The organism is Affinundibacterium seohonense, assembly GCF_014284305.1.
GTDB classification, from domain to species: domain Bacteria; phylum Pseudomonadota; class Gammaproteobacteria; order Burkholderiales; family Burkholderiaceae_D; genus Undibacterium; species Undibacterium seohonense.
Window position 1 is genome coordinate 57,672 of record NZ_JACOFW010000017.1, and the last position, 49,422, is coordinate 107,093.

Here is a 49,422-nt window from a genome sequence, read left to right on the forward strand (position 1 = left end):
GTGTATCGAGCTTTCTCATTTGGGGCAGTTATGGATCGATTCCTCTATTGGTAGCGCCAATGGGAGCCACTTCTATACTAATATTTGCTCTACCATCTAGCCCTCTAGCGCAACCATGGTCGGTATGCTTTGGCAATTTTATATCCGCAAGTATCGGTGTTGGGTGTGCGACCTTGCTCGGTCATCATCCGTTTGTCGCTTCGCTGGCTGTTGGGCTTTCGATCTTGGTAATGTTTGCTACTAGTAGCCTACATCCACCAGGCGGAGCGGTTTCACTTTTGGCAGTGCTTGGTGGGACACAAATAGAGCACCTTGAATGGTATTTTGTGTTGGGAGTCGTTGTGCTGCAGTCGACATGTTTGGTCATCATTGCGGCAGGATTTCACCATTTGCGAAAGGTGAATTACCCGCAATCTGCAAGGTTAAGCGAGAATTTGCATCGAACAGGCGATCCGCAAATAAGCGCTAGATTAGGTGTTACCAGCGCTGATCTCGATGTTATCTTGGCTAAGCACGGAAAATTACTCGATATTAGTCGAACTGATTTACAAACATTGATTACGAATACCGAGATACAAGTGCAACGTCGGCGACACGGAGTGATTCGGTGTAGTGAAATCATGTCACGCCATGTCGTCACAGTTAAGTTTGAAACGAGGCTCGAAGAGTGTTGGCAATTATTACGAACCCATAAAGTCAAAACACTGCCAGTCATTGACGATCAAAGAAAAGTGATTGGAACAATAAGCCTCATTGATTTCTTAAAAAATGCGGGTCTTGATGTTTACCATGATTTTGACCTGCGTTTGCGGCAATTGCTGGAGAATGCACATCGTTTGACTGGTAGTAGATATGAAGTTGCAGGTCATATCATGAACACTTCAGTCCAGGCTAAAGTAGACGATTCCGATATCCTTGAACTGGTGGCGCTTTTTACCGATCTTGGTCTGCATTCTGTTCCGATTTTGAATTCGAGTGGCGAGTTGCAAGGTGTGATTACACAAACGGATTTGATCGCTACTTTGTATCGTATGCAGATTGATAAACCGCTCGATACTTAGACCATTGTTTATGATTGCGATGGTTTTCAATGCTTGGTGTTGACGATCTTCAGATCGGTGGGAGTAATGAATTTCATCTAGGTAGTCGTTGACGACACACTTGTGGTTGGCTAAGTTTGATGTTCAAGATTTTTGAATTATGTTTTTGCGGCATTACTAGATATCTAGTAACAGAACTTCATAGTGCATGAAGTAGGTTGCACCTGCCAACCTTTGTTACTGTTTGGTGCATCCATGATTTCATTGACCTAAGACAAAGACACGCCTACAGCGTATCGCTACCATCTTGCGCATGAAAACAATCGATCTCGTAGCGCCTGCCGGCAGCTTAGTTGCACTCAAAGCAGCCATCGACAAAGGCGCTGATGCCGTTTATCTAGGCTTACGCAATGCCACCAATGCACGTAATTTTGGTGGTCTCAATTTTACCGATGCCGACATTCGGCTTGGCGTGGAATATGCCCACCACCGCGGCAAACAAGTTCTGTTCGCGATCAATACTTACCCGCAAGCGCAAATGGCGCACGAATGGCGCGCTGCCATCGATACCGCAGTACTGCTAGGTGCTGACGCGATTATTTTGGCGGATCCTGGTTTAATGGCTTACGCACGTCATCGTTATCCTGATGTGCGTTTGCATTTGTCTGTGCAAAGTTCATCCACCACGGTCGATGCAATCGAATTGATGCGCGAACAATTTGGCATACGTCGCGCTGTTTTGCCACGCGTATTAACACTGACTGAAATTGAAAAAATCATTCGTCAGACCGAAGTTGAAATTGAAGTGTTTGGTTTCGGTAGCTTATGTGTGATGGCTGAAGGACGTTGCTTGTTATCGAGTTATGTCACGGGTGATTCACCGAATAACAAAGGCGTATGCTCGCCTGGTCATGCTGTTAGCTGGGAAGAAAAAGACAAGGTCTTATCCGCGCGTTTGAGCGGCACCTTAATCGACCGCTATGCACCGAATGAAGCGGCTGGTTATCCGACGCTGTGCAAAGGTCGTTTTGAAGTCGAAGGGCAAGTCGATTACGCCTTAGAAGAACCGACCAGTTTGAATGCCATCGGCTTGCTGCCGCAGTTACTCAAAATGGGCGTGAAAGCGATCAAGATTGAAGGTCGTCAACGTAGTCCAAATTATGTGTCACAAGTGGTTGGGACTTTGCGCGCAGCGCTGGATTCAGCTGAACGTGATCCTGAGCGATATACAGCGAGGCCGGATTGGAATGCGACCTTGGCGAAACATGCTGAGGGAGCGCAGGTGACGCAAGGAGCATTCGAACGTCCCTGGAAATGAGCGTAGTTTGCAAATTCAATCACAGGGCGGATTACGGCGTTGACTATGCTCGCAATACTGACGCATCGCAGTGCTTGGCGCCTAGCCCTGCATCCATAGAGTCGAATTCCTGAGCACGATTATGGCGTATTGGATTCACTAGTCGTCGTTCTACTGTTTGTTTGAAAATATAAACTTAAAGACCTTATGAAACTATCCCTCGCACCACTGTCTTATTACTGGTCTAAAGAAAGCACGATGCAATTTTATGTAGAGGCGATGAACTGGCCTGTAGATATTATTTATCTGGGCGAAGTTGTTTGTTCGCGTCGGCATGTGATGCGTTTGCCGGATTGGATTGGTTTGGCGAAAGCTTGTCGCGATACGGGTAAACAAGTGGTGCTTTCAAGCTTAACTTTGATTGATAACGAAGCTGATCGACGAGCCATGCATAAATTGATTGATGCGGCGGTTGCGGAAGATTTTCTGATCGAAGCGAATGATTTTAGCGCCGTACGTGCAATGCAAGGACGGCCCTTTGTCGCGGGACCACATTTAAATGTATATCACACTGGCACCTTGAATTGGTTGCGTGAATTGGGCGCGATGCGCTTTACCCCGCCAATAGAATTAAGTGGTGCGGATTTGGCGGTATTGCAGGCGCAACGGCCAGTTGGTTTAGAAACCGAAGTGCAAGTATGGGGACGCATGGCGCTCGCCTTCTCTTCTCGATGCTTCACTGCACGCCATCATCGCCTGCGCAAAGACAATTGCGAGTTTCGCTGTGAACATTATCCCGATGGATTGGCATTACAAACCCGCGAGCACAGCGATTTTCTGACCATTAACGGCATACAAACCCAAAGCGCGAATTGCTTGGATTTGAGTGCACAAATTCCTGCCCTCAAAAACTTGCAAGTCGATATCTTGCGTCTGCAAGTGCAGTCCAACTATATGGAACAAATCGTCCACGCCTTTGATACCGCACGCCGCCGCGAACAAGCAGCGGTGATTGAACCTGCATTTTTGCCGCCGCAATCTGAGCGCTGCAATGGTTATTGGAACGGTAGTTCAGGCATGCAATGGCAAACGATTCCAATTCATGCAAACTAAATTTATTCTATGATGAACCTCACTGATTTTCGTTTTCCCCGTGTCTTTGGCCAAATCGGCCGACACTTGCCTTCACCTGTTGCCAGCGCACCTTTAATGTTGATTTTGGCGCTGGCGCGACAACGCAGCTGGCTCGTCGCACCAGAAAATTTATACGACAAAACTTTTCGAATCTACGTCGAAGATCTCGGCCTATGCCTTTGCTTTCGTTGTGATCATGGTCGTTTTAAAGCCATCCAACATCAAACTACCGACGTCAGTCTGAGCGCCTGTGCTATGGATTTTTTGAGGCTGGCAACTGCCTTGGAAGACGCCGACACTTTATTCTTTCGCCGTCGCTTAAAAATCGAAGGCGATACAGAGCTCGGCATTGCGGTGAAATATTGGATCGATGCGAGTGAACGTCCAGCTTGGTTGAATCTGCTCGCAGAAAAACTGAATTCGGGTTTGAATACGGGATCAGTATAGTTGTTTGCAGCTTTGTATAGCATTTGTCGGTGAGGATCATCATATGTTAGAACAACTACCACTGGTATATTCATGCTCAGGATGCTCCAGTGTCGCCCAACTGGCTAACGACTGTGCATTGGAATTGGACAGAGCCGGGCGGGCGCAAATGTCTTGTATTAGCGGGGTGGGCGGTGGTGTGCCATCGTTGCAAAAACTTGCACAATCTGGCCGTCCCATTTTAGCTTTAGATGGCTGCGCACTAGCCTGCGTGAAAGCTTGCCTGGCGCAGGCTGGCATAACGGCCACGGTACATTTGATTTTAAATCAAGAGGGCGCACGTAAACGATTTCATGTCGATGCGCAGCCTGAGGAGCGAGCGCTCATAGCACGAGTGGTCAATCAAGGCCTGCTTGAAGTGTATCGTTTAAGTGAACTAGAAAATGAACAAACTTGACAACGTGAATGGTCTGTATAGAGGAAGGGGTAGGGCTTCATTGCTTGCACTTCCAATACTATTTTTTGCGATTAAATAGTGATTTTTGTTAACTGGAGGCTCATGAAAATGAGTCTTTTTTATTATCGAGGCGGGAATGAAGAACTCAACATCTTGTCGATATTTCTTCACCTACTTTCTACAAGCTTGAGTCAATTCAATCTTCAAACGATCGAGAAAATCGACCTAGTTCTAAAGAACTATCTCAGTCTAGTGCCAACGCCTGCTTTTAGGCACCGCTCCGAAGAATGGGCGTAATACATATATATAACTAAAATTTGATCATGTCAAAGTGGCGTGAACATCAGGTTCACCGCTCGCATATTAAGGAGCTTGAGATGAGTCATTTTCTGGATAGATTGAAGTTCATGTCTAAGGTGAAGTCCACCTATTCTGATGGGCATGGTGCGGTGGTGGATGAGGATAGACAGTGGGAGAATGCGTATCGCAGCCGCTGGCAGCATGACAAGATCGTGCGTTCTACCCATGGTGTGAACTGTACCGGTTCTTGTTCTTGGAAGGTGTATGTCAAGAATGGATTGATTACTTGGGAAACCCAGCAAACTGATTACCCACGTACCCGTCCTGATTTGCCGAATCATGAGCCACGCGGTTGTCCACGTGGTGCTTCGTATAGCTGGTATGTGTACTCTGCCCAGCGCGTCAAATATCCTATGATACGTGGTCGCTTGATGGAAATGTGGCAAGAGGCACGTAAGACTATGGACCCGATCCAAGCATGGGAAGCCATTAGTCAAAATCCAGAAAAAGCGACACGCTATAAATCTGTGCGTGGTTTGGGTGGTTTTGTGCGTGCCGATTGGGATACGGCGCAAGAAATTATTGCGGCATCGAACGCCTTCACCATCAAGAAATTTGGCCCTGACCGCGTGGTGGGTTTTTCGCCGATTCCTGCGATGTCGATGGTGTCCTACGCGGCAGGTTCGCGTTACTTGTCTTTGATTGGTGGCGTGCCACTTTCTTTCTACGATTGGTATTGTGATTTGCCGCCGTCTAGCCCGCAGGTCTGGGGAGAACAAACAGACGTACCTGAATCAGCGGACTGGTATAACTCTACCTATTTAATGGTCTGGGGTTCCAACGTGCCGCAAACACGGACACCAGATGCCCATTTCTACACGGAAGTGCGTTATAAGGGAACCAAAACGGTGGCTGTCTCTAGCGATTTCGGCGAGATGGTCAAATTTGGTGATATCTGGATGGCGCCTAAGCAGGGTACGGATGCCGCACTCGCGATGGCGATGGGTCACGTGATCCTGAAGGAATTCCATTTAGAGAATAAATCAGCTTATTTCCGTCGCTATGTTAAGCAATATACCGATATGCCAATGTTGGTGCGCTTGGTTGAGCGTAATGGTTGTTATGTGCCGGATCAAATGCTGCGCGCGTCACAGATGCCAGGCGGCTTGGATGAAGCGAATAATGGCGACTGGAAGACGTTGGCGATTGATGAGACAACAGGCACTATCGTTTCACCCAATGGTTCTATTGGTTACCGTTGGGGTGAAGGCAAGTTTGATGACGGTGCGAAAGTTGGTCGTTGGAATCTGGAAGCCAAGGATGGCGGTTCCGGTCGCGAAATTGACCCGCAATTAAGCTTGATCGGCAAACACGATGAGATCGTCAGTGTCGGTTTTAGCTACTTTGGTGGTGCTGATGCCAATGATATGTTGCAGCGTAATTTGCCCGCAAAACGTGTCACGCTGGCTGACGGTAGCGTCGCCTTAGTCGCCACGGTCTACGACTTGTCAATGGCGAACTACGGTGTTGATCAAGGATTAGGTGGCGCCGTTGCTACGTCTTATGATGATGACGTGCCATACACACCAGCATGGCAAGAGAAGCATACGGCGGTCAAACGTGATCTGGTGATCCAGGTGGCGCGTGAGTTCGCACAGAATGCGCATGACACCGAAGGTAAGAGCATGGTGATCGTTGGTGCTGCTCTAAATCACTGGTACCACAACGATATGATTTATCGCGGCATTATCAACATGCTGATGATGTGCGGTTGCATCGGCAAATCTGGCGGTGGTTGGGCACATTATGTGGGTCAAGAAAAACTGCGTCCACAATTTGGCTGGGCACCATTGGCATTTGCTAGTGATTGGGTACGTCCTGCACGCCAGATGAACGGTACCAGCTTCTTCTATGCACACACTAGCCAATGGCGTCATGAGAAATTGGCGATGGATGAAATTCTGGCACCGACCGCAGATAAGTCCAAGATTAGCCACATGAGCATGATCGATATGAACGCCAAGTCTGAACGTCTGGGCTGGTTGCCATCAGCACCGCAGCTGGAGACTAATCCTCTGGATATTTGCGATGCGGCGGCCAAGGCTGGTGTCGAGCCAGTTGAGTATCTGACCAAAGGTCTCAAAGCAGGTACGCTGAACATGAGTTGCGATGATCCCGATAATCCAAAAAATTTCCCGCGCAATATGTTTGTGTGGCGTTCGAATATCTTAGGTAGTTCAGGCAAAGGTCACGAGTACTTCTTGAAGTATTTATTGGGTACGCAAAATGCCTTGTTTGATGATCCTTATGATGCGGTCAAACCATCGGAAGTGAAGTTCCGTCCGGTGGCAGCTGAAGGCAAACTCGATTTGCTGGTGGTATTGGATTTCCGTATGAGCACGACTTGCTTGTACGGCGATATTGTTCTGCCGACCGCGACTTGGTACGAGAAAGATGATTTGAATACCTCCGACATGCATCCTTTCATTCACCCATTGAGTGAAGCGGTGCAGCCATTGTGGGAAAGCAAAACTGACTGGGAAATCTACAAAGGTATCGCTAAGAAATTTACTGAAATCGGTGGTGAGTATCTGGGCACACGCAAAGACATCGTCTTGCAACCATTGATGCACGATACGCCGGGCGAACTAGGCCAAGCATTTGAGCCTAAAGATTGGAAAAAAGGCGAATGCGATTTGATTCCTGGTAAGACAGCGCCAAATATGATCGTGGTGGAACGTAACTACAAAGACATCTTTAAGAAGTTCACGTCGATCGGACCTTTGCTCGACAAATTGGGCAACGGTGGTAAAGGAATTAACTGGAATACCGAGCACGAAGTCAAGGAAATTGGTGGCATCACCAAGTTAGTAACGGAAGAGGGTGTCAGCAAAGGACGCCCACGTCTGGAAAGCGCGATTGATGGCTGTGAGATGATATTGACGTTTGCACCTGAAACAAATGGTCATGTGTCGGTCAAAGCGTGGGAAGCGTTAGGTAAAATCACGGGTCGCGATCACACGCACCTAGCTGTTGGTCGTGAGCATGACAAAATCCGTTTCCGTGATGTGCAGGCACAACCGCGTAAGATTATTTCTGCACCAACCTGGTCTGGTTTGGAATCGGAAGAAGTCAGCTACAACGCCGGTTATACCAACGTGCATGAATATATTCCTTGGCGCACATTGACCGGTCGCCAACAGTTTTACCAAGATCACCGCTGGATGCTTGATTTTGGCGAAGGTTTGTGTGTGTACAAGCCAGCGATTGATACCAAGACCGTTGCGCCGATGTTGAACAAATCATCTAACGGTGAAAAAGAGATCGTGTTGAATTGGATTACACCGCATCAAAAGTGGGGTATTCATTCGACTTACTCTGATAACTTGCGTATGTTGACCTTGTCACGTGGTGGCCCTCACGTATGGGTCTCTGAGATTGAAGCCAAAGAAGCAGGATTAGTCGATAACGATTGGGTAGAAGTGTTTAACAGTAACGGTACTTTGACAGCGCGGGTCGTGGTCAGTCAGCGCGTACCAAAAGGCATGTGTTTGATGTATCACGCTCAAGAAAAAATCGTGAACACGCCAGGCGCAGAACTCTCTGGTATGCGCGGCGGTATCCATAACTCGGTCACACGTGCGGTATTGAAACCTACGCACATGATTGGTGGTTACGCTCAACTCGCATACGGCTTTAACTACTATGGCACGGTCGGTAGTAACCGCGATGAGTTTGTGGTCTTGCGTAAGATGAAAAAAGTAGACTGGTTAGAAGGCAAGTTAGAAGAAGGAGCAGCGTCATGAAAATTCGCGCACAAGTAGGCATGGTGTTGAACCTAGATAAATGTATCGGTTGCCACACCTGTTCCGTGACCTGTAAGAACGTCTGGACTAGTCGTGATGGCGTTGAATACGCTTGGTTTAATAACGTCGAAACTAAGCCTGGTATTGGCTACCCTAAAGAATGGGAAAATCAAGCCAAGTGGAAGGGCGGTTGGCATCGTAATGACGCAGGTAAATTAGAGCCAAAACAAGGTGGTAAGCTGCGCATCTTGGCGAATATTTTTGCCAATCCTAATTTGCCATCGATCGACGATTACTACGAGCCATTCACCTTTGACTATGAGCGCCTTCAAAACGCCCCATTGTCACAGACGCCACCGACGGCACGTCCTATCTCTGTCATCACTGGCAAAAAAATGGACAAGATTGTTTGGGGCCCGAACTGGGAAGATGACTTAGGCGGCGAATTTAGCTCACGTAGTCGTGACGCATTATTCGAAGGCATACAAAAAGAAATGTATAGCACTTTCGAATCGACTTTCATGATGTACTTGCCACGTCTGTGCGAACACTGTTTGAATCCAGCCTGCGTAGCATCTTGCCCATCCGGCTCGATCTACAAACGGGAAGATGACGGCATCGTTTTGGTCGATCAAGATAAGTGCCGTGGCTGGCGCATGTGTATCTCTGGTTGCCCTTACAAAAAGATTTACTACAACTGGAGTTCAGGCAAAGCAGAGAAATGCACATTCTGCTATCCACGTATTGAAGCAGGTCAGCCAACTGTCTGTTCCGAAACTTGCGTAGGTCGTATTCGTTACCTCGGTGTTCTACTGTATGACGCAGATAAAATCGAAGCCGCGGCATCGACGCCGAACGAGCAAGATTTGTATCAGGCGCAATTAGATTGCTTCTTGGATCCGCACGATCCAGCAGTGATTGCTGAAGCGCGCAAGCATGGCATTCCTGAGAGCTGGATAGACTCTGCTCAAAAATCGCCAGTCTACAAAATGGCGATGGAGTGGAAGATTGCTTTCCCATTGCATCCAGAATATCGCACCTTGCCTATGGTTTGGTATGTACCACCTCTGTCTCCAATTCAAAAGGCAGCAGAAGCTGGTCACATGGGCATGAACGGCATTATTCCTGATGTGAAGTCTTTGCGTATTCCTGTGCGTTACTTAGCGAATCTTTTGACTGCTGGTAAAGAAGAGCCAGTTTTGAAAGCACTTGAAAGAATGCTAGCAATGCGTGCTTACAAGCGTTCTGAAGTAGTGCATGGCGAACTTGATCATGAAGTGTTGAAACAAGTCGGTTTGACAGCAGCACAAGTCGAAGACATGTATCAAACCATGGCGATAGCAAACTACGAAGATCGTTTCGTGATTCCTTCTTCGCATAAAGAGATGGTGGAAGACAGCTTCAACGAAAAAGGTAGTTGCGGATTTACGTTTGGTAATGGTTGCTCTGGCGGTACTTCTGACGGTGCGCTGTTTGGCAAGAAGCCGCAGGGTAGTGTGATTTTTGTGGATATGCCGAAGTCGCGGAAGAAAATGTCGACGACGGAATAAGTTTAGGGGGCTCGCTCCTTCCCCTTCAAGGGGAAGGCTGGGATGGGGATGGGTTTTTAGTCGGGAAATTTGTACGTTAATTATTCCACCAAAACCCATCCCCACCCCAACCCTCCCCCCATGTAATTGATAGGGGGAGGAGACTTCAAACCACAAAACCAGCCACAAAGAATAAAGGAAATCGTATGCAAATTTATCGCATTTTATCCGCACTACTCAGTTACCCGCAGGCAGATTTGATCGCGGCTTTGCCTGAGATTCGTGCTGAGCTTGCTGGCGATCAAGACACTTCGGATGCCTTGCAGCCTTTGCTCAATTATCTGCAAGAGAGTGATCTAATCAGCGTGCAAGAAAACTATGTAGGCACTTTCGATCGTACGCCTTCGGTAGCCTTGCACTTGTTCGAACATATCCATGGTGAAAGCCGTGATCGTGGTCAGGCGATGGTGGATTTGATTTCGGAATATCGTCGTTATGGTTTTGAGCCAGAAGCGAGCGAATTGCCGGATTATGTACCGCTATTCTTAGAATTTTTAAGCTTGGTCGATGCAGAAACCGCAGAGAAATTATTGGGTGAAGCAATCCACGTGTTAGCCGCGATTGGCATTCGTTTGCAACGCAAAGACAGTCCGTATGCGAATGCGTTTTTATTGCTGACTTCATTTACCGATGTGGTTCCGCAAGAGCAGGGCGAGCCGCCAGTACAGGATATGGATGATGCGATGGAAACCTTTGGCCCGGGTGCGGATGGTGTTGAGCCTTTGTTGAAGCCAGGTTTATCTTGCTCATCGAGTGGGGCATCTGGTGGTGCGCAGGCGATTAATTTTTATCCACGTCAGGCTAAGGCGACGGAAACAGAGCTACGAATCTGACATGGTCGTCATTCCCGCGAAGGCGGGAATCCAGTGACTTTAGACACGATCGGTTGATGGACGAAAGACACTGGGTTCCTGTCTACGCAGGAACGACAACATCAGACAAAGGAATCTTCGTCGCATGCAAGATGGTATTCAAGGCTACATTATTTTAGGAGTTTATGATGGACTACTTACATCAATTTATTTATGGGATCTATCCCTACATCGCCTTAGCGATTTTCTTATTCGGTAGCTTGGCACGCTTCGAGCGCGAACAATATACGTGGAAGAGTGATTCTTCCCAGATGCTGCATGCCGGTAATTTGCGTGTGGGTAATATCTTGTTCCACATCGGGGTACTTGGCCTATTCTTCGGTCACATGGTCGGTTTGCTGACGCCGGTGATTGTATGGGATACCTTGGGAATTTCACACGGCTTTAAGCAAATGATCGCGATCGTCATGGGTGGCGTGTTTGGCACTTTGTGCATGGTCGGTTTGCTGATTTTAATGCATCGTCGTTTTACCGACGCACGTATCTCAGCCGTGACGAAAACTGGCGATAAGGTCTTGTTGTTGTGGATCTTCATTACCTTAGGCTTAGGTTTGTCTACGATCTTTGAATCTTTGCATCATCGAGATGGACACATGATGGTGTTGTTGATGACCTGGGCACAGCACATCGTGACTTTCAAAGGTGATGCTGCCAGTTACATCGTGACTGCACCATTCATGTTCAAGGCGCACTTATTTATGGGCTTAAGCTTGTTCGTGATCTTCCCGTTCACCCGCTTGGTGCATGTGTGGAGTGGCTTCGCATCAGTCGGCTACTTGAGTCGTGCATGGCAATTAGTACGTCCTAGATAAAACTTTGAAGTACAGAGGTATAGAAATTCACTCAATTTCTATACCTCTGCGGCGAATGAATCTCAACAGGAGGCAATCATGCCCGTCATAGTTAATGGTTACGAACTCAGCGATGCTGAGATGGAAAAAGAACTGCCAGAGCATCAAGGTGCTGCTGATCCGATGAAGAGCGCAATGACCGCTTTGGTCTTGCGCCGGGTCTTGCTCGATAAGGCGAATGAATTAGGCTTAACTGGCAATGATGAGGATAAAATCGAAGCCTTGTTGGTACGTGAAGTTGTCGTTCCGCAGCCGAGTTCCGAAGAATGTTTGCGTCATTATCAGACCCATCCGCAGCGCTTTACGGTCGGTGAATTGGTCGAAGTAAATCACATTTTATTTCAAGTCACCGCCGCCTTAGATTTAGATAATCTGCGCAAACACGCAGAAATCGTGTTGCAAGACTTGCTCGATAGTCCAGCCAATTTCACCGCAATGGCAAAAGCGAATTCAAATTGCCCATCGAGTGAAGTAGGTGGCAATCTAGGTCAACTGACACGCGGCGACACAGTTCCCGAATTTGAAAAAGTGATTTTCAATGCGGAAGAACACAAGATCGTGCCACGCTTAGTTGAAACACGTTTTGGCCTGCATATCGTGCAGTTAGGCCGCAAACTGGCGGGACAGTTACTGCCGTTCGAACAGGTAGAAAGCAAGATCGCTGATGCCATGCAAAGAGCTAGTCACGATCACGCCATGCGTCAGTATTTGCAACTGATGGTGGGGCAAGCCAAGATTAGCGGCATTGAACTTGAAGGGGCGGATACGCCTTTGGTGCAATAAATTAGAAAGTGTGATGGAAATGTCTCAAGCAATGATGAATTTGGTAAAGCAGCATGTGGAATGCGACGATCAATTGAACCGCGTAGAAGCAGCTTTGCATAAAGCTGATATGGCGTCTGCAGGTAGGAATTTTCGCCTGTTTGATGAGCAGTTAGAACATCACTTCCATCTTGAAGAGGAGCGCCTATTTCCGGCCTTCGAAAAAGCCACAGGCATGACAAATGGACCGACGATGGTGATGCGCGGTGAACACGCAGAGATACGCCAACTGCGCGATCAGGCCATGGCGCAAATTGATAGCAAAGAGATCGCTGCGGCCTTAGCGACAATCGATACTCTCAATGTATTGATACAACAGCACAATGTGAAAGAGGAAAATATTCTCTACCCTATGTGCGGTGGAAGCATTCCAAATTTAGCGTCTCTGTTGGGGATGGGCGGCTGCGGTGGTGCATGCTCATGTGCAGGAACAGGTGAGAGTACAAACGCAAAAGCAGTGACATAGCCTCTATGTATTGTTGTGGCTAATAAAATTCTCAGCTACGAGCTGGCGCCGTCGCCAGCGACTATTTTTGGTTGCCTACTTCCCGCGCCATGGATAGGAGCCGTCGCAGGGCTTCTTCTTGCATTTGGCCCTGCTGAAGGTGTGCCGAACCGCTTCGCTCCCTTGCTGTTAGCGGTGACCCACGTGCTGGCATTGGGGATGTTGGCGCCGATCATGATCGGCGCGTTGTTTCAACTATTCCCCGTGGTCGCTGGGCAAGCTGTGCCTGGCGCAAAAAAAATCAGCCCGTTTGTGGCGCTTGCCTCTTTTGGTGTATCGCTATCACTTACATTTGGTTTTTTATATGGGAATCGCATAGCGTTTATCCTCGCGATGTTGATGGCGATTCTCATATACGGTGCTGTCGTTTGCGCGCTCGCCTTAGCAGCATGGCGCATGGTTCTCCCGACTCATCACGATGCAAGTTTGTTGACCTTGCGTTGGATTGCCTTGCCTCTTCTTATGGTGCTCGGATTGGGTGTGGCATTGGCCGGTGGATTTGCTGGCGCTTGGGAAATCAATCTGACTGCTGTACTAACACGACATGTGGCATGGGCAGGTCTAGGCTGGGTGGCTGCGTTGGTTTCTGGTATTGCCTCGACCGTCGTTCCTATGTTTTGGCAGAGTCCCAAACCATCTGCCAGATGGCATCAATCAGTTCCTGTCGTGTTGTGGCTACTGTTGATGTTAATGACGCTTTTTGATTCGCAAGATGGGATACCGTATTGGACAATCTTGCTCGCTTTGGTGGTGATGTGTTTAGCAGCCTTTGCCTTTAAAAATGTGATGAAAGCAAAGCGGCGTTTCGATCCTGCGTGGACGCTCTGGGTCGCTTGCGTGTTAAGTTGGTTTTCAAGTGCCATGTTGTATTTGATGTTAGCGGTTCCTCACGACTACTTGCCAGCGTTCTTTATCGATGCTTCACCTTGGTGGATAGGTGTACTCGGGCTAGTGGGCGGGGCGGTTTTTCCGGTCAATGCGATGTTGGGAAAAATTATTCCCTTTCTTGTTTTTTTACATTTACGGCGCCAGATTCCTACGCCGCAACGTATTCCAACGATGCAAGAAGTGATTTTGCCACAGCATTTACGCCTACAAGCACGGCTAGTGGTCGTCGCTTTCCTTAGTTTGCTCTTGGTTCCTGTGACCCCCTCAATTATTCTTCCGCTAGCTGGATGCATTTTTGCAGCGTCCCAAATGCTAATTGGCGCACTGATTCTACGCGCCTTGTTTCGTTATCGTCACGAATTGAAGCGTGTGATTTTTGCAAAAAATTAAATGATCGCCACTGACACTTTTGTTTCCTTCCCCCAAGAGAACTAGGTAGCCTTGGCTAGCAGAGGAATTGCGGTTCAGCCTGCTGCGGTCCACAATTCAAGTATGAAAATCCAGCCACTTCAAAGACAGGACACCGTTACTGCACCACTGATAGACCGCTTTGGTCGTCGTGTCGATTATTTACGCGTCTCGGTCACGGATAAATGTGATTTGCGTTGTAGTTATTGCATGCCGAAAGGTTTTCGTGGTTTCGAGGAACCGGAGAACTGGCTGCGCTTTGATGAAATTGAAAGAGTCGTGGCTGCATTTGCGCGTATGGGAACCCGCAGAATTCGCCTCACGGGTGGTGAGCCTCTATTGCGTCGGGATTTGCCACGTTTGGTAGAGGGAATTGCTCGCCATACGCAGGTGACCGATATCTCTTTGTCGACCAACGCAACACAGCTTTTCAAATACGCCGATGATTTGTATTTAGCTGGGGTCAATCGTATCAACGTCAGTCTCGACAGCTTAGACAAAGCCTGTATGCTAAAAATAACGGGTAGCGATAGTTACGCTAGCATCATGGCGGGTCTGCAAGCGGGTAAGCAGGCAGGTTTTAAGCCAATTAAACTTAATATGGTGGTAATGCGTGGCGTTAACGATCACGAGATATTACGTATGGCGAAATTTTGCTTTGAGCAGGGTTTCATTTTGCGTTTAATTGAAGCAATGCCGATTGGTCACACGGGGCAAAATTCTGCGTACATGGATATTGGTCCCATCCGGCAGCAGTTAGTAGATCAATTCGATCTCGTTCCCGTTGCGAGTGAACTGGGCGGCGGCCCTGCACGTTATTGGATGAGTCGTGACGGCGCATCTACTTTAGGTTTCATTACGCCAATGAGTCAACATTTTTGTGCAAGTTGTAATAGGGTTCGTTTGGCAGTGGATGGAACTTTATATATGTGTTTGGGACAAGATGAAAAGTTTGAACTTCGCCCCTTACTACGGGCGGGTATTAGTGACAATGAGTTAGAGGCAGCGATTCGTACAGCGATAGAATTGAAGCCGGAGCGACATGAATTTAACACGCAGTCAACCAAAATTATTCGCTTTATGTCACAAACGGGTGGCTAAGTCCTCAATCTTACACAACAGTTCACGGTGGAAAACGGCACGGAAAGCTGTAGTGATCGATACCTGGCTGTTCAAATAGTGGTGACGTGCATGTGCGAGTCAATAATGATCGTGATCTTTCAATGACGGTGCACGAAAAAGGCGATAGCTATGTCGGCTTGCGTACAATGTACGAATGGGTTTCCTGCTCATTGGCAAAATTTGATATTCTCAGTAAAATTAATAGGCGCACTGCTGTCTCCTTACAATTAAAGCGTGAGGAAGGGCTGGTTGCCCAGAATGACTATGGCAGCACGAATTGAAACGTATGGTTTACGTTAAATTCTTCCGTCAGTCACTCAATAAAGCTGGGTGAAAATTTAACAAAGAAGCGAACAATGTCAATTAAAATTTTGCTAGTAGATGACCACACATTGTTTCGAAGTGGCATACGTTTGATTTTGCAACGCAATCCCGAATTTGAGATTGTTGGTGAGGCTTCGGATGGATTGGAAGGTGTCAAGCGGGCAAAACAATTAAAGCCCGATGTGGTGCTGATGGATTTGAATATGCCGGGACTCTCAGGCTTGGAAGCGATGCAACTTATCGTGGAAGATTTGCGAGAAACTGCTGTTCTAATGTTAACCGTTTCTGAGGAAGCAGAAGACTTAACGGCGGCGCTAAAAAGTGGTGCACGCGGTTATTTGCTGAAAAACATCGATGCGGATTATTTAAACCAATCAATCAAGCGAGCAGCGGCAGGCGTGCCTGTGATCGCTGACGCCATGACTGCTAAGTTAGTGATGCAATTCCGGTCTGGAAATAATGTAACGGTGGAGCCTGAGCGTGAAAAATTGACACCGCGCGAACGTGAAACCATGGTGTGCTTGGCGCGTGGCGAAAGTAACAAAGAAATTGCTCGAAATCTTGATGTCGCGGAAAGTACTATAAAGATTCACGTGCAAAACATTCTGAAAAAATTGAACTTGAGCAGTCGCGTTCAGATTGCCGTTTATGCCGTCGAACATGGCATGGATAAATGAGGCTTTTTAAACTATTCAATAGCTTGAAGTTTATTCCACATCAATAGTCGTTTGATCTCTGGTTCTTTTGCGTTGCTCGACTACTCCCTTTGACGGATAGTCGCATGGGCTGTTAGCTTTTACACTTCCACTATTTTGAGACATCAGCACAACTTACTGTGCGACCGAATTTTTGATTCTGCCAAAGCTACAAGCTCGTCGCTGTGCTCTAGTATAGGTGCGCTTTTCGACACAAAATTCGACCGCTCGCTTCAGTTGCGCAGAGGTCTCATTCCTATAGTGGGGGAGGTAATATGGGTAAGATAAATATTGACGGTTTGCTGGCTAACCAGGCTTTGTTTAAACATATCTCGCCATTTGAGTTGGAAAGTTTGAAAACGAGTGTGGTGAAAGTGGACCTGGAAAAAGGGCTAATGCTTTTTCAGAAGGGCAATCTGGCCGACGGTTGCTATATCCTCGTTTTTGGCCTCATCAAGCTGGCGATTCCCTCGTCTGCTAGTAGCGACAAGATCGTTGAGTTAATACGGCCAGGTCAATCCTTTGGCGAAGCAATGATGTTCCTTGATGAGCCTTATCCTTTTTACGCTGAAGCGCTGGAACCATCGTTGTTATTACGCCTTCCAAAAAACGCGCTGCTCACCTTGCTTGAGCATTCGCCTGTCATAGCTAGACAGATGATGACGGGCTTGTCTTATCGTTTGCTGGGGTTCATTCGCAATGTTGAACGACATGCTTTACACAACGCCATGCAACGTGTGGTTGATTATTTAGTCCAAGTATCCGTATCGCAAAATAGTACCCACATTCGACTTGAGTTAAAGAAAAACGTCGTCGCTTCTTTGTTAAATCTCACACCAGAAACATTTTCCCGCACCTTGCATCATTTGAGTGGGCTTGGACTGATACAGGTCAGGGCATCGCGTATTCATATTCATTGCCTAGAAACATTAAAAAATTATCCAGTGGATGAGCCAGCAACAGTTTCTTGCCCGAAGAAGCGCATTCGGTAGGATCACAATCACTACGGGAGGATGTCCGCCATTGCGAGTTCTTTTGGCTAGGGACTAAACCCATTTGTATTCAGCGAAAAGCAAAGAGAAAAATTCTATTCGTCGTTTGGATAGCCTATGTTGATTGCACGATTGGTAGTACGACGGATTAAGTGGTTCTTCATCGGGGCGATCTCGTATTACAGATATCAATTTAATGTGACATTTTCGGAAGCCACATCGTGAGTCATGTTTTAACCAGATGGGCGCAAGAAAATTCGTAATCTTGGTCTGAATGGTATTGAGCGTGGTCGCTGCAAATCTAGAAATTGTCAGATTTAAGTTCAGCAAGGAAAAGTTGTTTTTCTTGATTACCTTACCTGCTCTGACGGGTACGGCCTTACGGATTCTCTATTCCTTTCTTACTTTAACGTTTGGTGGGCGTTGATTTACCGCAAGTTCGAGCGCAGGTTTATTAATTCCAATAATCGGCATGAGCTTTGCATTTTAATATCCGACGACGAGTTATTTTGTGCTGCTAGTGGAGGTGATTTTAGGTTCTCGGCATGGCGAAACATCAATTTCTTCGTTCCTAAATCACTTAAAGACTATGTGATGGAAATGAATGCAGGTATTGGTAATCTTGGCGTACCAGCCGTCTAATTTATTGAGCCGCTGGCTAATTTAAAAAAATAAAAAATAGTCAAATTGTGTCAGTCAAGAAAGTGGCTTTGGGATAAACAGTTTTCAATTCATTGCTTGCAAGCGTTTGATCAGATACTATGAAACTGGCAATACGCTAATGGGATTTTATATTTTTGGAGAAGTAATATGGCCATTTCGCATCTCGCATCAGGTCAGGTGACCAAAGTATTGCCGATTGAGGCATCGCTTGCTGAAGTTAAAACTAGTGCTTTGTTTAAAGGACCTCACTTGGAAGTCATACGTATGGTTTTGCTTGCCGGGAAAAAAATCCCGCCACATCAGGTCAGCGGGCCAATTACTATACATTGCCTTAAAGGTGAGGTCGATGTCGGTGTCGAAAGCGAGCGGAAGGTTCTTCGGCAAGGCGATTTATTGTATTTGGCCGGCAACGTGAAGCATGATTTGCTTGCATTAACAGATGCCGCGTTACTGGTTTCGGTAGTACTCTTGAGTAACACAGATTAAAGCTTTCTTACTCTAATTGGATTTGATTAATGAGAGTTAAATTCTATCGCTCGCCAACCGGGATGGTCGAAATATTTGCCGTAGGTGTTCAAAGTTTCCGCCATGTTGATCACTCCTAATTCCTTTTCTTGAGTTCCTCGCTTAGCTGTTACGACATCCATTCCGATGGCGAAGCGGCCAAGTATGATATGAAGGTTCTCGTCTGCTTTTGGATCAAGTTTGCAGTGTGCCACGATAAAGGCGATTTCCTTTTCTATGCTTTTAGTGAGCACATCGTAATGCGTGGATTTCAGATTGCCACTATGGATAGCTGTTAATGTATTTGTTATGCTGATACGGATGTTTGTCATGGCGTGGCGCAAGGCGTCATCGGTGCGCCACTTTTTACCATCGTTTAGGTTTAGTTGTGTACGGATCTCAGCATCGTGTTTGTGTCCGCTATGCTGATCGGCAAGCACCAATAGCGGCGCCGCTGTGCTTATGTTAAGAGTTACTACAAAACTCATTACGAACAACAATAATTGAGAGATTTTCATGTTTTCCACCAGTTTTTCTTGAGTGGAATCAACACCAAACTAAGAGTTCAAAATGATGCATCTGATGTTGGCGTTGATTCATAGTGTCGTTGAGAAATGCCTCAGTAATCAGCCGACTATCATGAAGTCAATGACGATTTCGCCAGGTGCACGTGAAACATAGCTCATCTTGATACCGCTGCCAAATCGTTGATCAAGCTGCGCCAATAAAGGTAGAGGATCGTGGTCATTGCAAAAGCGCATAGTCTCGCCCACTTGGAGCGATTGCAGAGCACCGAAGATAGCCGCATGGCGAAAGCGTTTTGCGACGCCACGTGCATCAAATGGATAAGTGCCATCGGCAACAATAGCTGTAGAACAGTTGTGTGTCATGGTGATACTCCTTGTAATGTGAAATTATTAAAAAATGCTCCACGATAAACACGGAAAAATTAAAAAAGATGCAAAGGCTTTTCATGATTTTTTTCGTGCCCATCGTGCTACTCGTGGAAATACTGATTTTTAGAGTTGTATGAAAATAGTGTTATTAAACACGTTTGGTCTGTGCCGTTGGTGCCAACGCCGACCGCTCACGTTTGCCACCCATCAACAAACGCCAGGCAAACAAGGCGAGAAATACGCAACCAATCGCGAACACGATGTCACCTGGTACGCGCATCCAGACGAAAGTTTCCATCAGGTTCGAGTGTATGACTTCCGGTGAACGCGCGAACCACATGCCCTGAGTTATACTGGCCCAGGCCTGATAGATACCGGCTGGAACCAACGAAATGAAGACCATCATCGCCAAACCAATATTCAGCGACCAAAACATCGGTGCTAATAACTTGTCTGACCATGCTGCGCGATCAGACAGCCCACGCAGGCAAAACAACAGCAAACCGATGCCCAACATGCCGTACACACCAAACAGTGCGGCGTGTCCATGAGCGGCAGTCATGTTCAGTCCTTGCATGTAATACAGCGCGATCGGGGTATTGATAGCGAAGCCTAAAAGACCGGCGCCGACCACGTTCCAGAAGCCTACAGCGATGAAGCAAAGTATCGACCACTTGTAGGCTTGTACCCAAGCTGCCGCTTTCGAGCGTTGATAATTTTTGTAGGCTTCGACACCGATCAGTGCCAGTGGTACTACTTCCAATGCAGAGAACATCGCACCGATGGCAATCACGAAAGTAGGAGTGCCCGTGAAGTACAAATGATGCAAGGTGCCCAAAATTCCGCCAAACAGAAACACGATGGTTTCTAAGACGATGGCACTATTCGCAGTGCTGGCGCGTATCAAGCCGAGGCGCGTGAACAGCAGTGCTATCACCGCGGTAGCAAACACTTCAAAGAAACCTTCTACCCACAAATGCACCAACCACCAACGCCAGTATTCGATCATCGAATAATGTGTGCGCGGGCCCCAAGTTAAAGAGGTCGCATAGAAGCCTCCGATACAGAGTGCGGCCAGAAATACCATGGCGATCAGGCCACGGCTTTCAGATGGCGTTTTCAAAGCGGGCATTAAACCACGGCCGAGTAAGGTTACCCAAAACAGCAAACCAATGAATAATAAAACTTGCCAGACACGCCCCATGCTGGTGAATTCCAAACCCTGATTGCCAATCCAGAAACTGAAATCGTTGCCTAAATTCTGCAAAGTACCGAGCCAGCCAAAAGCGGTAGAGCCTACTACGATAAATAGCAGGGCATAGAACAAGACATCAACACCAAGTTTTTGATATTTTGGTTCATGTCCGGAAATCGCTGGTGCAATATACAAGCCGGTGGCCAGCCAAGCGGTGGCGATCCACAATACCGCGAACTGCGTGTGTATTGTGCGGCTAACCGTAAATGGTAGGATTTTTGCGAGTGGGAAGCCGAAAAAACTCTGACCTTCAACTGCGTAGTGGGCAGTAATCACGCCCATCGCCACTTGCGCCAAAATTAGGCCGATCACGACATAGAAATATTTCTTAGTGGCCTTCATCGAAGGAGTCGGTTTTAGATCGAATAGTGGATCGGTTTTAGGAGGCGTCGGATCAGGCGCTTCCTTGCTGATCGAATGGAGAAAAATCATTCCTGCAATTGCTGCAATCATGAGGATGATACTAGCGATCGACCAAATACCGGCACCAGCAGTCGGCGTATTGCCGACCAGCGGTTCATGCGGCCAATTGCTGGTGTAGCTAATTCCAGTTTCACCCGGCCTGTCGGTCGCTGCCGACCATGCCGACCAAAACATAAATGCAGGCAGGGCTTGCAGATCTCGCGGATCTCGAAGTGCCCCACTAGTCATCGCATATTGTTCACGCAGTTTATCTAGTTTTGGGTCATCACCAAACAGGCCGACATAATGTTCGACCACTTGCGCCACTGCCTGGGCCCGTGCCGGGGAGAGTGTGATGTTGCCACTCTTGCTGTCGTAGCTATTGAGCCGCATTTCATTCTTCAACTTGGCATCGAGTTCAGCCTGCTGGCCAAGGCTCAGCTGCTCAAAATTTTTGCCAAATTCTTGCTGTGCCCAGATAGCACGTAAGGTCAATGCTTCACGATGCAGCCAATCGGCGGACCAATCCGGCGCGACGTAACTACCATGGCCCCATACGGAGCCAAGCTGTTGACCACCAGCTGAGAGCCATGCTTCCTGGCCAAGTTGCACCTGACCTTCTGAAAACAAAATCTTGCCATCGGTACTGATGACTTGCTTGGGGATGGGTGGCGCCGTTAGATAGATTTCTGTGCCTACGCAGCCGAGAACGGAGAATGAGAGTACACAGATGACAGCGAGCCAGGTCCAGAGTTTGCGCGTTGCATGCATGGCGTGGTTTCTTTTTTTTTGCAATAGTGAGAAAGCGGTAAAAACAACGATATTGATAAAGATGGATTCTATATGCATCATTTATAAGATGCAAGTAAAATACATCTTATTTTCTAAAGACTACTTTTTTAGCTCCATAAACATATATACTAAGTACTGCATAAATTTTTCTTTGGAACTTTGTGATAACTTCATTACCAAGAATATTCAAGCCATGAGACTCACTGCCTATACCGATTACACACTACGCACCCTGATGCATTTGGCGACCAATCAAGATCACCTAGTGACAATTCAAGACATCGCTGACTTACACTCTGTATCAAAAAATCACCTTATGAAAGTAGTGCACCAACTTGGTTTGTCGGGCATGGTCGACACGGTGCGCGGGCGCAATGGAGGCTTAAAATTAAGTAAGGATCCGAAGCAAATTAATATTGGCGAGGTGGTGCGCAATTCCGAGAGTGATTTCTTTATGGCGGAATGCTTCGACCATAGCGATACCTGCTGCGCCTATGCTTCAGCTTGCGCCTTGAAAGGGGTGTTGAGCTCGGCCACTGCAGCCTATTTGGCGGTGCTCGACGGTGTGACCTTGGAAGACTTGGTTAGTAAAAAAGTTGGAGGTGCAGGCTTAAAAGCGAAAGCCAGCCCTATCCATTTGCATGCAAAAATAAAGCAAACATAGCGAAATAAGCACGAACCGGATAGCGGCCAATAAAGCTGTCGATATTGCCGGTGAGGTGACGTATCACAAGAAGCATTTTGAATCATTATCATCAGCGAAATACCCTAGTTAAAATAGCGTGATTGCCGACTAACCCGAACATCAGAATGTTTCTATTCGGGAAGGTCGCTTCACTATTGAGAAACCAATAAATAAGTAAGTCTATGAATACTTTGCCAGAAATAGAAATTTCCGAGGATTTGATACGCCGCTTTGACAAACTTGGCCCGCGTTACACCTCGTATCCAACCGCAGACCGTTTTCATCCAGAGTTTGCCGAACAAAGCTACATCGCCTATCTGGAACAGCGTGCTTCAAATACGGATAAGAATCCGCCGCTATCAATCTACATCCACGTGCCATTTTGTGAATCGCTGTGCTATTTTTGTGCCTGTAACAAAATCATCACCAAAGACCATAGCCGCACCACGGAGTATTTACACTATCTGGCAAAAGAGATGGCGATGGTGGCAGCCAGAATCGGACCAGACCGGCGTACCGTTCAGCTCCATTTTGGCGGCGGAACGCCTACTTTTTTGAGTTCAGACGAACTGCGCGAATTGATGTTGATGATACGCAGCCATTTCGAGCTTTTGCCTGATGCGGAACTCGGGATAGAGATTGACCCGCGTACCGTCAGCGATGACACTTTAGAGCTACTCGCCGAACTCGGTTTTAATCGAACTAGTTTTGGTGTTCAAGATTTTGACCCAGCGGTACAGCAAGCTGTGAACCGTATCCAACCATATGAAATGGTCGAGAAGGCGGTCATTGCAAGTCGCAAGGCGGGATTTGAATCGATCAATGCCGATCTGATTTATGGCTTGCCCAAGCAATCCCTGCCGAGCTTTAACCGTACCTTGGATAAGGTGATTGAACTTTCGCCAGACCGCATTGCACTTTATAACTATGCTCACTTACCGAGCCGCTTCAAGGCGCAACGGCAAATCATTGAAAGCGAGCTTCCTAGCGCTGAAGAACGCCTGCAAATATTTCTAATGTCTGTGCGCAGGTTGCTCGCTGCTGGCTACATTTACATAGGGCTGGATCATTTCTCAAAGCCAGATGATGAACTGAATAAAGCGCGTCTCGATAAAAGTCTGCATAGAAATTTTCAGGGTTATACTACGCGCGCCGACTGCGATCTAATCGGTTTTGGAGTGTCTGCCATCGGTAAGGTAGGGCATTCATATAGTCAGTCAGTGCGCACGATCAAAGCCTATTACGAACACCTGGATGCTGGCCAGTTACCGATAGAAAAAGGGTTCTCTTTGACTGATGATGATGTCTTGCGTCGTCAAGTTATTATGGAATTGATGTGTAGCGGACCAGTGGATTTTGTCGCAATCAATCATCAGCATGGAATCGATTTTCGCAGCTATTTTGCGGATGAGCTGACGCAATTGCAGAAATACGAAGAGGCTGAATTGATCAAGGTCGATGCGCACAGTATTCAAGTTACCGCAAAGGGGCGGATGTTTGTGCGGGCGGTGGGTATGGTGTTTGATAAATACTTGGCTTTGCAAACCGGAGCGAAATATTCAAAATTAATCTGATTTAAATTGGCACTCAAAGGCCACGCGCTAATGCGTATTGTCGATACGCATTAGCGGTGGCTTTTTTTCACTCTTATGAGGAAATTTGAATTTGCATTTAACTATCCCTCTCGGCCGTCAACCCGAGCACGTAACAAATAGGGACCGTATGCGATGACAAACAACAGAAACGCACCGCTCCAGCAGAGCATGGCGACGATCAAACTTGCTTGATACAGTGCCGGCGCGCTAAGTGAAGCAGCCACACGTGCTACGGCGCCAGTCTGAATCAGCAGATACATGGCTAACTCGGCGTGGCCAGTCTTCAGTAGACGCCCCGTGTGTCCTAGCGTGGTACGGGTCATCATCCCTAGTATCAATCCAGCCATCGAACCGACCGTTAACGCATGCCACGCTGCGCTGCTTGGGATGAGTCCTATTGCACTAAGCGCCAGCATGAAAAAACCCAACGGTATCCAGGCGTAGGACAAGTGCAAAATCCAAACAAGTGGCGTGCCTAAAGTGCGATGTGGTTGCCACAGTGCGAACCGTGCCAGTACCATGCAGCCAGCACCCCCGCACAACGATGCTATCAGCGCGGAAGGCAAGGGTGAGATCGAGGCCAAACTAGCGATGACTATTGCGGTAATTGCGCTGCGGTTAAGCCATGGATAGGTGACAGGTATCACGCCTGGCACACCATTCTGGGTAAACATCGGTATCACGCGCGCGCCGATCACTGACTCAATGATGACGACGATTAGGATCGCGGCATGTATAGGCAAGGCTGGGTTTAGCGTAATGAGATTTAACACTGCAGCATGAAAAATGGCATTAGCTACGGTTAACAGCGCTAGCAGCATAATCAGGAACATATTGCGCTTGTTACCAGATTGTTTCAGAACACGGTAAATCGGCCAGGCGGCCAAAGGCAAAAACGATAAATCGACCAATGCGGCTAAACTCGGTGGCGCAGCCAACATCGCCACGCGGCCAATTAACCACCAACAGGCAAGCCCTGCTAGATGCAAGTTGGTCGGCGTTGGCAGACCGGTCCAGTTACGCCCAGCGGTAAACAGAAAGCCAATGATGACCGCGATAACCACTCCAAAAATCATCTCGTGCATATGCCATGCAGCAGTGACCTGCGGCCAAGCGCTGAACCAGCCTAAGTATTGCGCGATCCATAAGGGCAGACTCAATGCGGAAAAGCATGCAGCCAGTAAATAAAAGGGCCGAAATCCCAAACCCCAGACTGGATGTTGTTTATGCCATATAGCGGAATCACTCTTTGTTTCTGGTTCTTCAATTGATAATAAAGTCATCATTTATCCCTCTTTTTTAATACATGGATATAATATACATCTTTAATCGAATTCATGCTACTCTTATGCCTTCAGTGTCATCAAGCCAGTAAGGCTAGGAAGCCTTGCTTCGGATGGCGAATGAACATTACCTATCAAATTAAAGGAAGAAGTGAGAATAATATGCAAACCGAGATCATAAAAGTAAACGGCATGAAAGGTCAGCCATGCGTCGAGATGATTACCCAGACATTGCGTGGGATGGAAGGCGTGATTGAAGTCAGCGTGACGCTCGCCAGCGGTCGCGCGACGTTACGCTACGAAGAACATGTTGCGAGTAGTATCCAGTTGCGCGCTGCCTTAATCAAACTTGGCTTCGATGTCGATCCCGCCGCTGGCAAGAGTCACAGTGGGTGCTGTGGTAGTTGCGGCGGTTAATGTGAAGTGTGAAATGTGAAAGCGAATTCTAGGAATGCGTGCAATTCATGAGTCGTGCAGATAAATGTCTGCATGATGCAATAGCGTTTGCGTCTTTTTGACTCGCAAAGTGCTCATGCCATTGGCGATCAGCTAGGATTTAATTTCACACTGGCGAATACTGAACGCAAATATGACATCATTGCCTACGCTTGGTGTCGCCTCAATGAATCGTTTGGAGTCGTATTTTTAGCCTTGTTCGAATAGTAATCCTACAATCCGTGAAATTTTCTATAAGCGACCGACTGCGGAAAACGCAACTAGAAGGCAACATGGGAAAATCAAGAAGCCCATGAAAATATTGAAAGAGTGTTATTGAGGGCTTCCATTAGACTTCTGAATCGCGATCGCCAATTCTTTATCGGCCATGTAAATATGAGAAGTAAGCCAAAACTTTAGCAGTTCAGCCGTTTCTTTGGCGACGTATTCTCTTTTTTCAGCTAAAGAAGCTTGCAGACGAACTACGCGCTCCAGTAATTTCTTGTGCTGCTTCTTATGGTTTTCAAAGCCTGGATAACCAGTTAGTTTCATCATTTCTTCTTCGCGATCAAAATGCTCACTGGTGTAATCAAATAGGCGCTGTAGGATGTCTCCCAAGATGTCGCAATCCTGCTTTAGATCGGCAGCCGTATAAAGTTCATTGACAATGTCGATCAGATTTTGATGATCGCTATCGATGAGCGTATTGCCCACACTCAATGCGCAATTCCATTGAAAGTACACCATAATCAATTCCTATCCTTAGTTACTTACGAGTGAATTTCTCCTAGGTGCCTTAGTGTAAATCGGTGGTTGTTTGTGGGCAAGTGTTTGATTGATAATAGGCGAAGTAGATCTATCTTTCAAATGGATGAAAGCTTTTCAGATGGTTTGAAGAGTTGCACTTTGAAATCTGTACTTTGAGGTAAATTGAAGCTTCAAACCAGCTACTTTTTGAGATGCGCTTTGTTGTGCATTTCTTAGTGCGCATTGCACGGCGATTTAATGATTCTGTCGCAATGTGAACTTGGGGAATAGATCTTGAAGAGTTTGCAGCGTTGTCGCATCCAGATAATCGTTTGGCAGACTTGTTTGTAAATTTGTGTCTAGACAGCCTAGTGATCGAAATAGTTGTATCGCATAGTTGGTAACACCCATTTCTGATAAATCGTAAGCCAAATTCAATATATCCTCAGAAGACAACAATGCAGGATGAACCGTGGTACGGCATTCGTAATCGACGCCACTAGCCATTATCATCTGTGTGCATGCCTGAATATGCTGACCACTATCCGCTTTGCCCGTCACAACGGGGTAGCGATGAAAGGGGGCTTTGATATCAAAGCCTACCCAATCTAGTTTGGGCAAGATGGCTTGTAGTTGTCGGGGATAAATGCAAGCAGTATGCAAGCCAACTGCAAATCCTAGTTGACGCACTTCATCAATGGCAGAACTTAATGCTGGATCTATTGTTGCCTCACCACCGCTAAAAACAACGGCATCGATAAAGCCGACGCGTTGCCTTAACAAATGTAGAACGGACGCCCAAGTAATCGGCGCATTGGCTGTTCTGGTTTGCAAATGCGGATTATGACAATACCCGCAGCGCCATGGACAGCCTTGCACAAACACGACTAACGATAATTTACCTGGATAATCGGTGCTGCTAAATTTCGTTATTCCACCAACTTTGAGTGTGCGCAATGCTGTCGCTGCTGGCATCTCAGTAAGCTTTCTCTACTGTATTTTCTTCAAAATAAGTGCGTTCATAAAACTCCCCTTTTTTGCCGGTATTAAATGAACTCACTGGTCGATGATAGCCCATGACACGGGTCCAGACTTCACAGACTTGACGTTCTGCATCATTTAAGATGATCGATGGATTTTGTGTTTGAGAGAGAGGGGCATTGCTAGTGTTCATAGAGACTCCTGTTTAAGTTAAACAAACTGATGCTGCTTACGAGCGATTAATTCTTCATCGCATTTTGGACAAAATTCATGCTGCCCACGAAGATAACCATGCTTAGGGCAAATCGAAAATGTCGGTGAAATAGTGATGTAAGGTAGGGTGAATCGGCTGAGCGCCTTTCGTACCAAATGGCGGCAAGCGTCGGCACTGCTGAGCGCCTCACTCATATACAAATGTAAGACCGTTCCCCCTGTGTATTTGCGTTGAAGATCATCTTGCAAAGTGAGGGCGGTAAATGGGTCATCTGTAAAGCCGACCGGTAATTGCGACGAGTTAGTGTAGTAGGGCATATCCTGGGTGCCGGCTTGCAAAATGGTGGGGAACTGTTTACGGTCTTCTTTTGCAAAACGATAAGTTGTCCCTTCTGCTGGTGTTGCTTCTAGGTTGTACATGTGCCCGGTTTCATCTTGAAACGCCAACATACGTCCACGCACATGATCCAATAAGCGGACGGCTATCGCGTGCCCTGTGTCGCTGCTGATATCGTGTTGATCGTCGGTGAAGTTACGTATCATTTCATTGATACCATTCACGCCTAAGGTAGAGAAATGATTGCGCAATGTGCCGAGGTAGCGTTTGGTGTAGGGGAATAGACCATTATCCATATGGCGCTGTATGACTTTGCGTTTGATCTCTAAGCTAGTTTTTCCTAACTCAAGCAACTTATCGAGTGCAGACAATAAGCTAGGTTCGTCGCCACGATGCAAATAACCTAACCTCGCACAATTGATGGTGACGACACCAAGAGAGCCTGTTTGTTCGGCTGAACCAAATAAGCCGTTACCACGTTTTAGTAGTTCACGCAGGTCTAACTGGAGTCGACAGCACATCGAACGTATCATGTTCGGTTTCAACTCAGAGTTAATGAAATTCTGAAAGTAAGGTAAGCCATAACGTGCCGTCATTTCAAAAAGCAATTCTGCATTTGGACTATGCCAATCAAAATCCTCGGTGATGTTGTAGGTAGGAATAGGGAAGGTGAAGACACGCGCTTTTGCATCGCCCGCCATCATGACTTCGATATAAGCGCGATTGATGAGATCCATTTCTGCCTGTAAATCACCATAAGTGAAATCCATCTCAACACCAGCAATCACAGGTACTTGCTCACGTAAATCTTCTGGACATGTCCAATCAAAAGTCAGATTGGTAAATGGTGTTTGGGTGCCCCAGCGCGATGGTACATTTAAGTTGTAAATGAGTTCTTGTAGATATTGTTTGATGTCCTTGTAATCGAGCTTATCTTTGCGAACATAAGGCGCCATGTAGGTATCAAAAGAACTGAATGCCTGCGCACCAGCCCATTCATTTTGTAGCGTGCCGAGAAAATTGACGATCTGCCCGATGGCGCTAGAAAAATGCTTAGGCGGATCAGATTCCACTTTTCCTGGAACCCCATTTAATCCTTCGTTTAGTAAAGTGCGCAAAGACCAACCTGCACAATAGCCTGCCAGCATATCAAGATCATGAATGTGCAAATCGGCATTTCTGTGTGCTTGTCCTACTTCAGGTGGATAGACATGATTGAGCCAGTAATTGGCAATAACTTTTCCTGAAACATTGAGTATCAATCCACCTAGTGAATATCCTTGATTGGCGTTTGCATTGATACGCCAATCTTGTCTGTTTAGATATTCATTCATCGATAATTCAACATCGACTAGGGATTTGTTATCGACCCTTAGTTTCTGATGCTGTTCACGATAAACGATATAGGCGCGTAAGGTCTTTCGGTAGTTTGCTTCAAACAAGCATGATTCAACCAAATCTTGAATTTGTTCAACAGAAAGTGGCTGAGGTGCCGGAAATTTCTCAATGAGGCTGAGCACTTGCATCGTAATTTTGTGCGCTTGATCGGCTACAAATTCATTGCTTGCTGTACCAGCGCGCTTGATTGCAGAAGCTATTTTACTTGCGTCAAAGCTGACAACGCAGCCATCTCGTTTGATTACTTCACGATGCAGCAAAGGAAGGGTTAAGCTCATTTATGCTCCTTAAAACACAATATGTAGTGTGTTTTTAAAGAATAGTAACTAAATGTAGTTAGGTCAACTGCTGTTAACCCCAATCTTATTTTCATTGATTTGAGTCAAATCAGGAAGCGTAATCGACATGGGCACATAGCTTTTAATTGAAGTTATATCGCTTCACTTCGTTTTGTGAAGAGAGGCTTGTGCCCGCAGTTACATTTAAAAATTTTTGTACTTCGAGGAGAATCGAGCTGAGTAGTTCGGTACATTTGATCGACTTCAATAATCGTTATTAGCAGATATTAAAGCCTAGTTTAAGGAAAGGATCACAAGAACGATTCATGATATTTATCATCCTTTCGAACAAATAAAGACCGTAGAATTAGGTCTTATCTGCATGTTGTGGAAACCGTGATCCAAACGGCTCAATCAAGAATCGAGTTTGGGTTTGATCGCTACTCTTATTTTTACTCAAGTTGTTTTTTATTTCGTAAGCTTCGATGCAAACCTTAGTACAACAACGCTCAGTTTTTTTACGTTTAGTACAGCTATTGCTGCTGCTTTACGGATTGACTTTGGCTGTTGCAATCGTTTCTCCAGTTGTTAATCCCAAGATTCTCAATCTGGTTTGTACCAGCACTGGCTATAAATTTGTCGCGCAAGAAACTGGTATCGATGGTTTGGGTATTGACGAATCAACGAGCGCATCCATGCAAGGGCACTTACTTGATTGCTCTTTGTGTCTACCGTCGGGCATCTTACTAACGACATATTACGGTATTACTTATCACACGTCACATCGATATGTTTATTTGCTGCCACCTATTTCCGCAACTGGATTTTATTCATTTATCACGACGGTATTTTTTGCTCGTGGCCCACCTTCAAATTTCGCTGGCTAAGTGAGGATTAAAGCTTGATTGATTTCCTTTATTTAAGGAAATGCATTTCTATGATTGATCAACAACCGTTCATTACTATGACGAAGCTCAGGGTAATGAATGGATATCTCATTACGCCTCAATAGAACAATAAGAGTAATGGAGTGAGATATTTGTTCTGCCTGAAAAAAGGCAAACATTTTATCTCGTGACGAGTCCAATTTTTTGCGTAGCGTGCGCTACTGCCTACACATATCGTTCACAAGAACATTCTTATGAATGTTCTTAACGAAAAAATTTATTGAAGAACTAATTATGAATACGCTTTATCGAAAAAAATTAATTGTTTTGGCTATTGTCGCTACATTCACAAGCCAATTTTCCTTTGGAAAAGTCCAGCAAAGTGCTTCAAAGAAAGATCAAATCCTTAGTCAAATCACGATTCGTGGAGAAAAGATTGCTGCACCTAACGTTGATGGAGAAAGTAAAGCTGGGGCAGCGAGCATTTTGAGTGATACAGCGTCACTTTTAGAAAATATTCCAGGCATGAGTTTATATAAAGCTGGGGGACTTTCGAGCCTACCATCTTTACATGGTTTGGCAGATGATCGCTTGCGAATACAAGTTGATGGTATGAATTTAATTTCGGCTTGTGCCAATCATATGAATCCACCTCTGTCCTATATTGATCCAAGTAATGTTGGGAATGTACAAGTGCTCAATGGCATCGCCCCTGTCAGCAGTGGTGGAGATAGTATCGGTGGCACAATCAAGGTCAATTCCTCTGCCTCCGTGTTTGCCAATGAAGATCAAGGAAATATTTTAAAAGGGCAAGCCGGAGTCTTTTTCCGAAGTAATAGTCATGCTCGTGGCGCTAATGTAAACGCCAATTATGCGACACCAAGCTTCAGTTTTAACTATTCAGCTGCAGTTGCAAAAGCCGATAATTATCTGGCAGCGAAGTCTTTTAAATTGAATGGATTGTCAGCCTTAGGAAGCGTGACATCTGGCCGAGAAGTTGGTTCATCCGCTTACCAAAGCGAAAATCATGCATTGGGCTTTGCGATAAGGGGCTCCGATCAATTACTTGAACTGAAACTAGGGTTGCAAGATATTCCCTTACAAGGCTTTCCAAATCAACGAATGGATATGACGCGCAATCGTAGTGAGCAAATCAATCTGCATTATCGCCAGCAACTTGAGTGGGGCAATGTCGATGCACGGATTTATCATGAACAAACGCAACATAGAATGAATTTCTCTGATGATAAGCAATATTGGTATGGTAATGCGCCTGGCATGCCGATGGAAACAGCGGGACACAACACGGGTGCGGTACTCAAAGCAGATTGGGTGTTGTCTGAGCGTGATAAATTGATTCTTGGCTCCGAATTGCAGCGATATCGCATGAACGATTGGTGGAATGCATCAGGTACGGGCATGATGATGGCACCGAATACCTTTATCAATATTAAAGATGGCGAACGCAATCGACTTGCTATATTCGCTGAGTGGGAAACGCAGTGGAGTCCTACTTGGTTTAGTCAGCTCGGTGTGCGCAGTGAACGCGTCAGAATGGATAGCGGTGCCGTCGCTGGATATAACAATATGGCCTATGGTGATCCAACTTCCACCACATCTATTCCTGGCATCTTCAATCATAGTGATCGTCAAGGAAACGATCATAATATTGATGTAAGCGCGGTATTTCGTTTTGCCCCAGATAGTAATTTTAGTGTTGATGGCGGCTATGCTTACAAGACGCGTTCACCCAATTTATACGAGCGTTATACATGGGCAAATAGTAATACCATGGTGATGAACATGAACAATTGGTTTGGCGATGGCAATGGTTACGTTGGTAATTTGCAATTGAAACCAGAGATTGCACAAACCTTGAGTGCGACAATTCATTGGCAGAATTTTGTTGACAGCGGAATTGAATTCAAGCTTGCGCCATTTTATACAAGGGTGCGTGATTACATTGATGCTGTCGCTTGTTCGTCTATTGGAAAAATTTGTGCTGCGCGCAAAGATGGTTTTGTTAACTTGAGTTTGAGTAACCAGCAGGCCGAGTTATTCGGAATCGATTTGTCGTTCGAAAAAACGCTCGCACAATCCCGCGATTTTGGAAAAATTCATGCGAAAGGCGGTATCAATTATGTGCGCGGAGAGAACACACAAACGCGTACTGGTCTCTATAACATCATGCCATTGAATGCAAAATTCAGCTTGCAGCAACAAATTGATCGATGGACAAATACCTTAGAGTGGCAGGTGGTCAATGCTAAATCTCATGTTTCAGAAATTCGCCGTGAGTTAAATACTTCTGGTTACGCATTGGTAAATCTGCGTGCAAGTTATGATTTTCAGCAGGGACGAATTGATTTTGGTGTGGAAAATTTAACCAATCGTTTTTATTCTTTACCCTTGGGTGGTGCTTATCTAGGACAGGGTGCTACGATGGGAATGGGCGTTCCTCATGGGACGACCGTGCCGGGAGTTGGACGTTCTATGTATGTTAGTGGCACATGGAAGTTCTGATTTGATTTATTGATCGGCATCTTTCAAAATGCGAACTGATTCGAACTGTATAGCGATACATTCTATGCAGAGTTGTCCTCATCAGTTAGTTTTTGATATCTAGTCGAGATTTGTGTTTTGAATTTTTAGACATCCCCATAGATGTGTGTCAGTACATCTATGGCCCCCCTTATTGTGCAAGGTCACATCATCGATAAATTCTGTAAGAAGTTTTCACGAGTCAAAGACAACGAAGTTGCGATTCATCGAGACCCTAAGCAAAGTTTCTGCCTTCTCCAGCTTCTTCATAAGTCACGCCGTCGCGTATGTGATAAATCCGCTTGAACGTGGGGATAATTTTTTCATCGTGAGTAACAACGACGATGGCGGTATCGAACTGTTTAGCCATTTGGTTGAGTATGCGGATGACAGCTAATGCGCGCTCACTATCAAGTGGTGCGGTTGGCTCATCGGCTAAGATGACTGGTGGCCGGTTGATTAATCCACGTGCAATCGAAACCCTTTGTTGCTCGCCACCAGATAATTGGGATGGCATTGCTTTGGCTCTATGTCCTACATCCAACGCCTCGAAGAGTGCGACCGCACGTTGACGAGCTTCGGCATTGGCAACACCTGCCAGCATTGGTAATAGAGCTACATTATCAGTGACATCTAAGAACGGAATTAAATACGGTGCTTGAAAAACAAAACCAATCTTGTCACGCCTTAGTGCTCGTAAATCTTTAATATTCCATCCATTCTCATAGATCACATCTTGGCCTAAAATCATGCGCCCTGAAGTGGGCTCAATGACGGCACCGAGACATTTTAAAAGGGTACTTTTACCAGAGCCAGATGGCCCCACCAGACCAACCACTTCGCCGGGGGCTACCACCATATTGACATTTTTTAAGGCATGGACTGCAGTATCTCCTTGACCATAGGTCTTGGTTAGATTCTCGATTCGAATACCTTTGCCTTTTGTGTTTAGTGATTTATCCACCAATGGCCTCCGCTGGGTCTACCTGTAAAGCAACGCGTATCGCGAGTAAGCTGGCCAACATACAAATCGCCATTACTGCAAAAAAACCACTGACGGCGTCGCTATTTTCTAGCAATACATATTTGGGGAAAATGGGTGCCCAAAATGTTGCTGATATTTTTCCTACTGCAAAACCGATGACACCTAAGGCTAAGGATTGCTGCAGAATCATGGTGGCAATTGTGCGGTTTTTTGTACCAATTAATTTTAGTACTGCGATCTCACGAATTTTCCCTATCGTTAGTGTGTAAATAATGAAGGCAACAATCGCGGCACTGACGATCGCTAATATCACCAAGAACATACCAATTTGTTTGGCAGAAGTGGCGATTAATTTTGCAATCAATATGTCTTCCATTTGTACGCGTGTATAAACTGTTAAATGCTTCCATCGACGGATTGGCTCTGCAACACTTTCGGGATCGGTTCCAGGGCTTATTTGCACTAAAACAGCGTTAACGGAGTTGTTCACACTTTGTGACTGAATTACTGCTGCCAATAGCGTTGGCGTATTAGGTCGATTTAGTGCCGGATTTTGTGCGGTGCGTGCACGTTGCCGGACAATCGCATCGTTGTCTTTTAAAAATTGTGCCTCTTGCGCATCACGCAATGGAATGAAAATCATCGGATCGCCGCCGGACGACACCATGCGACGGGTCAGTCCGACTACCTGATATTGATTGCGGCGAATTTTGATGTTCTCTCCTAGTTGTAAGCCTGAAGAGATGTCTGCGATAGCTTCATAGTGATCACGCGTGATGTGTCTGCCAGCGACTAGATAGGCTGGCTGCCCTGGTTGCGCAGGTGCGTTGGTAACGGTGCCGACAATCATCGCACGAACCTCATTCGCCATATTTGTACTGCGCGCTTGGGTTTTACGTACTTGCATCGTAAGGTAAGTCACATTGCTAGCTGCGGCTACGCCTTGCATGCCAAGTAGGCTGCGATAAGTGTCGTCATAAATACTCGATGCCTCTGCGTATGGCCCGAGGGTATCTTGTTGCACGATCCATAAATCAGCGCCGCTATTATCAAGCAGAGTTTTGGCATCATCTACCATGCCGCGATAAATGCCTGCCATAGTGAGAGTTACGCCGATCAATAGGCCAAGACCGATCCCAGTAAAAACGAATTTACCCCAGCTATGTAAAATATCGCGGCCGGCCAGGCTAATCATTTGGATGTTCCGGCGAGTTGATCGACGACCTTAATTCGACTGGCTGTATCTAATTTTTTGAAACTGTGGACGACGATACGCTCACCTCCTAGCAATCCCTCTAGCACTTGGACGTTGCCAGCGAGGTCACTAATACCGATTTTGACCGGGACGAATTGCAATTTTTCCTGATTAAGTTTCCATATTCCAAGTTCCCCTTGTAAGCGTTGCAGGCTGGCATTCGGCACAACTGGCATGATTTTTTCCAATGGCATAGCGACATTGACTTCAACTAATTCACCTATTGAGGGTAGTGGTTGCGGCAAATGATCAAATGAAATTTTCGCTAACAGCTCTTCAGTAACAGAATCGGCATGTGGCTCAATACGGACGATTTTGCCGGGCAACGCAGAGGCTCGTGTATGTAACGAGATTTGCACTGGTAGTGACGAAGTTAAACCGAAAGCTCGTTGTTGATCAAAGCGTGCATTGATCCAAATTGAGCTCGGTTCCACTATTTCTAGCACAGCTTGTCCAGCAACTACAGTGGTTGCTGGATCTATTTCACGACGCATCACGATACCATCCACGGGTGACAATAAGCGTAAATGTGATCTTTGGCGCGCCATGCCATCCCGTTCGGCGCGAGTGCGTTGTTGTTCATCACGCATTGCATCGAGGTTAGCTTGTGCAGCAATAGCATTTGCCTGTGCAATACGTAAATCTTGTCGTTTCACTTCCATCGCTTCTTCGCTAATAACCCGCGATGGCACAAGTTGCTCGTAGCGCTTCACTTGTAGCTCTGCAAATTTTTTACGTGCTTGCGACTCTTGAGTGTTTGCTTCCGCACTCAAAATATTCGCACCTGCGCGTTTGACACTCGCATCTAGCGCACTTATTTTTTCCTCAAAATCGATAGGGTCAATTTCAGCTAATATTTGCCCTTGTTTCACGACGTCACCAGTTTGCACCTCAACGCGTTTCACACGGCCAGCAACTGTGGGACCTATCTTATGGGTGTAACGCGCTTCTACGGCTCCAATGCCAAATAGGGAAGGCTGAATTGCACGCTTTTCAACATTGACAGTTGTGACGCTAATGGGAGCCAATGGACCCGAACGCAGAAAGACATAGCCTAGCAATCCAAGCATAAGGCTCATGACGATGGCAAGTGCAAACTTACGTCCATACTGTTGAATCACTTGTTTCATGGGGTACTCCTGAGGCCGCGTTCGTAAATAGAAAAAACTTCTGGCGCATCCAGTAGAATTTTTTGAATATTTCCAGATAAAAGCGATTGCATTACCAAACCTTGAATGGTGCCGATGAACAAAATGGCACAAGCTTGAGTATTGATCTCGGCGGAAATCTCACCGACGGATTTTCCACGCTCTATGATTGCGCGCAGCCGTTCTGCGTATGCTTGAATTAAGGTTTGCGCTAAATGTTTTGCCGGTGTCATCTCCGCTTTTTGCAGCTCGCCAAATAGCATGCGCGGCACACCTGGATGTTCAACGACAAATTCCAAATGGCTTGTAAACATGGCATACATCGCTTTCAGTGGTGACTCAATTCCCGCAGATGCTTTATCAATTCGCCCGAGAAGATGTTGGCTAACCCATTCCATCACTGCCTGCCAAATCGCAACTTTGGTTGGGAAGTGACGAAACAGAGCGCCCTGAGTTAATTGCATGTGTTTAGCAATGGCGGCGGTAGTGATATCGCCCGGATTCTTGGTCGCAGCGAGCGCAATGACTGCTTCTACAGTAACAGCTTTGCGTTCATCAGCTGGGAGGTGCTTTGCATGAATTTCCACGATTCGACATTCTTTCTTTGGGGGTATCTTTTGAATAAAGTAAGTAATCAGTTACTATCTTACTGCACTAAATGCAGATTGCAAGGGATTTCTATGGGATTGTTAAGCAATTTGCGATGCCTCAATATCCACTAAGAAGAATGCTTGTATTCAATTAGTGCTGAGACATAATGTCGCCATCAACATCGATCAAGGAGTAATTTATGAGTAAGAATTATCGCGATATTACAAAGTCAATTTCTGCATCATTAGCGACATTGCGGACGGATGCGCCGGATGTCATGAAGGCCTTCTCGATGCTGGCACAAGCTGCAAGCAACGATGGCGCTTTGGATAAAAAGACGAAGGAATTAATCGCACTTGCACTCGGCATTGCCGCCCATTGTGATGGCTGCATCGGTTTTCATGTGCAAGCTTTAATTAAACTAGGCGTGAGTCGTGCTGAGTTTGAAGAAATGCTGGGAATGACCGTTTACATGGGTGGTGGGCCATCATTGATGTATGCAGCGGATGCTCTAACTGCGTTTGAGCAAATGTCGACGCCGATGGCGACTGTGTAAAGCGATGATGATCATTGTCTTTCTTTAATGTGAATTTACTTTGGATGCAATTCAAATAGGACCTTTTTTGTTGTCTGCTCAAATAGTAATAATGATCTTCTGCGTCATATTGGTGCTTAGCTTCGCTGAGTATTTTGGAAGGAAGGCGTGAGAAAGCTCTTTGGATAGTCGTTTTGATGACAATGCTAGCAGGTAGTTTGCTATTCTTCTTCCCGCATTTTTTTATTTGCGTGGACAAACCATTTGGCATTGTCGATCTTCTTGATGGGGGGATAGCTGCAACAGCGATCCTTGGAGGAATTGTGGCAGCATTTGTTTTGACTTCTCATGTACCAGCACTATATAAGTTGAGCAAAATTAAAAATGCTACTTTGTGATAAATCTTTTGATAAAAGTATTCACCAAAAACTGCTTTATTAGTTCTTGGCGCCAAAGTAAATATGAATGGTAATCCTCAATAATTATTGCAGCCGACGTGCAGCGATTTCCTCCTTCTTAGATGGACGACCGCGGCGGCGTTTTGTATTGGTAGCAATGGGTGGCGGTGAGCGCTGCATTAATTGTTTCTGATCCAACCAAGTCATAACGTCAGAGGGACGAAAGCGAAGTAGGCGACCAATTTTCACCGAGACTGGCAAGTCACCTCCTGTCGAGTGTCTGTTGTAAATTGTTTGTTCGGCGATTCCAAGTAGTTTTGCAAGAGTTTCTGGGCTGTATAGTTGTTCCATTTTGAGCGACTCACGTATGCAATCACATGACTGCCACTAGTTTAGTAACCAGATATTTGTAGTTACCTATAATTACTTTAATGCTTAAAATCTGCTGCAAATTTAACGCACCTATGTCGGTAAATTGAGGTATAATAGAGTAACTCAGGGTATAGAAGTCCTTGATTTTGTTAGGTTTTTTGTTTTTCGGTGGGCTGCCCGACGGACTCATAACCCGAAGGTCGTAGGTTCAAATCCTGCCCCCGCAACCAGTTTTAAGAATAAAGCCACGTTTCATCGTGGCTTTTTCGTTATGCTGATGGATTTTTTTGATTGGTTTGTGTTTAGAACGTATTTCTAGACTACAATCGGGCATCTACTAAATTGATCGACTGTTTTGACTGACTTTTATTCGTTACTCTCAATATAAGTTGGCTGCAGACTGATCCACCAGGCGCACATCGATGATTCGTGCTGCGCAATGTCCTACAAGACTAGACTGGTTGGGATAATAGCTATCCCGAGTGCTTCACTGAATACTTCTTAAGATCAACACAACCTGTTAGCTAAAGAGTTTGCATGAATACTGCAGATGCCAAGCGTGTACTCGAAACCGCATTGTTATGCGCACATGAGCCGCTGACCATTAACACAATGAAAAAATTGTTTGTCGATAGTAGCGATCAAGAGGATTTGGTTGGTGCTGATACGATTAAATTAATGCTGGAAGAAGTACGCCAAGATTGGTCGGACAGGGGAATTATGTTGGTTTCCTTATCGACGGGCTGGCGCTTTCAAAGTCGCCCTGAGATGCGCGCTTTCATCGATCGTTTGAATCCAGAAAAGCCGCCCAAATACTCACGTGCGACTTTGGAGACTTTAGCGATCATTGCTTATCGTCAACCTGTGACTCGCGGCGACATTGAGGAAATACGCGGTGTTGCTGTGGCTTCTCAGATGGTAAAGACCCTAGAGGATCGTGGCTGGATAGAAACTATTGGTCATCGTGAAGTTCCTGGACGGCCAGCTTTGTTTGCAACAACCAAGCAGTTTTTAAGTGACTTGGGTTTGGCGTCCCTCGATCAATTGCCGCCTTTGCAGCAAATTGGCCAGGAAGAGGCAGAAGATGTACTTCCTTCTAAAGATGATTCTCCAGAATTGAATATGTTTGACGGAATTGAAGCTTTGGTTGAGGTCGCTGATGCACCGACGGTGAATGTTGAGGCTGTTGGCGATGAGTCTCATTCTAATGATGATGTCAATGTTGAGCTTGCGGCAGATGTTTCTGAGGGTGACGCGCCAGAAGCTGAGATTGAAAATAATACGATTGAAATAGATAAAAACGAAATTGAAGTAAATGAGCAAATAAGCGCAGAAATAAGTGCGCAAGAAGAATTGAGTGAAGTTGCATTGGAAGACCGCGCAACAGACGCTCTTGAAAATGAAGCAGCCAGTGATGTGATCTTGGATGATGTTGCAATGATGGCTGATACGAATATAGATGAAGTAGCGGAAGCGGATGCTGAAGCTCTAACACCTTTCAAACCAGAATCAGATAATGAACACAAATAATCCAGACGATACTTCCAGCCAGCACAATCCTGGTGCTGATACCGATGCGCCGCGTCCTCGTGCAAAGCGTGTCGCACGTCCAAAAGTTGCTAAAGTGGATGATGCCACTGTTGCTGCAAGCGATGGTGCCGTTGCTGCAAAAGCGCCGCGAGCGCCGCGTAAGCCAAGATTAAAGCCGGAAACTGTTAATGTGGAGGCGGCTGCTCAAGCGCCAGTTTTTGCAGAGCAGTCAGAGCCTGTTGCTAGAGCGCCGCGTCAAGAGCGTCAGCCACGTCAAGCTCGCGCACCACGTCAAGTTGAGGCGCGAGATCTCAATACAACAGGTGTTGAGCAGCAATCTTCGCCGCAATTAGATCCGATAAATCAAGCAAGTGCTGGCGACAACAACGAGCGCCCACGTCGCCCACAGGGTGATAGAAATAACTCCCGTAATGTGCGGCCTCGTGATGGTCAAGCGCGCGATGGTCAGCAACGCGATGGGCAACCACGCAATCGTCAACAGCCGAAGCCTGGGCAAGGTGCGCAAAATCGCACTGGTGATCAACGTAATCAAAATAATCAACGTCGTCCAGGTCAGCAAAGTAATCGTGGTGCAGTACCTGATGCGGATGATGTGTTTTCATTCGTGACTTCCGATGCGTACGACGCTGCAGATGATGCTCAGTATTCACGTAACGACAAAAATAAGAAGCCTCGTCGTGATTTAACTGCCGATGATGATGCGCCAAAACTGCATAAAGTCTTGGCAGAAGCAGGCCTCGGTTCGCGTCGCGATATGGAAGAGTTGATTATTGCTGGTCGCGTATCCGTTAATGGTGAGCCAGCGCATATCGGGCAGCGTATTTTGCCGCAAGATCAAGTGCGTATTAATGGAAAATTAATTCAGCGTAAAGTCAGTAAAAAGCCGCCACGCGTGCTGATTTATCATAAACCAGCTGGTGAAATTGTCAGTGCTAGCGATCCAGAGGGTCGCGCATCGGTGTTTGATAGTTTGCCGCAAATGAAGGTTGGTAAATGGTTGGCAGTTGGTCGCCTCGATTACAACACCGAAGGTTTATTGTTGTTCACAACGTCGGGTGATTTGGCGAACCGCCTGATGCACCCACGTTATGGCATTGAGCGTGAATACGCTGTGCGTACTTTGGGTGACTTGGAAGAAGGTATGCGTCAGAAACTGTTGGCTGGCGTGGAGCTAGAAGACGGTATGGCGCAATTCTCCAAGATCTCCGATGGTGGTGGTGAAGGTGTGAATAAGTGGTATCGCGTCATCATTGGCGAAGGTCGTAACCGCGAAGTGCGTCGTATGTTTGAGGCTGTTGGCTTGACCGTGTCGCGTTTGATTCGTACGCGCTACGGTGTAATGACTTTGCCATCCGGCTTGAAACGTGGTCGTTGGGATGAGTTGGGCGAAGATGCTGTGCGTAGTCTGCTTAAAGTCAGTGGTTTGGAAAAAACTGCTGGCGAAAAATCCGAAAAGCCTATGGGTAAGCCAAATGGTAATCGCGTGCAGGGTGGCAAGGTGCCACGCAATGTGAATCCGTTTGATGCGCCAGTGCAAAGAAGTTTCGAGCCTACGGTGCGTGGTGGTTTTGCTAATCCGCAAAATGGTCGTCCGCCGCGTGGTGCTGGTACTGGTGGGTATGCTGGGACGCCAGGTGGTTCTAAGGCTGCTAAACCGAATGCAAATGGCGGCAAGTCGCGCAGTCGTCAGCCGGACCCTTTGCAAACGGCTTTAGGTTATCCGAGTCGTGATCAAAATCGTCGTGGGCCAACTGAGCGTGGTAGCGGCCCTGCTATTGGTCAAGCGATTGCCGCACGCCGTCGTCGCGGCACTTAAATTATTGCCTAGAAGTGGGTGAAAGATGTTGCTCATGCTGCGTTTTTCACCGACTTCTCATTGCGATTGAGTAATTAATCGTTTATAATCTTGTAGTTAGCAGATTTTTCCTTGAGTTGGTTTTTGATTGAAGTTGAAACTTTTCAAGGCGCTAAGAAGATGGGCTAGTGCCCATTTTTTTTTGGCGAATCGTTTTTGGGCGTGAATTTGAGTTAATTCTACTTAAATTGATCTGCTGCAAAATCGAGATCTGTGTTTATCGGAGAATTGTCTTGCAATTGTTGGAATTAATTGAAAAGACTGTCAATGGGACAGGCTATGATCTGGTCGACTTTGAGCGAGCAGAGCGTGGTTTGTTTCGTGTGTATATCGATCTTTTGCCAGAAGATGTTGAAGAAAAAGGTCATATCACAGTAGAGGATTGTGCGAAAGTCAGTCATCAATTGTCACACGTATTGACTGTAGAAGAGGTGAACTATGAACGCCTAGAGATTTCTTCTCCTGGCTTAGATCGACCTTTGAAGAAGATGGCTGATTTCGTCCGTTTTGTCGGCGAAAAAGCCAATGTGAAATTGCGATTGCCTATGCCAGGCATGGCGAATCGTAAGAGTTTCGAAGGTGTATTGCATGAGCCAGAAGGGGAAACTCTGAAGCTCGAATTTGAAACAAAAGATGGCGCGGCGATGCTTGAGTTTACGCTCGCTGATTTAGATAAGGCACGCTTAGTGCCGCAAGTGGATTTTAGGAGTCGCAAAGCATGAGTCGCGAAGTTTTATTATTGGTTGATGTGCTGGCGCGTGAAAAAAACGTTGATGAAGATATCGTTTTTGGCGCATTGGAACATGCTTTGGCAACGGCTACCAAAAAGCGTTATGAAGGTGAAGTCGATATTCGTGTAGAGATCGACCGTGATACTGGCGAGTATCGTACATTCCGTCGTTGGCACGTGGTGGCTGATGAAGCTGGTTTACAATTGCCAGATCAGGAGATTTTGCATTTTGAAGCAGTGGAACAGTACGCTGATATTGAAGTCGATGAATACATTGAAGAGCCAGTTCCATCAGTAGAACTGGGTCGTCGTTTTGCACAAGATACGAAGCAAATCGTTTTGCAACGTATTCGTGATGCGGAACGTGAACAGATTTTGGCTGAGTTCTTAGAGCGCGGTGATTCCCTGGTTATGGGCACGATCAAACGCATGGAACGCGGCGAAGCAGTGGTGGAATCTGGTCGTATCGAGGCACGTTTGCCACGCGATCAAATGATTCCGAAAGAAAACTTGCGCGTTGGTGATCGCGTCCGTGCTTATATCTTGCGCATTGATCGCAACGCACGTGGTCCACAAGTGATCTTGTCCCGTACCGCGCCAGAATTCATCATGAAATTGTTTGAATTGGAAGTGCCAGAAATCGAACAAGGTTCTTTGGTCATCAAATCTGCAGCCCGTGATCCAGGTGTGCGCGCTAAGATCGCGGTGCACACGGATGATAAGCGTATCGATCCTATTGGTACTTGCGTTGGTATGCGCGGTTCGCGCGTACAAGCAGTGACTGGCGAATTGGGCGGCGAACGTGTCGATATCGTGTTGTGGTCTGAAGATCCAGCGCAATTCGTGATCGGTGCTTTAGCGCCAGCGAATGTGTCCTCCATCATGGTTGATGAAGAAAAACACGCAATGGACGTCGTTGTTGATGATGAAAACTTGGCGATTGCGATTGGCCGTAGTGGTCAAAACGTACGCTTGGCAGCAGAATTGACTGGCTGGCAAATTAACATCATGACAGCAGAGCAATCTGCGGATAAAGCAGAACAAGAATCTGCGGGCATCCGTGCGCTGTTCATGGAAAAACTCGACGTGGATCAAGAAGTTGCAGACATCTTGGTTGACGAAGGCTTCTCTAGCTTAGAAGAAATCGCTTATGTACCAATTAGCGAAATGCTGGAAATTGACGCCTTAGATGAAGATACAGTGAATGAATTGCGCAATCGCGCACGTGACGCACTTGTGACAGAAGCGATTGCTTCTGAAGAAGGTGTAGAGGGTGTGGAAGACGCATTGATTAATCTGGAAGGTATGAGCCGTGCAACAGCAGGTAAATTGGGCTTGGCTGGTATTAAGACCCTCGCTGCTTTCGGTGGCTTAGCTTACGATGAATTTGGTGCGATTTTGGCTCTGTCTACAGACCGTGCGCGTCAATTAATTGATAATGCATTTGAAGATGTGACTGATGATGAGATGAAACTCATCGACGCTAAATATGATGAACATGCTAAAGCCTTATTGGAAAAAGCATGGAAACTCGTTGAAGCAAAATAATCACGAGTAAACAACATAATTGAAGCGTGGATTTAACTTAATTTATAACGTTAAATCACAGCGCAAACAAAGAAAGAGGACTGAATGGCGAGTAATAATGTAGCTCAATTTGCCACCGAGCTGAAAATGTCAGCGGATTTACTGCTCACGCAATTGAATGCCGCAGGCGTTACAAAAGCGTCTGCGTCCGATGTCTTGTCCAAAGAAGATAAGGACAAGTTGTTGGAACATTTACGCCGTTCGCACGGCGTGGCTCCTGATGCCGATAAGAAAAAAATCACCTTGACTCGCAAGGAAACAACCGAGATCAAGCAAGCTGATGCGACTGGCAAAACACGCACCGTACAAGTTGAAGTGCGTAAAAAACGTACTTTTGTGAAGCGCGACGAAAGCTCGCCTGAAGACAATGCGAAACCTGCGATAGCAATTGATCCAGCAGAAATGGCGCGTCGTGAGGCAGAGGCGCAAGCCGAGGCAGAGTTGGCAGCGCGTCGTGAAGCTGAGCTGTTAGCTAAGCAAGAGCAACTGGCAAAACTTGAAGCAGAAAAAGAAGCAGAAGCGAAAGCGGCACGCGAAGCCGAAGCTGCTGCGAAGGCGAAAGCAGAAGCAGAAAAAGCGAAGCAAGCGGAAGAAAAGCGTGCGAAAGCAAGCAAAATTCCAGCGGTTTCGGAAGTCGCTTCTGATACCCCTGCAGTAGATGAAGAAGCCAAACGCCTAGCTGCTGAAGAAGCAAAGAAAAAAGCGACTGCCGCTGCTGCTGAAGCCAAAGAAGCGGTGAAAGAAGCGGCTGCACGTGCTGCAAATGCTGAAAACGCTCGTAAGAAAGTTGCTGACGAAGTTGCGCAGATTAAAGAAATGATGTTGGCAGCGCGTAAGCCAAAAGTTGTCGAAGCCCCAGCACCTGTCGTCCCATCGCCATCAAAAGTCGCTGAAGGTACTTTGCACAAGCCAGCTGATAAAAAACCTGGCGAGAAAAAGCCCGGTGACAAGAAAGATGTGAAACCGGCAGTAGCCGCACCAACCGACAAGAAGGCCGTCAAATCTGCCAATGTGTCGTCAACATGGCAAGAAGATGCTGCTAAAAAACGTGGCGGCGGGTTGAAAACACGTGGTGCTGCACCAGTTGGTCGTGACGGCTGGAAAAGTGGTCCTAAAGGTCGTCGTAATAATCATCATGACGATAGAGAAACGAATTTCCAAGTGCCAGTTGAAGCTGTCATCAAAGATGTGTATGTACCAGAGACCTTAACGGTTGCTGAGTTGGCGCATAAAATGTCTGTAAAAGCCTCCGAAGTGATTAAGCATTTGATGAAACTCGGTCAAATGTGCACGATCAATCAGGTTCTCGATCAAGAAACAGCAATGATTCTCGTGGAAGAAATGGGTCACAAAGCGTTTGCAGCGAAGATCGATGATCCAGAAGCGATGCTGACTGACGTTGCAGAACACGCTGAATACGAATCGTCACCACGTGCGCCAGTCGTTACAGTGATGGGTCACGTCGATCACGGTAAAACGTCGTTGCTTGATTATATTCGTCGCGCAAAAGTGGCTTCTGGTGAAGCTGGTGGTATTACGCAGCACATTGGTGCTTACCACGTTGAAACACCACGCGGCATGATCACATTCTTAGATACTCCGGGTCATGAAGCATTTACTGCGATGCGTGCGCGTGGTGCGAAAGCAACCGATATCGTTATTCTTGTTGTTGCAGCAGACGACGGCGTGATGCCACAAACGAAAGAAGCGATTGCCCATGCAAAAGCCGCTGGTGTGCCTTTGGTGGTAGCGATCAATAAAATTGATAAACCAGGTGGTAACGCGGATCGTGTGACGCAAGAATTGATCGCTGAAAGCGTCGTTCCTGAAGCCTACGGCGGTGAATCACCATTTGTGTCTGTCTCAGCAAAAACGGGTCAAGGCATCGACGAGTTGTTAGAGCAAGTATTGTTGCAGGCTGAAGTTTTAGAATTGCGTGCTCCAATCGACGCACCAGCGAAAGGTTTGGTGGTTGAATCTCGTTTGGACAAAGGTCGCGGTACCGTTGCAACGATCTTGGTTCAGTCCGGTACTTTGAAACGCGGCGATGTAGTCTTGGCTGGTTCATCTTACGGTCGCGTTCGTGCGATGTTGGATGAAAACGGCAAAAATATCAGCGAAGCAGGTCCATCGATTCCAGTAGAGATTCAAGGTTTGACCGAGGTTCCAGCCGCTGGTGAAGAAGTGATGGTCATGGTCGATGAACGCAAAGCACGTGAAATCGCTTTGTTCCGTCAAGGTAAATACCGTGATGTTAAATTGGCGAAACAGCAGGCAGCGAAGCTCGAAAACATGTTCGAAAACATGGGCGAAGGCGAACTCAAAAACTTGCCTATCATCGTCAAAACCGACGTGCAAGGTTCGCAAGAAGCTTTGGTTCAATCCTTGGTCAAGTTGTCGAACAACGAAGTACGCGTACAAGTGGTACATGCGGCGGTCGGCGGTATTTCTGAATCCGACGTCAACTTGGCGGTCGCTTCCAAAGCGGTCATCATCGGCTTTAACACCCGTGCTGATGCCTCCGCCCGTAAGTTGGCTGAATCGAATGGCGTGGACATCCGTTACTACAACATCATTTACGATGCAGTAGACGAGATTAAATCTGCCTTGTCCGGTATGTTGGCACCAGAGAAGCGCGAAACGATCATTGGTATGGTCGAGATTCGCCAAGTCTTCTCCGTCAGCAAAGTAGGTTCGATTGCAGGTTGCTTGGTTACTGAAGGTGTGGTTAAACGTACGTCCTCAGTTCGTTTGTTACGCAACAATGTGGTGACATGGACTGGCGAGTTGGATTCTTTGAAACGTTACAAAGACGATGCCAAAGAAGTTCGTGCAGGTATGGAGTGCGGTCTCTCACTCAAAGCCTACAACGATATCCAAGTCGGAGATTTCTTAGAAATCTTCGAGATCCAGGAAATTGCTCGTACTCTGTAAGCTAACAAGAAGTAAGACTAAAGAGGAAGCGCGAGCTTCCTCTTTAATTTTGTAGTGTTGAAAAGAGATTGGAAGTTTCCCCCCTTTAAGGGTTGAAATTCTAGTTCGCAGCATATATTGAAATTTATAGGTAACCCTCGTTACCTGTTGAAACATGACGACTAATATTGAGAAGGTCTTACAGACTTTCTCGATGATGAATAAAATATTAGAAGCAGTAACCGGTAATCCTTATGGCCAAAAATAGTAAATCCATCCCAGCTCGCGGTTTGCGCGTCGCTGATCAAATCCAACGTGATTTGTCCGAAATCATATGGGCGGAACTCAAAGATCCACGCGTTGGTATGATCACGCTCACTGAAGTGCAGTTAACGCCAGACTACGCCCATGCAAAAGTGTATTTCACGACATTGGCAGACGATCCAGCGGCAATTAAAAACACTTTTGATGGCTTGAATAAAGCCGCAGGTTTTTTGCGTAATCAACTCGGCTTAAAACTGCGCATTCACACTTTGCCACAATTGCATTTCGTCCACGATACTTCCACTATGCGCGGTATTGCGATGTCGAAATTGATCGACGAAGCGAACGCGACTCACGTTCCAGAAGATAAGAACGACGACGAAGACTGATTCGGTTCTTCAGTAGCTGGAACCGCAGAGGCTTAGAGACTGCAGTTTTCGTAGGGCGGGTGAAACCCGTGCTGATCGGGTGCTCAATAGGCTGGCGGCGCGGGTTTCACCCGCCCTACGTCTCTTATGAGTGCTGAGTAGAAATTTTTTGAAATTCCAATTCTAATCTGCATATGAACCAACCCATTAAGAAAAAAACGCGCCTACCCATCAACGGCGTGCTGTTATTAGATAAACCTGTGGGTTGGTCGAGCAATGATGCGCTAATCAAAGCCAAGCGTTTGCTTAACGCGATTAAAGCGGGTCATACTGGCACTCTAGATCCGTTTGCTACAGGCTTATTGCCATTGTGTTTTGGTGAAGCAACCAAGTTCTCCGCAGATTTGTTGGATGCAGATAAAACTTATCAAACCGTAGTGCATCTCGGTATTAGCACCAACACAGGCGACACCGAAGGTGAAACAATACAAACGCATGAAGTCAATATCACGGAAGCGCAAATTCAAGCCGTCTTAGCACAATTCAGAGGCGATATTTTGCAAGTGCCACCGATGTATTCGGCACTCAAACGTGACGGAAAACCACTCTATGAATATGCACGCGAAGGCATCACGCTAGAACGTGAAGCGCGTACAGTGACGATTCATTTACTTGAATTCGTTAAATACGAAGCGCCATTTCTCACCCTAAATGTACGTTGTAGCAAAGGTACTTACATTCGTGTTTTAGGTGAAGACATCGGCAATGCTTTAGGCTGCGGTGCGCATTTAAATACATTGCGTCGCACCCATGTCGGTCATCTCATTTTAGAAAATACCGTAACGCTCGATCAGTTAATTGAAATGAGCGAAGAGCAACGCCATGCCTTGTTAGCGCCTGTCGATGCTTTGCTGTCGAGTTTTCCTGAGGTGCTCTTAAACCCAGAGTTGTCTAAACGCTTTTTGCAAGGCCAAAGGATTTCCTTGACGAAGGAAGCAGTTGCGCATCCAAGCGAACTCGGGCGTGTCCGAGTTTATCGCGCTGAGCCTGAACAAACAACGAAACAATTACTGGGCTCGGCACAGCTACAAGAGTTCGGTGTCTTGGCACCAGAGCGTTTGATTTCCACTGTGGATCAACACTAAACTTGCCTGTCTCGACTTCACTTTCGGGGGTAGAATAGTCTAATTGCCCCCCGACGAAAGCCTCTCATGTTTCAAGACATTATTCAATTCTGGTTCGAAGAAATCGACAGCAAGAAATGGTGGAGTGTCGATTCTGAATTTGATCAACTGATACACAGCCGATTTCACAGCGTGATGCTGTAACCATCCCGTAAAATCAAGCCATGCATAACTAGAGTTCTTGAGGCAAACTTATGTGCCAAAGGAGAACAGAAATGCGTAAAAGCAGATTTACAGAAACACAGATCATAGGAATATTGAAGGCA

The 49,422-nt window shown here is 46.4% G+C and carries 44 protein-coding genes (1 of these 44 cut by a window edge); 31 read left to right on the forward strand and 13 right to left on the reverse strand.

Translation table 11 applies throughout. The annotated features are described in order from the left end of the window. From H8K52_RS14315 to H8K52_RS14390, 16 genes are all read left to right on the forward strand, one after another. Nucleotides 1–1,061, forward strand: partial view of an HPP family protein gene (locus H8K52_RS14315; protein WP_186923594.1) — the 3' portion only. 79 nt of this gene lie to the left of the window's left edge; only the last 1,061 of its 1,140 coding nucleotides appear in the window; the start codon falls outside the window, past its left edge; its stop codon occupies nucleotides 1,059–1,061. Between the two features lie 292 nt (nucleotides 1,062–1,353). Then, nucleotides 1,354–2,358 (forward strand): ubiquinone anaerobic biosynthesis protein UbiU, encoded by a 1,005-nt coding sequence (ubiU, locus tag H8K52_RS14320; RefSeq protein ID WP_186923641.1) that lies wholly within the window; start codon nucleotides 1,354–1,356, stop codon nucleotides 2,356–2,358. 186 nt (nucleotides 2,359–2,544) lie between these two features. Next, nucleotides 2,545–3,450 (forward strand): ubiquinone anaerobic biosynthesis protein UbiV, encoded by a 906-nt coding sequence (gene ubiV, locus H8K52_RS14325; RefSeq protein WP_186923595.1) that lies wholly within the window; start codon nucleotides 2,545–2,547, stop codon nucleotides 3,448–3,450. Between the two features lie 12 nt (nucleotides 3,451–3,462). Continuing rightward, complete coding sequence (ubiT, locus tag H8K52_RS14330; RefSeq protein ID WP_186923596.1) at nucleotides 3,463–3,918, forward strand: ubiquinone anaerobic biosynthesis accessory factor UbiT; 456 nt, start codon at nucleotides 3,463–3,465, stop codon at nucleotides 3,916–3,918. A gap of 43 nt (nucleotides 3,919–3,961) precedes the next feature. Next, the gene (locus H8K52_RS14335) at nucleotides 3,962–4,354 is read left to right on the forward strand and encodes a putative zinc-binding protein (RefSeq protein ID WP_186923597.1); all 393 of its coding nucleotides are present in this window, start codon (nucleotides 3,962–3,964) and stop codon (nucleotides 4,352–4,354) included. Nucleotides 4,355–4,731: 377 nt separating this feature from the next. Continuing rightward, the gene (locus H8K52_RS14340) at nucleotides 4,732–8,460 is read left to right on the forward strand and encodes a nitrate reductase subunit alpha (protein ID WP_186923598.1); all 3,729 of its coding nucleotides are present in this window, start codon (nucleotides 4,732–4,734) and stop codon (nucleotides 8,458–8,460) included. Continuing rightward, entirely contained in the window at nucleotides 8,457–10,010 is a 1,554-nt protein-coding gene (narH, locus tag H8K52_RS14345) for a nitrate reductase subunit beta (RefSeq protein WP_186923599.1), read from the forward strand. The genes H8K52_RS14340 and narH overlap by 4 nt, the downstream gene beginning before the upstream one ends. Nucleotides 10,011–10,195: 185 nt before the next feature. Then, a complete protein-coding gene (gene narJ / locus H8K52_RS14350) occupies nucleotides 10,196–10,882 on the forward strand; it encodes a nitrate reductase molybdenum cofactor assembly chaperone (protein WP_186923600.1) in 687 nt (228 codons plus the stop codon). 167 nt (nucleotides 10,883–11,049) lie between these two features. Next, nucleotides 11,050–11,733, forward strand: coding sequence for a respiratory nitrate reductase subunit gamma (narI, locus tag H8K52_RS14355; protein WP_186923601.1), 684 nt, complete (start codon nucleotides 11,050–11,052; stop codon nucleotides 11,731–11,733). A gap of 78 nt (nucleotides 11,734–11,811) precedes the next feature. Beyond that, on the forward strand, nucleotides 11,812–12,555 hold the full coding sequence (locus tag H8K52_RS14360; RefSeq protein ID WP_186923602.1) for a peptidylprolyl isomerase: 744 nt from the start codon (nucleotides 11,812–11,814) through the stop codon (nucleotides 12,553–12,555). A 13-nt stretch (nucleotides 12,556–12,568) separates the two neighbouring features. Further along, nucleotides 12,569–13,060, forward strand: coding sequence for a hemerythrin domain-containing protein (locus H8K52_RS14365; protein WP_222613791.1), 492 nt, complete (start codon nucleotides 12,569–12,571; stop codon nucleotides 13,058–13,060). A gap of 15 nt (nucleotides 13,061–13,075) precedes the next feature. Then, nucleotides 13,076–14,377: a hypothetical protein gene (locus H8K52_RS14370; RefSeq protein WP_186923603.1), complete on the forward strand. Its 1,302-nt coding sequence runs from the start codon at nucleotides 13,076–13,078 to the stop codon at nucleotides 14,375–14,377. 102 nt (nucleotides 14,378–14,479) lie between these two features. Beyond that, nucleotides 14,480–15,496: a GTP 3',8-cyclase MoaA gene (gene moaA, locus H8K52_RS14375; protein WP_186923604.1), complete on the forward strand. Its 1,017-nt coding sequence runs from the start codon at nucleotides 14,480–14,482 to the stop codon at nucleotides 15,494–15,496. 377 nt (nucleotides 15,497–15,873) lie between these two features. Then, nucleotides 15,874–16,518, forward strand: coding sequence for a response regulator (locus H8K52_RS14380; protein WP_186923605.1), 645 nt, complete (start codon nucleotides 15,874–15,876; stop codon nucleotides 16,516–16,518). Between the two features lie 293 nt (nucleotides 16,519–16,811). Next, a complete protein-coding gene (locus H8K52_RS14385) occupies nucleotides 16,812–17,528 on the forward strand; it encodes a Crp/Fnr family transcriptional regulator (RefSeq protein WP_186923606.1) in 717 nt (238 codons plus the stop codon). Nucleotides 17,529–18,338: 810 nt separating this feature from the next. Further along, nucleotides 18,339–18,677, forward strand: a complete 339-nt coding sequence (locus H8K52_RS14390; RefSeq protein ID WP_186923607.1) for a cupin domain-containing protein — start codon at nucleotides 18,339–18,341, stop codon at nucleotides 18,675–18,677. Nucleotides 18,678–18,703: 26 nt separating this feature from the next. Here H8K52_RS14390 and H8K52_RS14395 read toward each other — a convergent pair whose 3' ends face one another. The 3 genes from H8K52_RS14395 to H8K52_RS14405 form a co-directional block, all read right to left on the reverse strand. Beyond that, nucleotides 18,704–19,213, reverse strand: coding sequence for a hypothetical protein (locus tag H8K52_RS14395; protein ID WP_186923608.1), 510 nt, complete (start codon nucleotides 19,211–19,213; stop codon nucleotides 18,704–18,706). 108 nt (nucleotides 19,214–19,321) lie between these two features. Further along, complete coding sequence (locus H8K52_RS14400) at nucleotides 19,322–19,585, reverse strand: DUF2249 domain-containing protein (RefSeq protein ID WP_186923609.1); 264 nt, start codon at nucleotides 19,583–19,585, stop codon at nucleotides 19,322–19,324. A 154-nt stretch (nucleotides 19,586–19,739) separates the two neighbouring features. Then, nucleotides 19,740–22,019 carry a nitric-oxide reductase large subunit gene (locus H8K52_RS14405; RefSeq protein WP_186923610.1) on the reverse strand — a complete coding sequence of 760 codons (2,280 nt, stop codon included), beginning with the start codon at nucleotides 22,017–22,019 and terminating at the stop codon, nucleotides 19,740–19,742. A gap of 214 nt (nucleotides 22,020–22,233) precedes the next feature. On the opposite strand from H8K52_RS14405, the gene H8K52_RS14410 reads away from it, so the two are divergent. Together H8K52_RS14410 and hemN are read left to right on the forward strand one after the other, a co-directional pair. After that, on the forward strand, nucleotides 22,234–22,704 hold the full coding sequence (locus H8K52_RS14410; RefSeq protein ID WP_186923611.1) for an RrF2 family transcriptional regulator: 471 nt from the start codon (nucleotides 22,234–22,236) through the stop codon (nucleotides 22,702–22,704). Nucleotides 22,705–22,907: 203 nt separating this feature from the next. Then, entirely contained in the window at nucleotides 22,908–24,299 is a 1,392-nt protein-coding gene (gene hemN, locus H8K52_RS14415) for an oxygen-independent coproporphyrinogen III oxidase (RefSeq protein ID WP_186923612.1), read from the forward strand. 101 nt (nucleotides 24,300–24,400) lie between these two features. Here hemN and H8K52_RS14420 read toward each other — a convergent pair whose 3' ends face one another. Continuing rightward, nucleotides 24,401–25,603, reverse strand: a complete 1,203-nt coding sequence (locus H8K52_RS14420) for an NnrS family protein (RefSeq protein WP_186923613.1) — start codon at nucleotides 25,601–25,603, stop codon at nucleotides 24,401–24,403. Nucleotides 25,604–25,765: 162 nt separating this feature from the next. On the opposite strand from H8K52_RS14420, the gene H8K52_RS14425 reads away from it, so the two are divergent. Beyond that, entirely contained in the window at nucleotides 25,766–26,020 is a 255-nt protein-coding gene (locus tag H8K52_RS14425; RefSeq protein ID WP_186923614.1) for a heavy-metal-associated domain-containing protein, read from the forward strand. 351 nt (nucleotides 26,021–26,371) lie between these two features. Here H8K52_RS14425 and H8K52_RS14430 read toward each other — a convergent pair whose 3' ends face one another. From H8K52_RS14430 to H8K52_RS14445, 4 genes are all read right to left on the reverse strand, one after another. Further along, nucleotides 26,372–26,785, reverse strand: coding sequence for a bacteriohemerythrin (locus H8K52_RS14430; protein ID WP_222613792.1), 414 nt, complete (start codon nucleotides 26,783–26,785; stop codon nucleotides 26,372–26,374). 255 nt (nucleotides 26,786–27,040) lie between these two features. Further along, the gene (locus H8K52_RS14435; protein WP_186923616.1) at nucleotides 27,041–27,760 is read right to left on the reverse strand and encodes an anaerobic ribonucleoside-triphosphate reductase activating protein; all 720 of its coding nucleotides are present in this window, start codon (nucleotides 27,758–27,760) and stop codon (nucleotides 27,041–27,043) included. A 1-nt stretch (nucleotide 27,761) separates the two neighbouring features. Beyond that, on the reverse strand, nucleotides 27,762–27,959 hold the full coding sequence (gene nrdD, locus H8K52_RS21615) for an anaerobic ribonucleoside-triphosphate reductase (RefSeq protein ID WP_186923617.1): 198 nt from the start codon (nucleotides 27,957–27,959) through the stop codon (nucleotides 27,762–27,764). Nucleotides 27,960–27,976: 17 nt separating this feature from the next. Further along, nucleotides 27,977–29,992, reverse strand: a complete 2,016-nt coding sequence (locus tag H8K52_RS14445) for a ribonucleoside triphosphate reductase (protein ID WP_186923618.1) — start codon at nucleotides 29,990–29,992, stop codon at nucleotides 27,977–27,979. Nucleotides 29,993–30,477: 485 nt separating this feature from the next. On the opposite strand from H8K52_RS14445, the gene H8K52_RS14450 reads away from it, so the two are divergent. Then, nucleotides 30,478–30,879, forward strand: a complete 402-nt coding sequence (locus H8K52_RS14450; RefSeq protein ID WP_186923619.1) for a hypothetical protein — start codon at nucleotides 30,478–30,480, stop codon at nucleotides 30,877–30,879. A gap of 294 nt (nucleotides 30,880–31,173) precedes the next feature. Then, nucleotides 31,174–33,402 (forward strand): TonB-dependent receptor plug domain-containing protein, encoded by a 2,229-nt coding sequence (locus H8K52_RS14455; RefSeq protein WP_186923620.1) that lies wholly within the window; start codon nucleotides 31,174–31,176, stop codon nucleotides 33,400–33,402. A gap of 253 nt (nucleotides 33,403–33,655) precedes the next feature. Here H8K52_RS14455 and H8K52_RS14460 read toward each other — a convergent pair whose 3' ends face one another. The 4 genes from H8K52_RS14460 to H8K52_RS14475 are packed head-to-tail and all read right to left on the reverse strand — an operon-like array spanning nucleotide 33,656 to nucleotide 37,395. After that, on the reverse strand, nucleotides 33,656–34,384 hold the full coding sequence (locus H8K52_RS14460; RefSeq protein ID WP_186923621.1) for an ATP-binding cassette domain-containing protein: 729 nt from the start codon (nucleotides 34,382–34,384) through the stop codon (nucleotides 33,656–33,658). Then, on the reverse strand, nucleotides 34,377–35,600 hold the full coding sequence (locus tag H8K52_RS14465; protein ID WP_186923622.1) for an ABC transporter permease: 1,224 nt from the start codon (nucleotides 35,598–35,600) through the stop codon (nucleotides 34,377–34,379). The genes H8K52_RS14460 and H8K52_RS14465 overlap by 8 nt, the downstream gene beginning before the upstream one ends. After that, a complete protein-coding gene (locus H8K52_RS14470; protein ID WP_186923623.1) occupies nucleotides 35,597–36,790 on the reverse strand; it encodes an efflux RND transporter periplasmic adaptor subunit in 1,194 nt (397 codons plus the stop codon). The genes H8K52_RS14465 and H8K52_RS14470 overlap by 4 nt, the downstream gene beginning before the upstream one ends. Beyond that, on the reverse strand, nucleotides 36,787–37,395 hold the full coding sequence (locus tag H8K52_RS14475; protein ID WP_186923624.1) for a TetR family transcriptional regulator C-terminal domain-containing protein: 609 nt from the start codon (nucleotides 37,393–37,395) through the stop codon (nucleotides 36,787–36,789). Before H8K52_RS14475 ends, H8K52_RS14470 begins: the two co-directional genes overlap by 4 nt. Nucleotides 37,396–37,598: 203 nt before the next feature. On the opposite strand from H8K52_RS14475, the gene H8K52_RS14480 reads away from it, so the two are divergent. Both H8K52_RS14480 and H8K52_RS14485 read left to right on the forward strand, forming a co-directional pair. Further along, nucleotides 37,599–37,955, forward strand: coding sequence for a carboxymuconolactone decarboxylase family protein (locus tag H8K52_RS14480; RefSeq protein WP_186923625.1), 357 nt, complete (start codon nucleotides 37,599–37,601; stop codon nucleotides 37,953–37,955). A 176-nt stretch (nucleotides 37,956–38,131) separates the two neighbouring features. Next, the gene (locus H8K52_RS14485) at nucleotides 38,132–38,332 is read left to right on the forward strand and encodes a hypothetical protein (protein ID WP_186923626.1); all 201 of its coding nucleotides are present in this window, start codon (nucleotides 38,132–38,134) and stop codon (nucleotides 38,330–38,332) included. An 84-nt stretch (nucleotides 38,333–38,416) separates the two neighbouring features. Here H8K52_RS14485 and H8K52_RS14490 read toward each other — a convergent pair whose 3' ends face one another. Then, entirely contained in the window at nucleotides 38,417–38,683 is a 267-nt protein-coding gene (locus H8K52_RS14490) for a helix-turn-helix transcriptional regulator (protein WP_186923627.1), read from the reverse strand. A 558-nt stretch (nucleotides 38,684–39,241) separates the two neighbouring features. Between H8K52_RS14490 and scpB the strand changes: the two genes are divergently transcribed. The 8 genes from scpB (at nucleotide 39,242) to H8K52_RS14530 (ending at nucleotide 49,300) form a co-directional block, all read left to right on the forward strand. Next, nucleotides 39,242–40,234 carry an SMC-Scp complex subunit ScpB gene (gene scpB, locus H8K52_RS14495; protein WP_186923628.1) on the forward strand — a complete coding sequence of 331 codons (993 nt, stop codon included), beginning with the start codon at nucleotides 39,242–39,244 and terminating at the stop codon, nucleotides 40,232–40,234. Continuing rightward, nucleotides 40,221–42,071 carry a pseudouridine synthase gene (locus tag H8K52_RS14500; protein WP_186923629.1) on the forward strand — a complete coding sequence of 617 codons (1,851 nt, stop codon included), beginning with the start codon at nucleotides 40,221–40,223 and terminating at the stop codon, nucleotides 42,069–42,071. Before scpB ends, H8K52_RS14500 begins: the two co-directional genes overlap by 14 nt. Nucleotides 42,072–42,343: 272 nt before the next feature. Then, on the forward strand, nucleotides 42,344–42,832 hold the full coding sequence (rimP, locus tag H8K52_RS14505) for a ribosome maturation factor RimP (protein WP_186890041.1): 489 nt from the start codon (nucleotides 42,344–42,346) through the stop codon (nucleotides 42,830–42,832). Then, nucleotides 42,829–44,388, forward strand: a complete 1,560-nt coding sequence (nusA, locus tag H8K52_RS14510; protein ID WP_186923630.1) for a transcription termination factor NusA — start codon at nucleotides 42,829–42,831, stop codon at nucleotides 44,386–44,388. The genes rimP and nusA overlap by 4 nt, the downstream gene beginning before the upstream one ends. 84 nt (nucleotides 44,389–44,472) lie before the next feature. After that, on the forward strand, nucleotides 44,473–47,361 hold the full coding sequence (gene infB / locus H8K52_RS14515) for a translation initiation factor IF-2 (RefSeq protein WP_186923631.1): 2,889 nt from the start codon (nucleotides 44,473–44,475) through the stop codon (nucleotides 47,359–47,361). Nucleotides 47,362–47,594: 233 nt separating this feature from the next. Next, nucleotides 47,595–47,993, forward strand: a complete 399-nt coding sequence (gene rbfA / locus H8K52_RS14520; protein WP_186923632.1) for a 30S ribosome-binding factor RbfA — start codon at nucleotides 47,595–47,597, stop codon at nucleotides 47,991–47,993. Nucleotides 47,994–48,166: 173 nt separating this feature from the next. Then, complete coding sequence (gene truB, locus H8K52_RS14525) at nucleotides 48,167–49,117, forward strand: tRNA pseudouridine(55) synthase TruB (protein WP_186923633.1); 951 nt, start codon at nucleotides 48,167–48,169, stop codon at nucleotides 49,115–49,117. A 66-nt stretch (nucleotides 49,118–49,183) separates the two neighbouring features. After that, entirely contained in the window at nucleotides 49,184–49,300 is a 117-nt protein-coding gene (locus H8K52_RS14530) for a DUF924 family protein (protein WP_186923634.1), read from the forward strand. The last annotated feature ends 122 nt before the right edge of the window (nucleotides 49,301–49,422 follow it).

Excerpts from the sequence above, each read along its gene's own strand:
- H8K52_RS14395 (WP_186923608.1), bottom strand. The coding sequence starts at position 19,213 with ATGAAAATCTCTCAATTATTGTTGTTCGTAATGAGTTTTGTAGTAACT.
- ubiV (WP_186923595.1), top strand. The coding sequence starts at position 2,545 with ATGAAACTATCCCTCGCACCACTGTCTTATTACTGGTCTAAAGAAAGC.
- rbfA (WP_186923632.1), top strand. The coding sequence starts at position 47,595 with ATGGCCAAAAATAGTAAATCCATCCCAGCTCGCGGTTTGCGCGTCGCT.
- moaA (WP_186923604.1), top strand. The coding sequence starts at position 14,480 with ATGAAAATCCAGCCACTTCAAAGACAGGACACCGTTACTGCACCACTG.
- H8K52_RS14470 (WP_186923623.1), bottom strand. The coding sequence starts at position 36,790 with ATGAAACAAGTGATTCAACAGTATGGACGTAAGTTTGCACTTGCCATC.
- scpB (WP_186923628.1), top strand. The coding sequence starts at position 39,242 with ATGAATACTGCAGATGCCAAGCGTGTACTCGAAACCGCATTGTTATGC.
- hemN (WP_186923612.1), top strand. The coding sequence starts at position 22,908 with ATGAATACTTTGCCAGAAATAGAAATTTCCGAGGATTTGATACGCCGC.
- truB (WP_186923633.1), top strand. The coding sequence starts at position 48,167 with ATGAACCAACCCATTAAGAAAAAAACGCGCCTACCCATCAACGGCGTG.
- H8K52_RS14390 (WP_186923607.1), top strand. The coding sequence starts at position 18,339 with ATGGCCATTTCGCATCTCGCATCAGGTCAGGTGACCAAAGTATTGCCG.
- H8K52_RS14455 (WP_186923620.1), top strand. The coding sequence starts at position 31,174 with ATGAATACGCTTTATCGAAAAAAATTAATTGTTTTGGCTATTGTCGCT.
- ubiT (WP_186923596.1), top strand. The coding sequence starts at position 3,463 with ATGAACCTCACTGATTTTCGTTTTCCCCGTGTCTTTGGCCAAATCGGC.
- H8K52_RS14480 (WP_186923625.1), top strand. The coding sequence starts at position 37,599 with ATGAGTAAGAATTATCGCGATATTACAAAGTCAATTTCTGCATCATTA.
- H8K52_RS14420 (WP_186923613.1), bottom strand. The coding sequence starts at position 25,603 with ATGACTTTATTATCAATTGAAGAACCAGAAACAAAGAGTGATTCCGCT.
- H8K52_RS14430 (WP_222613792.1), bottom strand. The coding sequence starts at position 26,785 with ATGGTGTACTTTCAATGGAATTGCGCATTGAGTGTGGGCAATACGCTC.
- H8K52_RS14335 (WP_186923597.1), top strand. The coding sequence starts at position 3,962 with ATGTTAGAACAACTACCACTGGTATATTCATGCTCAGGATGCTCCAGT.
- H8K52_RS14365 (WP_222613791.1), top strand. The coding sequence starts at position 12,569 with ATGGAAATGTCTCAAGCAATGATGAATTTGGTAAAGCAGCATGTGGAA.
- H8K52_RS14405 (WP_186923610.1), bottom strand. The coding sequence starts at position 22,019 with ATGCATGCAACGCGCAAACTCTGGACCTGGCTCGCTGTCATCTGTGTA.
- H8K52_RS14410 (WP_186923611.1), top strand. The coding sequence starts at position 22,234 with ATGAGACTCACTGCCTATACCGATTACACACTACGCACCCTGATGCAT.
- narH (WP_186923599.1), top strand. The coding sequence starts at position 8,457 with ATGAAAATTCGCGCACAAGTAGGCATGGTGTTGAACCTAGATAAATGT.
- H8K52_RS14445 (WP_186923618.1), bottom strand. The coding sequence starts at position 29,992 with ATGAGCTTAACCCTTCCTTTGCTGCATCGTGAAGTAATCAAACGAGAT.
- H8K52_RS14425 (WP_186923614.1), top strand. The coding sequence starts at position 25,766 with ATGCAAACCGAGATCATAAAAGTAAACGGCATGAAAGGTCAGCCATGC.
- H8K52_RS14435 (WP_186923616.1), bottom strand. The coding sequence starts at position 27,760 with ATGCCAGCAGCGACAGCATTGCGCACACTCAAAGTTGGTGGAATAACG.
- H8K52_RS14360 (WP_186923602.1), top strand. The coding sequence starts at position 11,812 with ATGCCCGTCATAGTTAATGGTTACGAACTCAGCGATGCTGAGATGGAA.
- H8K52_RS14450 (WP_186923619.1), top strand. The coding sequence starts at position 30,478 with ATGCAAACCTTAGTACAACAACGCTCAGTTTTTTTACGTTTAGTACAG.
- H8K52_RS14490 (WP_186923627.1), bottom strand. The coding sequence starts at position 38,683 with ATGGAACAACTATACAGCCCAGAAACTCTTGCAAAACTACTTGGAATC.
- H8K52_RS14385 (WP_186923606.1), top strand. The coding sequence starts at position 16,812 with ATGGGTAAGATAAATATTGACGGTTTGCTGGCTAACCAGGCTTTGTTT.
- narJ (WP_186923600.1), top strand. The coding sequence starts at position 10,196 with ATGCAAATTTATCGCATTTTATCCGCACTACTCAGTTACCCGCAGGCA.
- nusA (WP_186923630.1), top strand. The coding sequence starts at position 42,829 with ATGAGTCGCGAAGTTTTATTATTGGTTGATGTGCTGGCGCGTGAAAAA.
- H8K52_RS14500 (WP_186923629.1), top strand. The coding sequence starts at position 40,221 with ATGAACACAAATAATCCAGACGATACTTCCAGCCAGCACAATCCTGGT.
- nrdD (WP_186923617.1), bottom strand. The coding sequence starts at position 27,959 with ATGAACACTAGCAATGCCCCTCTCTCTCAAACACAAAATCCATCGATC.
- H8K52_RS14400 (WP_186923609.1), bottom strand. The coding sequence starts at position 19,585 with ATGACACACAACTGTTCTACAGCTATTGTTGCCGATGGCACTTATCCA.
- H8K52_RS14340 (WP_186923598.1), top strand. The coding sequence starts at position 4,732 with ATGAGTCATTTTCTGGATAGATTGAAGTTCATGTCTAAGGTGAAGTCC.
- ubiU (WP_186923641.1), top strand. The coding sequence starts at position 1,354 with ATGAAAACAATCGATCTCGTAGCGCCTGCCGGCAGCTTAGTTGCACTC.
- H8K52_RS14380 (WP_186923605.1), top strand. The coding sequence starts at position 15,874 with ATGTCAATTAAAATTTTGCTAGTAGATGACCACACATTGTTTCGAAGT.
- infB (WP_186923631.1), top strand. The coding sequence starts at position 44,473 with ATGGCGAGTAATAATGTAGCTCAATTTGCCACCGAGCTGAAAATGTCA.
- narI (WP_186923601.1), top strand. The coding sequence starts at position 11,050 with ATGGACTACTTACATCAATTTATTTATGGGATCTATCCCTACATCGCC.
- H8K52_RS14530 (WP_186923634.1), top strand. The coding sequence starts at position 49,184 with ATGTTTCAAGACATTATTCAATTCTGGTTCGAAGAAATCGACAGCAAG.
- H8K52_RS14465 (WP_186923622.1), bottom strand. The coding sequence starts at position 35,600 with ATGATTAGCCTGGCCGGCCGCGATATTTTACATAGCTGGGGTAAATTC.
- H8K52_RS14485 (WP_186923626.1), top strand. The coding sequence starts at position 38,132 with ATGACAATGCTAGCAGGTAGTTTGCTATTCTTCTTCCCGCATTTTTTT.